Source organism: Portibacter lacus (assembly GCF_021533215.1).
Lineage (GTDB): Bacteria > Bacteroidota > Bacteroidia > Chitinophagales > Saprospiraceae > Portibacter > Portibacter lacus.
In genome coordinates, this window is sequence record NZ_JAJNKA010000003.1 from 288,358 (window position 1) to 346,028 (window position 57,671).

A 57,671-nucleotide genomic window follows, 5' to 3' on the forward strand; every position below is an offset into this window, starting at 1 on the left:
AGCTTACTTATACAAGAGATGCAACAAAGGATTACTTACCAGGGAATCTAGGAATCGGTGCCGCGTGGAAAATTGATTTCGATGAATACAATTCATTTACCATTGCTGCAGATATCAACAAGTTATTAGTGCCAACACCTGTACCATTTCAGGATACTGAAAATTATGACAAGGATGAAAATGGAACCCCAGATTATAAAGAATTGTCCTTTTTTAATGCAGCAGTGGGTTCATTTGCGGATGCTTCAGGTGGATTTAGCGAAGAATTTAGTGAAATATATTACTCTTTAGGAGTTGAATACTGGTATGATAATCAATTCGCAGTTAGAGCTGGATACTACTATGAGAGCCCATTAAAAGGTGATCGCCAATTCTTAACTGTTGGATTAGGAATAAAATATAATGTTTTCGGAATGAACTTGTCGTACCTCGTACCTACGAGTAGCCGAAAAGGACCGCTAGATAATACCTTAAGATTCGGTCTGATCTATGATTTCGGATCAGCTGGAATCGAATAAAATAACTCTAGTTTCAAACTAAAAAAGGAGCATTCAAATGATTTGAATGCTCCTTTTTTAATAAATACATAATAGTAAGCCGGATTCTGTTCACATTTCTGTGTTCTATCATTTATCTGGTCACGCCAAAGACGTGATCTAAGCTGCCTACCCCTTTTAGATTCTTTCGATATGCAACGAGTCATTACATCATCCTATGGATGTCTAAAATGTACATGGCATTTCAACTTGCGAGGTTTGTCTACATCCTTTATTACTAAAGAAGTCGTGAGCTCTTACCTCACGTTTTCACCCTTATCACACCAAGGCATGACGGTATATTTTCTGCGACACTTTCTGTTAGTCAGTCTTTTCTGACTGACCACCCTATTATTAATAGGCGCAATGCTCTACGTTGTCCGGACTTTCCTCCATATTATAAAATACAGCGATAGAATATTATGCCCCACAAAGATATGACAATAAAACTATTAATAATTGAAATCCAATTAAATAGAAATCATACAATTCATATTAAATTATATTATAATATATATTATTCTTATTTTTACTTTGTTAAATAGCTTAAATGACGAAGTCCATACTTACCAAGACTCCTTTCAAAGACAACAAAATTGCTATTGCGGTTATATGTTATCTACTCATCGTACTATCTATCATTGGATTTTCAGCCATTGCTAAATGGACAATCATCAATTCTGGCTTAAGCTACGACTTTGAAAACCTCTTAAAACTTGACTTCAAAAGTTATTTCAGTTTATTGGGGATTGTCTTCCTAATTTTACTTCAATTTTATGCTACATATCGACTAAGTATAAAAATAAAGTCACTCGAATTAAATAACTGGAGTCGTTTTTCTTGTTTGATCAGTTCCGTTTTACTAAGTATTCCTATTTATTATCTTTTCAATTTCCAAATGGGTTACTTCCCATTTTATCTTTCTATTACTAGTTTTCTCTTCTTAGCAGATCTCTTTATAGATCGAAGGGACACCAGCATCATATGGATCATATTCTGGATGATCACCCTATGTAGCTTGTCTGCCGTTTTATTATTTAACTACTATCTCAAGTTTGACCTGAATACGAAAGTAGATTTCGCGAAGTCTTTGGTCAATGAAAAAGATGATACATTCATTTCAGAACTCCGAGCTTTCGATCAAAAAATAGATGATATCAACTTATTATCATTTCTAGACTCCATTCCAAATCCGCTAAAAATCCATAAAGTAGAATTCAATCAGGTACTTTCAGATTTCGTCAATGATTATGAGACGATCGATGCTAAGAGCAAGGCTATATTCAATGCTTTTGACAAATTCGAAAATTCCATGGTTTATGATCAATTTACGACCATGGCATTCTACAAGGACTTTATAAAAAACAGTATCGCCATAGATACCAATATCTACTTTGAACCAGTAAGTAATACTTATGTTCTTCGAAAAAACCAAGATATCCGATTACATCCTGGTGGTCCATTTACCGTATACTTTGAATTTCTACCACTAGACAAGTTTAATACCCCTGCTAAACTACTTTCACACACCTTCCAGAAATACCATGAAGAGCCAGATTATGGAGTCTATATAAATGGTGTATTGAAAAACACGAATGGGTATCACTTTAATAAGCTTAGCAACAAGGCTAAAGAACTCAAGGTTGGAAAATACATCAGCTACAATGAAAAGAATATTTCAAATTTAATCTACAAAGTTGATGATCGGACAGCGGTTCATGTTCAGAGCAAGTTTGCAAGAATCATTAAACCTATCTCCCTATTTTCTTTCTTGTTTATTCTAATGGGAATAACACTGAGTATTATAGCGCTTTTTAACACGAAGTACAAATTTCTACCGCCTCAGTTATTATTGAAACTGAATAATATATCATCTCTAAGACGGCGAATCCAACTTTCCGTAATTACATTGAGTATCTTCTCATTCGTAGCGATCGGAGTGGTAACCATAATCTATTTCCGATACTTATCTAATGAATACGATATGGATCTTATAGAGGAGAAAAACATTGCGATCACAGCTGATGTATCTGCACGACTTCAAAACATTGACAATTCAAGAAATGCGCTTAGGGTATTAGAAACAAATATTCATGCTATTTCTGAAACTCATCAAGTAGATATACACCTTTATGATGATAATGGAAAGCTCATAAATTCATCAGCTCCGAAATTATTTGAATTAGGATTTTCACCTAATCTAATCAATACCGCATTGCTTAACTTGCTAAAATCAAATAATGGCGTCTATTCGAGTCCAGAACTGAGTAAGGTCGGAGACTTAAGCTTTAGGAATATCTTCATTCCAGTGAAATACGATGATATCAATGAAAATTTAGCATATCTGCAGCTTCTTCACGCTCCGCAAATTAAGACACAGAACAATGTAACCGATTTCGTCGGAACACTTCTTAATGTGTATGTATTCTTATTCCTATTGGCAGGTGCGATAGCCTTGGCTGTGGCTAATTCAATTACAAGACCGATAACAGTTCTAGGTGACCAGATCAAAAATTTCAAGCTCGGAAGAAAAAATAAAAAATTAGAATGGGATAGTGAAGATGAGTTAGGAGAACTCATTTCTAACTATAACAATATGGCTGAACAGTTAGACGAATCAGCGATGATGATTGCGAAAACAGAGCGGGAAGGAGCATGGCGTGAAATGGCTAAGCAAGTGGCTCATGAAATCAAGAACCCATTAACGCCAATGAAGCTAAGCATTCAGTATATGCAACGTGCGATTGGCTCTAGTGAAGATCCTAAGGAACTTGTGAATAATGTTTCTAATACGATTATAGAGCAAATCGACAATTTATCACAAATCGCTTCCGAGTTTTCAAATTTTGGAACAATGCCGCAGGGAAATAATGAGAAAATTGTATTGAACGAAATCGTCGAAACCATTCACGATCTATTTAGAAAGAGAGATGACATGGATATATTCATGACAGAGCCACTAGATGAAATATATGTATTTGCAGATCGGAATCATCTCATAAGAGTGCTTAATAATATTCTCAAAAATGCTATCCAAGCCATTCCTACAGAGCGGAGAGGAAGAATAGATCTAAAGCTATATAAAAAGACAGGTCTTGCTGTGGTTGAGATTAAGGATAATGGAATTGGTATTCCAGACCATATGAAAAATAAAGTTTTCACACCTAATTTCACTACGAAAAGCAGTGGTACAGGACTTGGTCTAGCTATTGCTGTAAATATGATGGAGTCCTTTAATGGTCATATTAGATTCACAACGGTTCCTGATAAAGGCACTACCTTCTATATTGAAATTCCATTAATGCATGTGAAAGATAATTTCGAAGATGTGGAGCGAATATCATTAGAACTAAATTAGCAAAACATTTTTTTTCATATCTTGTTATTCATATAAAAGCAGATAAAATGACTTGGTTACTGTATGTTGGATGTGTTATAGGGGCGTATATAGGAATGGAATTCATGGCTTGGTTTACTCATAAGTATCTGATGCATGGTCTATTATGGTCATGGCATGAAGATCATCACAAACCGCATGAAAATGACGGATTTTTCGAAAAGAATGACCGTTTCTTTTTAGTATTTGCAATTCCGAGTGCTGCCTGTTATATGCTGGGAGCATACTATCCTGACTTAAGATACTTGCTATATATTGGTATAGGAATTAGTCTCTATGGACTAACCTACTTCCTTATCCATGATGTATATATTCATCAGAGATTCAAATGGTTTCGACAATTAGAAAGTCCATATTCGAAAGCTATCCTTAGAGCGCATGGAGCACATCATGCAATACAAACAAAGGAAGATTGTGAATCATTTGGCTTGCTAATCGTTGCAAGAAAATATTTTAAACGCCGATCTGAAAGAAAGCGCGCAGCAGCATCTTCCTAATTTTGAAAAAGTTAACCCCACCATTTTTAACCACATGGACTATGTGTCTAGTCCTTATTTGCTGTCTTGCTAGCTGTAGAGAGCAAGAGAAGACTATTATATACTCTGAGCCTGCCATTATAGATACTTTTGATCAAGAGCTAGTTGTCATTGAAAACATAGATCTTGCCCTTAAAGTAGATTCCTTGTTTAATGAGGCCTTGAAGGAATTACAGATTTCAGGAGCTGCTGTTTCAATCCTAGATGGTAATACTGCTGTTTTACAAAAAACATATGGTTATAGTGATGCTCGATCTAAGGTACCACTTACAACTAAAAGTGTATTTCGAATAGGATCAGTTTCTAAATCCATAACAGGCGTACTTTCTGGGATATTATTTCAGCAAGGCAAAATCAACTTTGACGAACAGGTCTCCCAAGTAGATCCTGATTTCTCATTCTATAATTCAAATTATACCAAAGATGTAAAATTATCTCATCTACTTTCACACACTTCTGGCCTCCCCTATCACAGTTATACTAACCTCGTAGAATATGGACTTCCTCTTCATAAAATAGTATGCAGATTTAGTGAAATTATGAACTTAGAATCACCAGGAAATGTGTACAGTTATCAGAATGCAGCTTTTGCAGAAAGTGGCGCTGTATTATCTCAAAAATTACATATGCCTATACAAAATATCTATAAGACTTTTCTTTTCGGTCCATTAGGTATGAAATCAGCATCTACTTCTTATGCTGACCTGAAAGATTCTGATAATTTTGCTAAGCCGCATAAAAAAATAGCTGGTATATGGATACCCCAGTCCGTAAATAAAAAATACTATAATGCCATTCCTGCTGGAGGTGTGAACGCAAGTATAGAAGATATGAGTAAAATAATGAGATTGCTCTTAGGGAATTTCCCAACAATGCTAGCTGATTCAACCATCAGCATTCTTACTACCCCTACAATAGATACAAAAGTTAGATACCGTTATTATAAGAAATGGGAAAATTTCGATAAATCCTACTATGGCTATGGTTGGCGAATTCATACCTTCAAAGATCCAACAACAGGTGTTTCAGATACTTTAATCCATCATGGTGGGCAGGTTAATAATTACCGAAGTGAAATTGCAATTGACCGAAAGAATGGGATTGCGATATGTGTTTTATTCAATAGCTATACACCATTAGCGAATACGGTTATTCCAAAATTACTAGAAATAGTTAAAGCCATTCATAAATAGGGTCTCTAATTCGTTTTGTAACTTGTTTCCCGTATTGCTTACTTAACAGCTTGCAATATCATTCGAAATTTTCTACTACGAATGAATCAATATTTTTGCTAAGCCGCATAAAAAAATAGGAGGTAAATGGATACCCCAGTCCGTAAATAAAAAATACTATAATGCCATTCCTGCTGGAGGTGTGAACGCAAGTATAGAAGATATGAGTAAAGTAATGAGATTGCTCTTAGGGAATTTCCCATCTACGCTAGCTGATTCAACCATCAGCATTCTTACTACCCCTATAATTGATACAAAAGTTAAATACCGTTATTATAAGAAATGGGAAAATTTCGATAAATCCTATTATGGCTATGGTTGGCGAATTCATACCTTCAAAGATCCAACAACAGGTGTTTCAGATACTTTAATCCATCATGGTGGGCAGGTTAATAATTACCGAAGTGAAATTGCAATTGACCGAAAGAATGGGATTGCGATATGTGTTTTATTCAATAGCTATACACCATTAGCGAATACGGTTATTCCAAAATTACTAGAAATAGTTAAAGCCATTCATAAATAGGGTCTCTAATTTGTTGTATTCATTGACTACTGTATTGCATTCTTAGTAGCTTGCAATATCATTCGAAATTTTCTACTACGGATGAATCAATATTTCTGATAAAAAAAAGAGGCTGCACTAAAAGTACAACCTCGATTATCTTGAGTAATATTTGAAAGTAATTAATTACCCTTCTATTACTTTTTTCATTGTAATTCCTATTTCAGCTGGCGAGTGAACAACATGAATTCCACATTCTGCCATAATTTTCATTTTAGCTTCAGCAGTATCATCTTTTCCGCCTACTATAGCACCAGCGTGGCCCATAGTTCTTCCTGCAGGCGCTGTCTGACCAGCTATAAAACCAACAACTGGTTTCTTATTTCCTGTTTCTTTGATATACTGAGCTGCAAGCGCTTCGTAATTCCCACCTATTTCACCGATCATTACAATCCCTACTGTTTCAGGATCGTTCATAAATAATTCGATTGCCTCTTTAGTAGGTGTTCCCACGATAGGGTCACCACCAATACCGATAGCAGTAGAAATACCAAGACCAGCTTTTACAATCTGATCAGCCGCTTCATAAGTTAGCGTACCTGACTTAGATACAACTCCTATATTTCCTTTTTTAAAGACAAAACCAGGCATGATACCCACCTTAGCTTCTCCCGGCGTAATCACACCAGGACAGTTAGGTCCAATTAAAGTACAATCTCTATCTTGGATATAAGATCTTACTTTAACCATGTCTTGAACAGGAATTCCTTCCGTAATACAAATGATAACTTTAATACCAGCTTCAGCAGCTTCCATAATAGCATCTCCAGCGAAAGCAGGAGGAACGAATATTATAGTTGTATCTGCACCAAGATCTTTAACTGCATCAGCTACTGTATTTTTCACTGGTTTGCCTAAGTGTTCTTGACCTCCTTTACCCGGAGTAACACCACCAACAATGTTGGTTCCATATTCTATCATTTGCTCTGCGTGAAAAGAACCTTCTTTTCCAGTAAAGCCTTGTACTATTATTTTTGAATCCTTATTGACTAATACACTCATTAATTTTGTCTTTTTTCTATGATAAAAACATCTTCGTCGTCTTTATGTAAATAGTATTTTTCTCTTCCATACTTCTCTTGATTCATTTCTAAATCTTTCTTCTCGATCTTTGCGTTTTTGACATCTTCTAAAATATTAGCATATTCTTGCTCTAGCTTTTGTGTGGAGTTTTTCAACTTCACTTGTGCAAAGAAATTATACTTATCAAAAAACAATAACCAGCCTAGAAAAATAAATATCGTAATAACATACTTATTAAACCATCTTTTTCTAAACTTAAGAAAATTAGAAGTATCAGTCTTCTTTTTCATAATGAACCATTTACATATAAAGATAATTGATTATTCGTTAATAATCTATTTTGAATCGCTATATTATTGTAATAGGCTCTTTCCTGGGTAGATTGCAGATTCTCCTAACTCTTCTTCTATTCTTAAAAGTTGATTATATTTTGCAATTCTATCTGATCTAGATGCAGATCCAGTTTTAATCTGACCTGTATTTAATGCAACTGCTAAGTCAGCAATCGTTGTATCTTCAGTTTCTCCAGAACGGTGACTCATCACACTTGTGAAAGAATTTCTTGTAGCCATATTAACCGCATCGATCGTTTCTGTTAATGAACCAATTTGGTTAACTTTTATTAAAATTGAGTTAGCAGCCTCAAGTTCTATTCCTTTGCTTAATCTTTCTGTATTGGTTACAAATAAATCATCACCAACCAATTGAACTCGGTCACCTAACTTCTTATTCATATTCACCCAACCATCCCAGTCATCTTCATCTAAACCATCTTCGATAGAGAAAATAGGATAATTGTCTACCCAACCTTTCCAGTAATCTACCATTTCACCAGTAGTTAACTTATCTCCAGTTGATTTATGAAAATGATATACTTTTTCTTCTGGTAAGTAAAATTCAGATGCCGCTGCATCCATACAAATCATAATATCTTCACCTGGCTTAAATCCAGCTACTTCGATCGACTTTAGTACGATTTCAATTGCTTCTTTGTTAGATCTAATATTCGGTGCAAATCCACCTTCATCTCCAACATTCGTAGAGTATCCACCTTTCTTCAAAACAGCTTTTAAATGGTGAAAAACTTCTACACCCATTCTTAGTCCTTCAGAAAAATGTTCCGCTCCTACAGGCATAATCATAAACTCTTGAAAGTCTATACTATTATCTGCATGAGATCCACCGTTCAAGATATTCATCATAGGAACTGGTAATACATGTGCATTTACACCTCCGATATACCTATAAAGTGATTGACCACAAACCTGAGCAGCAGCTTTAGCCGCAGCTAAAGAAACTCCTAAAATTGCATTCGCTCCTAATTTAGCTTTATTAGGTGTACCATCTAACTCTATCATCAACTCATCGATATAGATCTGATCTGTTACATCTACACCAACAAGAGCATCTAAAATTTGGCTATCAATATTATTACAAGCTTTCAAAACTCCTTTGCCCAAGAATCTACTTTTATCCTCATCACGTAACTCTACAGCTTCGTACTTTCCAGTAGATGCTCCTGAAGGAACCGCAGCTCTTCCAATTCTACCACATTCGGTTAAAACTTCTACCTCTACTGTTGGGTTTCCCCTTGAATCAAGAATTTCTCTCGACCTAATGTCGATAATGTTGCTCATAATTAGTTATTTATTTTATAATAAAGATACAAATTCATCAAACAGATACCTAGAATCATGTGGTCCAGGTGCTGCTTCAGGGTGATATTGGACAGAAAACGCTTTCTTCCCTTTAATCTTCATCCCTTCTATGGTATTATCATTAAGATTCTTATGTGTAATTAAAATGTCGTCACTTCTTTTCTCCAACTCTTCCGCATTTACTCCAAAACCATGATTCTGACTTGTAATTTCACCTTTAGTTGAAATCAAGTTTAATACTGGATGGTTAATACCTCTGTGTCCGTGATGCATTTTATACGTTGGGATATCCATAGCTAAAGCTAATATCTGATGTCCTAAACATATGCCAAATACAGGCTTGTCTTTTTCTAATATTTTCTTAACTGTTTCTATAGCGTAATCCATTGCAGCTGGATCACCAGGACCGTTAGATAAAAAGTAACCATCAGGATTCCACTTTTCTAATTCTTCGAAAGGTGTTATAGCGTTAAATACTTTCAGATAGCAACCTCGCTCTGTAAAACAGTCAAGAATTTTAACTTTTGTACCATAATCAAGTACCGCGATTCTCTTTTCATCATCAGGTGTTCCTACGAAGTAAGGTTCTTTCGTACTTACAACTGAAGCAAGTTCAAGACCGTCCATACTTGGAACTTTCTTAAGTTCCTTCATTAGTTCGTCCTTATCAAGTACTACTGAAGAAATAATCGCATTCATTGCTCCTTTATCTCTGATATATCTAACAATAGATCTAGTATCTACATCAGAAATCCCTACGACGCCTTCATCTTCAAAGTATTGTTGTAAATCGAGATCTGCTGCTTGTCTACTATAATCATTTGTGAAATTCTTACATACTAGACCGGCAATTTGTACACGATTAGATTCGATGTCTTTGGTAGAAGTTCCATAATTACCAATGTGTGCATTAGTAGCTACTAGAACCTGACCATAATAAGATGGATCCGTAAAAATTTCTTGGTATCCAGTCATTCCTGTATTAAAACAGATTTCTCCAGATGTTGTTCCTTTCTTACCACAGGCTTTGCCTTCATAGAAGGTTCCGTCTTCTAATAATAAGATTGCTTTTTCGTATGTTGGATTTACCATTGAAACTAATTCTTGTTAAGAGAGTTGCAAATATAAAAAAAGGTGGTAATGAGCTACATTTACCACCTTTATATTTTTTATAAATTTTTCCAAACTTATATTTTATTCTTCTTCATTTTTAGCAGCAACAGCAGGTTTACTACTTCCCTTACCTTTCTTTCTTCTTCTTCTTCCTGTACTTGCTTTCTGCGTTTCATTAGAATATACATCGTTATAATCGACGAATTCTATCATTGCCGTTTCTGCTGCATCACCTTTTCTGAAACCAGTTTTGATGATTCTTAGATAACCTCCTGGTCTATTAGCAATTTTTTCAGCGATAGGGCCGAATAATTCTTCAATAGATTCTTTACTCTGAAGGTGAGAGAATACTGTTCTTCTAGAATGTGTAGTATTCGTTTTAGCTTTAGTTAAAAGCGGTTCTAAGTAAATTCTTAGTGCTTTTGCTTTAGCTAAAGTCGTATTAATTCTTTTGTGCTCTACAAGAGAATTAGACATATTCTTTAAAAGTGCAGCTCTGTGCCCTTTCTTTCTTCCTAAGTGGTTAAATTTCTTACCGTGTCTCATTAGAATTTAATCTTCGTATCACTAATCGAATTCCTTATATTGGCCTAGGAATATTATCGATCGGTTAATACAGTTTTTAATTAAGCTTGCTTGCCAATAACAATTAAATGCTAGTCTTCGTCTAGCTTATATTTAGATAAATCCATCCCAAAAGTTAAACCTTTGTTCTGAAGTAATTCTTCTATCTCTACTAATGATTTCTTACCAAAGTTTCTAAACTTTAATAACTCATGAGTATCGTATCTTACTAATTCACCTAAAGAATTGATCTTAGCTGCTTTCAAGCAATTATATGCTCTTACAGATAAATCAAGATCTTCTAATGAAGTTTTAAGTAATTTTCTCATGTGAAGGATGTGCTCATCTACGATATCATCTTCTCTATTAGAAGCGTCATCGAATGTGATGTTCTCATCCGTAATAAGCATTAAATGCTGTATTAATATTCTAGAAGCTTCTTTAATAGCATCTTCAGGGTGAATCGTTCCATCCGTCTGAACATCTAAAGTTAAAAGCTCATAATCCGTTCTTTGCCCTACCCTTGTATTAGAAACTTTATAAGCCACCTTTTTGATAGGCGTATAAATCGCATCGATAGGAATAACTCCTATTGGTGCATCTTTAGGTAAATTCTCTTCAGCAGGTACATAACCTCTTCCTTTAGTAATCGTCAACTCTATTTCTAGGTTCACAAATGGCTCCATATGGCAAATCACCAAATCAGGATTCATTACTTTGAAAACATTAGTTTGCTCTTCAATGTCACCAGCTAGAAACTGTTCTTTACCACTTACTGTAAGGTAAATCTTCTCTTCTTTCAAGTTCTCATCTTCAACAGACTGTTTGATTCTAACCTGCTTAAGATTCAAAATTATATTTACTACATCTTCCACAACACCTTTAATCGTAGAAAATTCATGATCAACTCCCGCAATTCTAATAGCAGAAATTGAAAAACCTTCTAACGAAGACAGTAATACTCTTCTAAGTGAGTTTCCTATGGTTTGACCAAAACCTGGTTCTAATGGTCTGAATTCAAATGTACCTTGAAAATCATCTGCTTTTTGAAGAACGATTTTATCAGGTTTCTGAAAGTTCAAGATGCTCATGCGACCAAATTATTTTTAAATAAATAAATGATAAATAGCAATGCCGGATCATAATGATCCGGCTTGTATTTTCTATTTTGAATACAATTCGACAATTAACTGTTCGTTAATTCTCTCAGGTATTTGTTCTCTTACTGGATTTTCGATATATCGACCTTCAGCTCTTTCAGGATTCCACTCTAACCAAGGAAAGTTTCTAACCTCCGCTTTTCTAGCAGTAGATTCTTGAATAACGAGAAGATTTTTAGATTTTCCTCTAACGCTTACAATATCTCCTTCTCTTAAGTGAGTAGAAGGAATATTATTTAATACGCCGTTTACTAAAATATGCTTGTGAGACACTAATTGTCTTGCACCATTTCTAGTAGGAGATAATCCTAATCTATAAACAACATTATCTAATCTAGCTTCAAGTAACTGAAGTAAAACTTCACCAGTTACCCCACCTTTACTAACAGCTGTTTCGAAAAGATTTCTAAATTGCTTTTCTAAAACGCCATAAGTATATTTCGCCTTTTGTTTTTCCATTAACTGTAAAGCGTAATCAGACTTCTGTCTTCTTCTTTTAGAGTTTCCATGCATTCCTGGTCCGTACTTCTTCTTATCGAAAGAACGATCTGGTCCGTAGATTGCTTCTCCAAAAGCTCTCGCTTTTTTGGTAGTTGGTCCTGTATATCTAGCCATTGATTATTATTGTGTAATGTTATACTCTTCTTTTCTTAGGAGGTCTACAACCGTTATGAGGAATTGGAGTGATATCTTTTATCTTAGTCACTTTGATTCCTGCACCATCGATTGCTCTGATAGCAGATTCTCTACCTGCACCTGGTCCTTTTACAAATACTTCTGCAGATCTCATGCCTGCGTCGTTAGCAACTTGCGCTGCGTCAGCTGCAGCTATCTGAGCTGCATAAGGTGTGTTTTTCTTAGAACCTCTAAAACCAGCTTTACCGGCAGATGCCCAAGAAATAACTTGACCTTGATTATTACAGATAGAAATGATAATGTTGTTGAAACTCGCTTGGATGTATACCAACCCTGCTGAGTCAACCCTTACATTTCTTTTCTTAGCTTTTTTAGTCTTTGCCATAATATTCCTAATCGAAGATTAATTATTTAGTTGCTTTTTTCTTGTTAGCAACAGTCTTTCTTTTTCCTTTACGTGTTCTGGCATTAGTCTGAGTTCTTTGTCCTCTTAATGGAAGACCTTTTCTGTGTCTCAAACCTCTATAGCAACCAATATCCATTAATCGCTTAATGTTTGTTTGCACTTCTGATCTTAACTCCCCTTCTACAGTAAAGCTATCTTGAATTAAAGTCGTTATAGACTTAATGTCATCATCAGTCCAGTCCTGAACTTTTGTATTATGATCTACTCCTACAGTATCCAAAATTTCTTCAGCTCTTGTCGGGCCAATTCCGTAGATATAAGTTAAACTTATAATCCCTCTCTTGTTTTTAGGAAGATCTACTCCTGATATTCTTGCCATAGTATTAAATTATTACCCTTGTCTTTGTTTGAACTTTGGGTTCTTCTTGTTAATTACGTAAAGTTTACCTTTTCTTCTGACGATTTTACAATCTACAGATCTTTTCTTAATGGAAGCTCTTACTTTCATTTCTTGTTTTTTTAATCCTTATTTATATCTGTATGTAATTCTACCTCTTGATAAATCATAAGGAGACATTTCAACTGCTACTTTATCTCCAGGAAGAATTCTAATATAGTGCATACGCATCTTTCCACTAATGGTAGCGACAATAAGGTGATCATTTTCCAATCTCACTCTGAACATCGCATTAGACAACGCTTCTTCTATAATTCCATCCTGTTTTATAAGATCTTGCTTAGCCATAATATTTTTTCGGAGTGCAAATATCTAATTTTTTATCGAAATATCATTAATATTTGCATTATTTTTTATAGCATCTGCAATAAATGTATGATTTGACAGTATATCTGGCCCATTTTTGGTGATTGCTATCGTATGTTCATAGTGTGCAGATGGCTTTCCATCCTTAGAAATTATCGTCCAACCATCATTAGATTGCATGATTTCTTTACTTCCTAAGTTTATCATCGGTTCAATTGCTATCACTAAACCTTCTTTAAGCATTTGTCCTCTGCCTCTGACACCATAATTAGGTACATCTGGCTTCTCATGCAAATTACGGCCTATACCATGCCCAATTAACTCTCTAACAACTCCATATCCATGCTCTTTCTCAGCGTAAGACTGTATAGCATACCCTATATCACCTAATCTATTCCCCTTCTTTGCTACTTCTATTGCTTTGTAAAGACTTGTATTCGTAACTTCTAATAGTTGAAGGGTTTCTTCAGGAACTTCTCCTATAGCGAAAGTAAACGCACTATCACCATAATAATCATTCAATAATGAACCACAATCAACGGATATTATATCCCCGTCTACAAATTCCTTATCAACTGGAATCCCATGAACAACTCCTTCATTAGGAGAAATACATAATGTAGCGGGAAAATCTCTATAACCTTTAAATCCTGGAACTGCTTTATGATCTCTGATAAACTCTTCTGCTTTCTTGTCAATTTCTATTCCTGTCATGCCCGGTTTTAAAATACTACCGACCAAGGCAAGGGTTTTACTAACAATCAAACAACTTTCCCGAATTAACTCGATTTCTTCTTTAGTTTTGTAATGAATCATGTAATCTCAAATTACATGTTCGTGCCGATCGGCTGCATTCCGCTTCTACCTTTAAGTCGACCAGATTTAACAAGACCATCATATTTTCTCATTAATAGATGACTTTCCACTTGCTGAAGGGTATCTAAAACAACACCTACCATAATCAGCAATGAAGTACCACCAAAGAAAATTGCAAAAGCATCATTCACACCAAATCCACCAACTAATGCTGGGAAAATTGATATTAGACCTAAGAAAATTGAACCAGGAAGTGTCACCCTCGTCGTTAAATTATCAATAAAGTCTTGTGTACTCTTACCTGGCTTAATACCTGGAATAAAGGCATTCTGTCTTTTTAAATATTCAGCGTACTGTTGTGGATTAACCAATAATGCAGTATACACGTAAGTGAATATGACTACTAAAAAGAAGAATATAATATTATATGGAAGTGATTTCCAATTTTGTAATTGTAATAACAATCCTGTATTAGCTGCCTCTTCAGAAAAGAATCCTGCTATAGATCCAGGAAGAAACATAATCGCCTGTGCAAAGATTATCGGCATTACACCTGCAGCATTTACTTTCAATGGAATGTAATCTCTAGCTCCAGAAACTGGAATATTACCAGAACTCCTACCGACCATTCGCTTTGCGAATTGAATAGGAATCTTACGTACGCCTTGAACAATAAGTACTGAGGCAAGCACAACAATGAATAAAACCACTAATTCAAGTATAAATACGATAATACTGGTTTGATTCAACTGAGTTTGTAACTCTGCAAAAAATGCTCTAGGTAAAGTAGCGATGATACCGGCCATAATTAATAGCGAAATACCATTTCCTATTCCTCTATCCGTAATTTTTTCACCTAGCCACATTGCGAAAACGGTACCAGTAGATAAAATTATTAAGTTAGAGAACCAAAATATAGAAGGATTCAACGTTGCATCAACAGCTCCTGGTGTACTTTTTATCATTAATAGATAACCTCCACCTTGAACTAGAGTAATTAAAACCGTTAAGAACCTTGTAATTTGATTTATTTTCTTTCTTCCTGATTCTCCTTCTTTCTGTTGAAGCCTCTGGAAGTATGGAACTGCGAAACCTAAAAGTTGAATAATGATCGAAGCTGTAATATATGGCATAATACCAAGTGCAAAAACAGCTGCGTTATTAAAAGCACCTCCAGTAAAAGCATTAATCAATCCTAGGATATCATTAGCTCCTCTTTGAGAAGCAGCTGCTGCCAATGCTTCAGGATTAACACCTGGAAGAACAACAAAAGAACCGAATCTGAATACTGCTAAAATAAATACTGTAAATAAGATTCTATTTCTTAACTCTGTTATGCTCCAGATATTCTTTAAGGTCTCTATAAACTTCTTCATTTGTTATATTTTGCCGATCACATAAATGGATCTTCATGCAATTTAGCAACTTTTTAGATATTGCTAATAAATATTATATGATAGTAACTGAACCACCACCTGCTTCCACTGCTTTGATCGCAGTTTCAGAAGCTGCATTCGCAGATATTTTAAGAGAATTTTTCAATTCACCTCTACCTAATACTTTTATTAAATCACTTGATTTAATAATTCCCATTTTCTTTAACACTTCAGGAGAAACTTCCTTCAAATCAAATTTATCAGATAATTCTTGAAGGTAATCAAGATTTACAGCGATATATTCAGTTCTATTAGGATTCTTAAAACCTCTTTTAGGTAATCTCTGCTGTATTGGCATTTGACCACCTTCAAAACCTCTCTTTCTTTTATATCCAGATCGGGACTTAGCACCTTTATGACCTCTGGTTGCTGTTCCACCTTTTCCAGATCCTTGACCTCTTGCTATCCTAATTCTTTTCTTAACTGAACCTTCTGCAGGTTTTAATGTACTTAAATCCATTTTGGATATATTTTAAATTTCTTCTACTGTTATTAAATGACTTACTTTATTAATCATTCCTTGAACCTGAGGACTCACCTCTTTCTCAACAGATTGATTCATTTTTTTAAGACCAAGAGCAAACATAGTGTCTTTTTGCTTTTTAGGTCTATCGATAACACTTTTTACTTGTGTTAATTTTACAATTGCCATTTTATTTAGTTTTAATAGGATATAATCTATCCGTTGTATAACTTCTCCATAGAAATGCCTCTTTCTTTAGCAATATCATATGGATTTCTCAATTTCTTTAATGCGTCAATAGTAGCTTTAACCACGTTATGTGGATTAGAAGAACCTTGAGATTTAGCAAGTACATTGTGAACACCTGCACTTTCTAAAACAGCTCTCATTGCTCCACCGGCAATTACACCTGTACCATCAGATGCTGGCTTAATAAGTACTTTTCCAGCACCATACTTACCTTTCTGCTCATGTGGTATTGTTCCTTTAAGAATTGGAACTTTAACTAAGTTTTTCTTAGCATCATCTACTGCTTTGGAAATAGACTCAGATACATCTCTTGCCTTCCCTAATCCATGCCCTACTGTACCATTACCATCACCAACAACAACAATTGCAGAAAAACTAAATGTTCGACCACCTTTAGTAACTTTAGCAACACGGTTAAGCGTAACTAACTTTTCTTTAAGTTCAGTTTCTGCAGGTTTTACTCTATTTGATTTATTACTCATGTTCTTTATTAAAATTTAAGGCCACCTTCTCTAGCGCCCTCTGCTAATGACTTAATCCTTCCATGATAAAGATATCCACCTCTGTCAAAGACTACGTCAGATATATTTAATCCTTTAGCTTTGTTAGCGATTAATTCACCAACTTTCTTAGCTTGGATGGTTCTATTACCATCTTTAGAAATACCATTTTCAACTGATGAAGCAGCAGCTACAGTATGACCCGCTCTATCATCAATCAATTGACAGTAGATTTGACTATTACTTCTAAATACACACAATCTTGGCTTATCAGCTGTACCAGAAACACTTTTTCTGATTCTACTATGTATTCTCTGTCTACTTTGTTTTTTACTTAACTTCATTGCGATAATGATTTCGATTTAACGCATTATTTTATTATTTAGCAGCTGTCTTACCTGCTTTAGTTCTGATTTGCTCTCCTTTGAACCTAATACCTTTTCCTTTATAAGGTTCTGGTTTTCTAAAGGCTCTAATTTTAGCTGCAATCTGACCAATTAATTGTTTGTCAGTACTATCGATTTTCACGATAGGATTCTTACCTTTTTCAGTTATAGTTTCAACTTTAACTTCATCAGGTAATAAGAAGTAAATAGGGTGAGAATAACCTAATGTCAATTCTAACAATTGACCAGAGTTACTTGCTCTATAACCTACACCTACTAACTCAAGTTCTTTAACATACCCATCAGTTACACCGATAACCATATTATTAAGTAACGATCTGTATAAACCGTGAACAGATCTGTGTCTTTTTTGATCAGTAGGTCTTGTTACCTGAATATTACCTTCATTGATTTCCAAACCTAAGTCTGGATCTATTTGTTGCTTTAACTCACCTTTAGGCCCTTTTACAGTAACCACATTAGACTTGTTAATATCTATAGAAACTCCTTTTGGTAATTCAATTATTGCGCTCCCTATCCGTGACATAATAATTCTTTTTTATCTTAATATAAATTAATAAACATAACAAACAAGTTCTCCTCCGATGTGCTCTTGAGCAGCTTGCTTATTTGTCATTAATCCTTTAGAAGTAGAAACGATACCGATTCCATATCCATTAATAATTCTAGGTAAATCTTCTGCACCAGAATATTTTCTTAAACCTGGTCTAGAAATTCTTCCTAATTTTTTGATAACTGGATCTTTAGTACCAGGCTTATATTTAAGCGCTATTTTGATAGTACCTTGAATTCCTTCGTCATCCGCAAATTTATATTTAAGAATATAACCTTGGTCATAAAGAATTTCAGTAATACCTCTTTTCATCTTAGATGAAGGTATTTCTACAATTCTATGCCCAGCTTGCTGTGCATTTCTTATTCTCGTTAAATAATCTGCTATTGGATCAGTATTTGCCATTTTCTACAGCGTTAATTTTTGTTATTTGATAATTACCAGCTGGCTTTTGTAACTCCAGGGATTAATCCTTCATTAGCCATTTTTCTAAAAGTTACCCTGTTGATTTTGAATTTTCTCATATAACCTTTAGGTCTTCCAGTAAGCTGACATCTATTGTGCAATCTTACAGCACTAGAATTCTTAGGAAGCTTATCTAACTCGTCCCATCTTCCTTCTTCCTTCAACTGCTTTCTAAGTTTAGCGTACTTATCAACTAACTTCTGTCTTTTAACTTCTCTGGCGATTAATGATTTCCTAGCCATGCTTTATTAATTATTTTGATTTTTGAAAGGTAGTCCCATGTGTTTCAGTAATGCTAAAGCTTCAGCATCTGTTTCAGCAGTTGTCACAAAAGTGATGTCCATACCGGTAATGTTATTAACCTTATCAATATTTATTTCTGGAAAAATTATTTGTTCAGTAATACCCATTGAGTAATTTCCTCTTCCGTCGAAACTCTTATCAGAAATTCCTCGAAAATCTCTTACTCGTGGTAAAGCAACTGTTACAAATCTCTCAAGAAACTCATACATTCTTTCCTTTCTTAATGTAACTTTAGCACCGATCACCATTTCTTCTCTCAACTTAAAGTTAGAGACAGATTTTTTAGCTTTCACAGGGACAGCTTTTTGACCAGTAATATTTGTCATTTCTTCTAATGCATTCTCTGCTAGTTTTTTATCCTGTGTAGCACCACCGACACCTTGATTCAAGGCAATTTTAGTGATTTTAGGAACTTGCATAATGCTTTTATAACCAAATTCTTCCATTAATTTAGGAACAACTTCTTCGTTATAGTATTTTTTTAATCTAGGTACGTAACTCATTATTTAATAATTTCACCTGATTTTTTCGAATATCTTACCAATTTACCATCTACTTCTTTTCTTCCAATTCTTGTAGCTTTTCCAGATTTAGGATCTACTAATGCAAGGTTAGAAATATGTAAAGGAGCAGGAATTTCATTAATTCCCCCAGGATTATCCTGAGAAGGCTTAGTATGTTTTTTTACAATGTTAACTCCGTCAACAACAGCTCTGTAATCAGAAGGAAATACTTCTAGTACACTACCTGTTTTTCCTTTAGAAGCACCAGAAAGAACAATAACTTTGTCACCTTTCTTTATGTGGATCTTAGGAGTAAACCTATTTGATTTTGAATTTGCCATAATACTTATTTATATAACTTCAGGAGCTAATGAAACAATTCTCATATAGTCGCTATCTCTTAATTCTCTTGCAACAGGCCCGAAGATCCTAGTTCCTCTTGGTTCATCATTTGGTGTTAAAAGAACAACTGCATTATCATCGAAACGAATGTATGAACCATCCTTTCTTCTAATTTCTTTTTTTGTTCTTACAACAACTGCAGTAGAAACTGTACCTTTTTTAACTCCACTTGGAGAAGCTTCTTTCACGGTAACAACTATTTTGTCACCTATTGAAGCGTATCTTCTTTTAGAACCACCTAAAACTTTGATACATAGTACTTCTTTTGCTCCACTATTATCTGCGACTTTTAGTCTACTTTCCTGTTGAATCATTGCTGACTATTTATAACGCTCTTTAAATAATTTATTTAGCTCTATCTAGAATTTCAATTAACCTCCATCTTTTGCTTTTACTAAGCGGTCGAGTTTCAGTAATTTTTACTAGATCACCAATATTACATTCATTCTTCTCATCATGAGCCATGAACTTCTTGGATTTTTTTACAAATTTCCCATAAATTGGGTGCTGTAATTTTCTTTCTACAGAGACAGTAATGGATTTATCCATTTTATTGCTGGTTACAACTCCAACTCTCTGTTTCCTGATTTTTCTTTCTTCAGTCATTTTATAAATATTCTAACAGCTTATATTATTTTCTTCTAGCAACGATTTTAGATCTTTTCGCCTTCTGATCATCTGACAAGTTAGCCAATTCTCTTCTTCTCGATTCTGTTTTAAGTCTAGATATATCCTTTCTTATTTCTTTAAGAACCATAGGATTATCCAATCCTTTTATTGCATGATCGAATTTCAGGTTCTTATACTGTCCTTCAGTAGTGGTAATTTCATTTGCTAAATCAGCATCTGATAATTCCTGTAATTCTAAATATTTCTTAGTTGCCATTGAAAAATCTGTTTAAATTTTACTCTTGATAATCTCTTCTAACAATAGTTTTTGTCTTCACTGGTAATTTCTGAGCTGCAAGACGTAAAGCCTCTGTTGCTACTTTCAATGGAATACCATCCATTTCAAATAAAATTCTACCAGGTTTAACTACTGCAACATAGTGATCTAATGCACCCTTACCTTTACCCATCCTTACCTCTTGAGGCTTAGCAGTTATCGGTTTATCCGGAAAGATTCTAATCCACACTGTTCCCTCTCTCTTCATATACCTTGTCATCGCAATACGAGCAGCTTCTATCTGTCTGTTTGTAATGAACGCAGGTTCTAATGTTTTAAGCGCAAAACTTCCGAAGTCAATTGTACTTCCTTTATAAGCAAGTCCTCTATTCCTTCCCTTTTGCTGCTTTCTGTATTTCGTTCTTTTCGGTTGTAACATTTCAATTTATGTTTGAACGTATATTAATTTTATATCACTAAATGTACTTTTCTCCAAAAGCGGTGCAAAAGTACAACTTTAATTTTAATTACCTGTTATTTCTACCTCTTCTTTTTCCTCCTGATTTCTTCTTGTCAACTCCCACATTAGGCGAAAGATCTCTTTTTCCAAGAACCTCTCCTTTACAAATCCACACTTTGATACCAATTTTCCCGTATACTGTAAGTGCTTCATTCAGTGAGTAGTCGATATCAGCTCTAAAAGTATGCAATGGAGTTCTTCCATCTTTATACTCTTCAGATCTTGCCATCTCAGCTCCGTTCAATCTACCAGAAATCCTAACTTTGATTCCTTCTGCTCCAGCTCTCATAGTAGATTGAATAGCCATTTTAATAGCTCTTCTGTAATTAATTCTACCTTGAATTTGCTTAGCAATAGACTCAGCAACAATTGTTGCATCTAATTCAGGTTTTCTGATCTCGATAATATTGATCTGAACATCCTTACTTGTAAGATTCTTTAGCTCCTCTTTGATTCTATCAACTTCCGAACCACCTTTACCAATGATAATTCCTGGTCTAGAAGTGTGAATAGTAACCGTAATTCTCTTTAATGTTCTCTCGATAATAATTCTTGCAATTCCTCCTTTGTGAATTCTTGCATTCAAGTAAGTTCTAATTTTAAAATCTGAAATTAGATTATCTCCAAATGAATGTCCTCCATACCAATTAGAATCCCATCCTCTGATGATCCCTAATCTGTTGCCTATTGGATTTGTCTTTTGACCCATTTATTGCTTGATTTATTATTATTCTTGAGTTATTTCTGCAGCATCTAACGCTTCGATTGCAATTCTATTTTGCACTACTAACGTTACATGATTAGTTCTTTTTCTGATTCTATGAGCTCTTCCATGAGGAGCAGGTCTAAACCTTTTCAACATTGTTCCTTCATCTGAAAAGATAGTCTTCACGTACAGATCATATTCGTCCGCACTGTAAGTCATATCATTTTTATTCTCCCAGTTAGATATAGCTGATAACAATAGTTTCTCAACCCAAACTGCTGCTTCCTTTTTTGTATACTTCAGGATATTAAGGGCATCATCAACTGATTTGCCACGAATAAGATCTACAACCAATCTCATTTTTCGAGCTGACATCGGACAATTCCTCAATTTTGCAACTGCTTCCATTTTATCTTTATTTAAACTCTTAATCAATTATTATTTTCTATTTCCAGAATGTCCTCTAAAACTTCTGGTTGGAGAAAATTCACCTAGTTTATGACCTACCATATTTTCTGTAACGAAAACAGGAATAAAGGTTTTCCCATTATGAACTGCAATCGTTTCACCTACCATGTCAGGAATAATCATTGATGATCTTGACCAGGTTTTAATTACTGTTTTTTTACTTGATTCCTTTGCTTTGGTTAATTTATCCAAAAGCTTGTGAAAAACGTATGGACCTTTTTTTAATGAACGAGCCATGCTAGATTAATTTTTTTTCTTTCTTTTTGTAATAATAAGCTTAGATGAAGCTTTTTTAGGATTTCTAGTTTTCTGACCTTTAGCCATAATACCAGTTCTAGAACGTGGGTGACCTCCAGAAGATTTACCTTCTCCACCTCCCATAGGGTGATCCACTGGATTCATCGCTACACCTCTAACTCTAGGTCTTCTACCTAACCATCTCTTTCTACCAGCTTTTCCTAATACCTGTAAACTATGATCAGGATTCGAAGTTGTTCCGATAGTTGCTTTACATGTAATTAGAATTCTTCTAACTTCACCAGAAGGTAACTTCACAGAAGCATATTTTCCTTCTCTCCCCATCAACACACCGTAAGTCCCAGCAGATCTTGCTAAAGCAGCACCTCTACCTGGAGTTAATTCGATTGCATGAATGGTAGAACCTAAAGGAATTTTATCTAAGTACATAGAATTTCCAACATCAGGAGTTGCATCTACACCAGACATAATCTTATCACCAACTTCTAATTTGTTAGGCGCTACGATATATCTTTTTTCACCATCAGCATAAACAATAAGTGCTATAAATGCAGTTCTATTCGGATCATACTCTATAGATTTAACTTTACCAGGAATTCCTTCCTTGTCTCTTTTAAAATCTATAATTCTATATTTTCTCTTGTGTCCTCCACCCATCTGTCTCATTGTCATCTTACCATCGTGGTTTCTACCACCTGATTTCGACAATTTAGCAGTCAAGCTCTTTTCAGGATTATTCTCAGATACTCCGCTATAATCTAAACCGACTCTGAATCTTGTTCCTGGTGTTACTGGACTATACTTCTTTACTGGCATTGTTAAATAATTTTATTCTAATGCTTAATTAAATATCACCGTAAAAATCAATTTCTTCACCTTCAGCAAGCGTTACGATCGCTTTTTTGTAAGAAGAAACTCTACCTTTAATCAAACCGCTCCTCGTATTTCTATTCTTAGCTTTTGCAGGCATAACCATCGTATTTACAGAAGCTACATTTACACTATAAAGCTCCTCGATCGCTTTCCGAACTTCAATTTTATTAGCTTTTTGATTAACAATAAAACTATATTGATTCGAAACATCCGAAAGCATTTCTGCTTTTTCCGAGATGATTGGTTTTATTAAAATATTCTTTGACATTTTACTCTTTTTAAACTATTAAGCAAATGATGCTTGCATTTTTTCAATTGCACTTTCAGATAAAATGATTGATTGCGCATTCAAAATCTGAAAAGTATTTAAATCTTTTGCATTTACAACAGAAGCTTTCTTTATGTTTCTGCTAGATAAAAGCAAATTGTTATCATAATCATTTAGGATCAAAAGTGACTTCTTATCAGCTGAACTTAACTTATTAAGAACACCTACGTAGTTACTTGTCTTTGGATTATCAAAAGTAAAATCCTCAACTACTATGATACTACCTGCACTTGCTTTAGTAGATAAAGCTGAAGCTTTCGCTAATTGCTTTACTTTCTTATTAAGTTTCAGGTTATAATTTCTATCAGCTCTAGGACCAAACATTCTCCCTCCTCCTCTGAAAAGACCACTTTTTATTGAACCTGCTCTTGCAGTACCTGTTCCCTTCTGTCTTTTAATCTTTCTTGTAGATCCAGTGATTTCACCTTTCTCTTTTGCTTTGTGCGTTCCTTGTCTTTGAGCTGCATGATAAGCTTTAACTGCAAGATAAACGGCATGATTATTCGGTTCAATTCCGAAAATTTCATCTGGAAGATCTACAGATCTCCCTGTAGCTTTACCTTCTATATTAAGAACATCAATCTTCATTGCAATTATTTTTCTATAACAAGGTATGCTCCTTTATGACCAGGAACTGCACCTTTAATAACTAATAAATTCTGCTCAGGAAATAACTTAACTACTTCCAAATTCGCAATTTTAATTCTTTTACCACCCATTCTACCGGCCATTTTCATTCCTTTGAAAACTTTAGCAGGATAAGAAGCTGCTCCAATCGATCCTGGTGCTCTAAGTCTGTTGTGCTGACCGTGAGTTTTATCACCTACACCTCGGAAGTTGTGTCTTTTAACAACACCTTGAAAACCCTTACCCTTAGTAATACCAACAGCGCTAACTTTGTCTCCTACAGCGAAAACCTCATCAATACTAATAGTATCACCCAAAGCCTTATCAAATGTAGCGTCTCTTAACTCAACCACCTTCCTCTTAGGAGTAGTGTTTGCTTTTGAGAAATGCCCAATCAATTGATTTGAGGTATTCTTTTCTTTAGCTTCACCCGCTCCTATTTGAAGAGCGTTATATCCATCTGTATCTTCAGATTTAACCTGAGTTACAACATTAGGTGTTACTTCTATAACCGTACAAGCAACATTTTTCCCTTCTGCAGAGAAGATGCTGGTCATACCGACCTTTTTACCTATGATACCGTCCACGATATACTATTTTATTATGACCAAAAAGCATACAAAGTCTATCACTAAACTTTGAACATATTTTTGAAAATTATTTGAAAATTATGTCAACTTAACCTGAATATCTACTCCGGATGGAAGCTCTAACTTTGATAGAGCATCTACGGTTTTCTGCGTCGGAGTATAAATCTCGATTAATCTTTTGTGGGTACGCAATTGGAACTGCTCACGAGATTTCTTATTGACATGCGGGGAACGCAATACCGTAAATATTTCTTTCTCTGTTGGCAGCGGAATCGGACCCGTAATGACAGCACCACTATTTCGGACTGTCTTCACGATTTTCTCCGTTGATTTATCAACCAAGTTATGGTCATACGAACGAAGTTTAATCCTGATTTTTTGATTCATTACCTAGTAATTATATTATTATTTTAAAAAGTGGCACAAAGATAGTAATTTATCTGAATGCCACAATATTTTCTTAAACTTTTACTTCACCTTTTGATTCAGCGATCACAACTTCTGCAACACTCTTCGGTGCAGCAGCATAATGTGAGAATTCCATCGAGCTACTTGCTCTTCCTGATGTTATCGTTCTCAGCTGAGTTACATATCCAAACATTTCAGATAAAGGCACGTCTGCAGACACTTGTACTGCTCCTCCAGACTTTTGTTCTTGTCCTTTAGGTAATCCTCTTCTTCTGTTAAGGTCACCAATTACAGACCCTGTATACTCTTCTGGAGTAGTGATCTCTAATTTCATGATTGGCTCAAGAAGAACCGGCTTAGTTTTAGCAGCAGCTGCTCTAAAACCTTCCTTAGCACAAAGTTCAAATGCAATAGGCTTACTATCCACTGCGTGAGTAGAACCATCATACACAGTAACTTTCATACTATCAATACCATATCCTGCTACAATTCCATTATCCATCATGGCTGTAAAACCTTTAACGATAGATGGGAAGAATTCTTTCGGAATCTTACCTCCTACTATCTTATTGATAAATTGTAACTTCTCTTTTCCGCTCTTGAAATCATCAGACTCTAAAAACTCTTCATCTGCTGGTCCTAATTCAAATTGCATATCTGCAAATAAACCTGATCCACCTGATTGTTTCTTAAGACGTTCTCTGTGATCTACAGTAATAGTTAACGCCTCTTTGTAGTTAACTTGAGGAGCACCTTGGTTACATTCTACACCAAACTCTCTTCTCAACCTATCAACAATAATCTCAAGGTGTAACTCTCCCATACCGCTAATCACTGTTTGATTAGTATCAGGATCAAATCGAACTTTGAATGTTGGATCCTCTTCAGCAAGTTTTGCTAAAGCCATTCCCAATTTATCCATGTCTTTCTGACTCTTCGGTTCTACTGCTACTCCGATTACTGGATCTGGAAACTTCATACTTTCTAGTACAATAGGACTTCCTTCAGCACACAAAGTATCACCAGTTCTAAGATCTTTAAATCCTACACCTGCTGCAATATCTCCCGCTTCTACCCTATCAATAGGATTTTGCTTATTAGAGTGCATTTGATATAATCTAGAAATTCTTTCTTTCTTTCCAGATCTTGAATTATATATATATGACCCAGCATCTAATGCGCCAGAATATACTCTAAAGAATGCAAGACGACCAACAAAAGGGTCAGTTGCAATTTTAAATGCTAAAGCTGTAAATGGCTCATCAACAGAAGGTCTTCTTACGATAGGCTCTTCAGTATCTGGGTGCATTCCTGTTACTGCATCTACATCTAAAGGAGAAGGTAAGAATGCACAAACTGCATCTAGAACCGCTTGAACTCCTTTATTTTTGAATGCAGAACCACACATCATTGGAACAAACTTGTTATCCAATACTGCACCACGAACGGCATTAATCATTTCTTGCTCAGTAATCGAATCCTGATCTTCAAAGAACTTTTCCATAAGTCCTTCATCATATTCAGCAACTGCTTCTAATAATTTCTCTCTCCACTCTAATACGGTATCTTTAAGATCTTCCGGAATAGGAATTTCTTCATAAGTCATACCCATGTCACTATCATTCCAAACAATTGCTTTGTTTGTAATCAAGTCAACAACTCCTTTAAACGTTTCTTCAGCTCCTATTGGAACTTGTAAAGGAATAGCTTCTGATCCTAATTTCTCTTTAACGTCGTTTACAACAGAAAAGAAATTTGCTCCAGAACGGTCCATTTTATTTACGAATCCAATTCTAGGAACTTTATAATTATCAGCTAATCTCCAGTTTGTCTCAGATTGAGGCTCAACACCAGAAACTGCGCAGAATAAAAACACAAGTCCATCTAAAACTCTTAAAGATCTATTTACTTCAACAGTGAAATCTACGTGACCCGGAGTATCAATGATATTCATCGGATAGTCCTGGCCTTTCCAGTTCCAATTCGTTTTAGTTGCAGCAGAAGTAATTGTAATACCTCTTTCTTGCTCTTGTTCCATCCAATCCATAGTTGCGGCACCATCATGCACCTCACCTATCTTGTGGCTCATTCCTGTATAATATAGAACTCTCTCAGTAGTAGTGGTTTTTCCTGCATCAATGTGTGCAGCGATACCAATATTTCTAGTGAATTTTAGATCCTTTGACATTTTATTTTTTTTATTATACTCTAAAGTGTGCGAACGCCCTGTTTGACTCGGCCATTCTATGTGTATCTTCTTTTCTCTTCACAGCAGCGCCCTCGCCTTTACTTGCAGCCATTAATTCATTAGCTAGCTTGTCAGCAATTCCTTTACCGTTTCTTTCTCTTGAAAATCTAATCAACCATTTCATTCCAATCGAAGTTTTTCTCTTAGCAGGAATTTCCGTAGGAATCTGGAAAGTCGCCCCTCCTATTCTTCTACTTCTTACTTCTACTTGAGGAGTAGCATTTACTAATGCTTTCGCCCAAACTTCATGTGGATCTTCACCTGTTTTTTCAGCAATTAAGTCCATTGCTTCATAAAAAACACCTATTGCAACATTCTTTTTACCGGACAACATCAAGTTATTAATAAACTTAGTCACCTCCTGATCTCCAAATCGTGGATCTGGAGCTATTACCCTTAGTTTCGGTCTTCTTTTTCTCATGAAAGATTATTTTTTAGGTCTTTTTGTTCCGTATTTACTTCTACTTTGAAGCCTTCCATTTACACCTGCTGTATCTAATGCTCCACGCACAATTCTATATCGAACCCCTGGGAGATCTTTTACCCTTCCACCTTGTATCAAAACAATACTGTGCTCTTGCAAATTGTGGCCCTCTCCTGGTATGTAAGAAATCACCTCAATTCCGTTAGTTAATCTAACCTTAGCAACTTTTCTTAGTGCAGAGTTAGGTTTCTTAGGCGTAGTTGTATAAACTCTAGTACACACTCCTCTTTTCTGAGGGCATCTATCCAAAGCTCTTGATTTACTTTTCGTAACAACCTTTTTTCTACCCTTTCTTACCAGTTGATTAATAGTAGGCATATATTTAAAACATTTTATTTATGTTAAATCTTTGTAAAACCCTTTGAAAATAAGGTCTTTCGACCCAACTTGAGACACCTATCCTCAAAAGCGAATGCAAATGTACGACTTATTTTCTGTTAAACCAAAAAGGTTTTTCACATTTTCATCAAATCCGTCCAGCAAATTCACACAAAACACCTCTGTGCTTACAATTAAGGACATTAAAATGCCTAATTTTAATATTTATGGGAAGTAATAATGTATTATGCGGAATTTAATTTTGAAAATAAAAATCTATGAAGCCAATCATTCCTACTAAAAAATGCAAAATTACTCTAAATAAAAACTTCAATTATCCGCAACACGGTTTAAATACAAATACATTAGACATTGAAAATTTATCTATATCAAAAAAATCTATATATCTACAATCGGATATAATCCATTCCTAAGACCCAGTAAATTTTGAAGAAAAGATTAGTTCGTATTATATACTATATGAAAAACCAAATCAGGATAACAATACCATTAAATATCATTTCGAAAGAAGATCTAATTTGCTCATTGTGCTCATGGCTTTTTCGCAACTTCTGCGTAGCTCTATAAATCAGATTCCGCACAACCTGCCTATTCATTCCTAGTATCTTCGCAATCTCTACCGATTTCATCCCTTTATAATACTTCAGATAAATTAACTCCCTCTCTTTCGGTCCTAACTCTGAAAGCATTGAATTACAAAACTGAACCAAAGACTTTTTTTCTCCAGCTGCCTGGATCTTATAATAATTGTTTTCAACAATCTGATCCAATTCAACTTTTACATCTTTTGCGGATTCTTTTTCCTGCTCTTTAAAGATGAAATTCCTGAAGCACTTTAATATATAAGCAAGTGTATGATCTTTATTAAGGAAAGGTTCTGGAGAGGAATAAACATTTAATAAAAAACTTTGGATATAATCTTCTAAGTTATGCTCTGGACTTTCGAAATGTGCTCCATATACACGCAGCTCATTGAACATAATTTTGTAAAATTGTTCAAATGCAGCAGCCTGCCCTTTGCTGTGATCTAGCAAAAGTTTCCCTAAAGATGATATTTCTAATTTATTGTCCAACGCCCAATTATATTCGTGTTCAACGTCAAATTATACATCTAATCCTGAGAGAAATACTCAAGACTTGCTATTTAACTTGGGATAAAAGTAACAAATTGATTTTAAGTTTCAAGAAAGTATTCCCGATCATTTAAATAAAATTTAGAATGGTTTTAAAAGAAATTGAAAAAAAATAAAATTCTTAGGTTACAGTTTCACATACATTATACTGTAGAACTTGAAACCAGCAAAAGTAAATAGTTTAACACCACCTAAACACATCATTATTATACAACTAACAAACTAAACAAATTGAAAAACCTAGCAATTCACAATTTTAAACTAAAGGATTTTCTGAGCAATTCTGATTTCAAAGATTTTGTTCTAACTAATAAAAATCCTCAGTTCTGGGAGAATTACATCTCATCGAATCCAGAAAATCTTGACGTTCTCTATAATGCCCGAGAAATCATCGCTGAAATGAATTCTATATATGGTGACTTAGAAAAATCTGATCAAGAGGTAGATCAAAACTGGGATGAATTTAAATTAAAGACTAAAGCTACTCCCATAAAACAACTGCATCGACCTACGAAGAGGTTTCGATTATATAATATCGCTAAAGTCAGTGCTTGCGTTATTATCCTTGCAGCATTTATTACGATTTCTTACCAATTATACACCAATGTAGAGCAAGAAGAAATATCTAATTCCGTAGAATACTATACCGCTTCTGCTGAAATAAAGAATATCACCTTACCTGATTCCACATTGGTCGTACTGAACGGGAATTCTAAATTATTAGTTCATGCAGGGTTTTCTGCAACTCAACAAAGAATTGTAGAGTTAGAAGGTCAAGGCTACTTCGAAGTAACGAAAGCAATAAATACTGATAATCAATTTATTATCAAAACAAATAATTCTAAGGTCACCGTACTTGGAACTAAGTTCGATCTTATTAATACTGCTTCTGGCCTAGAACTATCGCTAGATGAAGGCCATGTAAATCTTGAATATGGCCAAGAAGGTCTAGATAGTAAAAATGTCAACATCCTTCCTGGAGAAGCTGTAAAAATTGATCCTTCTGGTAATATGACACATCAAACAATGAAAAATACTCGGATTAATTCAAGCTGGAAAACTGGATTTTTCGAATACGAATCTCAGCCTTTAAGTAAAATATTCTCTGATGTAGAGCGTCAGTTTAATATAAATTTTGAAAATAAATCGCAGGCTTTACTAGACAAGAAAATAAATGGAGTTATCCCAACATCAAATCTTGAAGAAGCCTTAATCGTACTTGAAATACTAATAGATAAAAAACTTAAATATAAAAATGAATCAACAATCACTATCCAATAAACTCAATATGAAAAATTATTTATTATGATAAAACTTCACATTAAAAGTCGAAGGCTATTATGTCTTTCGCTCAGTTTTTTACTGACTTTTTCGCTCTTAACAGCAAATTCGTCTCTAGACGCTAAGCAAACGCAAGAGACTCAAGTAATTTTGGTTAAAGGACAACCCATGAATAAAGTTGTTAAGCAACTTGAAAATGAGTTTAATATCAGGTTTACTTATGAATCAGCTTTACTTAAGGGAAGGAACCTTAAGAAAGAAATGACAGTAACTGATGCAAATCTAGATATCGCCATTAATGAGATATTCGTAGATAAAAACACATCACTTCGAAAAGTAAGTCAGAAGTTATATGTGATCTCGAAAAATCATTCTGTAGAGAAAATGTCCGAAGTAATTACTGAAGAAAAAACAGTAATCGCGGCTGTCAAACTTGACATAACTGGTAAGGTTTATGACGAAGAAAACATTCCTTTAATTGGTGTAAATGTCTATGAAAAGGGTGTTCCATCGAATGGTGTTACCACAGATCTTGATGGCACTTACGCTATATCTGTAGAAAACGAGGCTGCTATCTTAGTCTTCTCTTACTTGGGTTACCAAACAAAGGAGATGTCTGTAGGAACTCAGAGTATCCTGGACATACAAATGGAAACAAGTTCTTCTGTATTACAAGAAGTAGTTGTAACTGCCATGGGTATAGAAAAGGATGAAAAATTACTTACATCTAATGTTCAGGCGATCCAAGCACAAGATATTGTAAGAGGTGGTCGTGAAGATATTATTGGTGCTTTAGAAGGTAAAGTTTCTGGAGTTCAGATTTCATCTACTTCAGGTGCACCAGGTGCGTCTACTGAAATTATATTAAGAGGTGCAACATCTGTAGATGGAAATAATCAACCTTTATTTGTAGTAGATGGAATTGCGATATCTAATGCGAGTGCTTCTGGAACAATGAACAGAGCATCTGATATTAATCCGAATGATGTGGAATCTATTTCCGTACTGAAAGGTGCTTCTGCAGCTGCTCTTTACGGGATCGATGCTGCCAATGGTGCCATTATAATCACAACAAAAAGTGGTTCTAAAGGTAAAGTTAAGGTAGGATTTAATAGTTACTACGGTTTATCTGAAGTTACAAATCTTCATGAACAACAGAATCACTTTACAACAGGTTATAGTGGAACATTTAATGAAGCAACATTTTCTCACTGGGGACCTCAGTACAGAAAAAGTGATGAAATTTATAATAACGTAGAAGACTTTTTCCAAACAGGAAGTACTTTTAAAGCTGACTTAAACTTAAGTGGTGGAACAGACGCTTTAACATACTATATGTCTGGATCTAATTTGACAGATATAGGTATCGTGCCTAATACAGATTACACGAAAAGATCTGTTCTTATCAAATTAGGTTCTGAGTTATCGGATAAATTTAAAATTGAAACAACTATTAATAGCATCTACACGAATAACAACTACGGTATAGTAGGTGCTTCTGGTGGTTGGTTATCTACAGTGTACGGCTGGCCAAGATGGGACAATATGTCAGAATATCTTAATCCAGATGGTTCTGAAAGAAATCTATATACACCGATTTCAGGTGACCTATCTACTGTTCCAGATAATCCTTGGTGGACAGCATACAATAAGGTAAGGAATGATGAAATGAACAGAGTTCTAGGAAATATTCATTTAACTTATGATGTAACAAACTGGTTCAAGTTAGATTATAGAGTGGGTAGAGATTTCTACAACCAACACTATAAATCAGTTAGTCAGTGGGGTTCATCAGGATCTGCGTATGAAGGTGCAATTACAGAATTCGACAGAAATAGTGTAAAATGGACATCTACCTTATTAGGGATCATGGATTATTCATTTTATGACAACTTCAACTTAAACCTTGTCCTTGGTAATAATATACAATCTGACTTTGCAGAACAAACAATCGTAAGTGGTACGCAATTCAGAAACCCTGATTTACATAGTATCAACAATTTAAAAGATATTCAGAATAGTCAGTATACAGGACGAAGAAGAGTAATAGGTGCTTTCGCAGATGTGAAACTTGACTATATGAGAACGTTAATTCTTGGATTAACCATTAGAAATGACTGGTCTTCTACATTACCGGAGGCGAACAGATCTTTCTTCTATCCATCATATAGTGCTGGATTCATCTTCTCTGAATTACTACCTACTACTGCTCAGAAATACTTATCTTTTGGTAAACTAAGAGCTTCTTACTCTGAAGTTGGTAAAGATGCACCTCCACACAAACTAACACAGGTATTAGAACAATACCTAGGTCCAGATGGTGGATGGAAAAATGGAGCATTTGCTGGAAACCCAGCGCTTAGACCAGAGATAACTAAAGAGTTAGAAGTTGGAGTAGACTTAAGATTCTTCCAGGGACGAATCGGGTTAGATGCAACTTACTACAGTAGAGAAAGTAATGATCAGATCATTACGCCTAGAGTAACTCCAGTTACAGGAGCAATACTACAAACGGTAAATAGTGGTTCTGTAGAAAATAAGGGAATGGAATTTTCATTAAATCTTATTCCGATTGAAAAAGAAGCATTCTCATGGAAAATCTCGATGAACGCATTTGGAAACAGATCTAAGCTTACTAAGTTGTTTGGTGATTTAGTTGAATTTCCAGTAACATATGGTCAAGTTTCTTCTATTGCAATTGCTAGTTCTAGATTAGGTGAGCCTTTATTTAGTATCATCGGAACAGACTACATGAGAACAGACGATGGGCAAGTTATCATAGATGATGAAGGTTACCCTATCGTAGATTCAGAGAAAAAATACATTGGTAACAGAGAACCTAATGTATGGTACGGCTTAGTGAATACATTTACTATCGGACGTGATTTCGAATTCTCTTTCCAATTAGATGGTGCTTTAGGAGCAGATATCCTAAATGCAACAGGTGCTGGTTTAGTACAAAGAGGACTACATACCATGACGGAAGATTACAGAAGAAGTGAATTCATTTTTGATGGTGTAGTAGAAGGAGAAAATGGTGCTTATACACAAAATACAACTCCAGTTCTTCTAGATAGAAACTTCTTTACAGGTACATATGGTGTTGTTGGAAGTAATTTCGTAGAAACTGTAGACTGGTTAAGACTTCGAAATGTAGAGTTATCATACTACCTACCTACTGAATTGTTACAAAAAGTAAACATTAGTGAATTAGCTTTCAATCTTAATTTGTCTAATCTAGCTCTATTTTCTAATTATTCTGGTGGAGATCCTCAAGTTAACAATGCTGGACCTAACGGTGGTGGAGCAAGTGGTGCTGGTACAATGGGAGTAGATTACTACCAAGTACCTGCAAGAAGAGGAGTTTCATTAGGTGTAAATATTAAATTTTAAAACATGAAAAAATTAAATTTATTAGCGATCCTATTCGCAATGATATCAATAATATCATGTGATAATTTCTTAGATATCAATGAATCAGTTGATACTCCAGAAACAACGTCCCCAAATTATCTGCTACCTGCAATTCAGGGAAACATGGCAGCAACACACTATGAACAAGGAGAGACGATATCGTACTTTACACAATATGTAACTACGATTTCTGGAGGATCTACTCAGAAAGATAGATGGGATTATCGTAATACACTTCGAGTTGGTCTTTGGAGAAAGAACTATTTTGATGTTGCAGGAAATGCAGATAAAATGGTTCAAATAGCTGAAGAAGAGGAGTCGAACAATTATGCTGGAGTAGGATTAACCATGAAAGCATTTTCATTTTTGACTACTACAGACATTTTCGGAGATATGCCAGTAGATGATGCATTTTCTGGAATTTACAATCCTTCCTATGATCCACAAGAAATGGTCTATTCAGAGATAGGAAAGTGGTTAGATCAGGCGTTAGTTCATCTTGAAAAGTCAGACGAGACAGATAGAATATTGAATGCTTCTAGTGACCGAATTTATCAAGGAGATTTAAACGCTTGGGTAAGTTTTATTCATGGCATAAAAGCTAGAATGACCTTACATACTGCTAATTTCCAAAATTCATATGATGTCGTATTATCAGAAATAGACCTTGCTTATGAGAACTGGGAAGATCCTACTTATTTATATCCAGAAGATCCTGTTAATGATTGGGAGAGAAATATGTGGGGACCTGCTAAAGCTAGACCACAGTGGGATTTTGTAACGAACTCTTTAAGTTCAAGTGTTTCAACTGATCTTTTCATGAATGCTATGAAATTAGGAGGAGATCTTGATCCAAGATTGACAAAATTAACATCACCCGGAACAAATGGTGAGTACTTCTCTATTCCAGCAAGCAGCGGGCTTAGCGGTTTATCACAGAATGATTTCGCTAACCTGTATGATGGCTATTGGACTAGAGATGATTCACCTATCATCTGGATGACTCAAGAAGAGCTAAACTTTATCGAAGCTGAAGCAGCATTTTACACAAACGATAAAGACAGAGCTTATAATGCATATATAGAAGGTATCAAAAACAACTTTTATAGACTAGAAGTTACTTTAGATACAATAGATCTATATCTGAATTCTGACGCAGTTGCTAAATCTGCAGATGACCTTACCATTTCAGACATTATGATGCAGAAGTTTATTGCCTTGTACTTACAACCTGAAACATGGGTAGATATGAGAAGGTATAAGTACAATCCTGATGTATATGAATCATTATCATATCCTGAAAATGCCTTAGAAATATACAATGGCGAATACATTCAGCGATTACCATATGATCCACAGACAGAATACATTTATAATCCGAACGAGATCGAACGTCTAAATGCAAAAGACCCAATGTGGCTTGTAAATAAAGTTTGGTGGGCTGCAAATTCAACCTTGTAAAAAATAAAAAAAATGAAAAAATTTATAATACTTAGCATTCTTGGAATTATGGCGATGAGCTGTGAAAAGACAGATGTCTTAGGAGAACAAGGAGAGCTAACCGGAAATGATTATCCTTTTTTAACATTATCAAGTATTCCAGATAGTAGACCAGCTGATACCGTAACGATATCTTCTATTTTCTGGGCTGTCAATGATGACATTTCGAAATTATCAGTTACACAATCAGGTTTCAAAGCAACGACCTTTGATCTAGATTGGTCTCTTGATTATAAAATTGATACGTTAGACAAAACCGCAACATTTTCTTACGGAGAAGTACTTGATACCTTATTCTATCCTGATATGGAGTTACTACTTGTAGAGAATAATGGCATTACGCTGGACACTTTTTATAGAACTGAAGAAAATGCATACGTAGTTAGAAAGCCATACATTATTTCTGATGAATATACAGTAAGAGATCTGGAAGATGGTGAAGCAATCGATGGACTATCGGACGATATGATCAGTAGAGCTGTAGCAGACTTAAAGGCTTCTATAGATGCTTATCAATTTATCGCATTAAATCCAACTATAGATAGTGCTTATTTTGAAAAAGATGGAGATGGCAAATTAACTGGTGCGATAAACTCTGACGGTCAGAGTGCACTAGAAGCATTTTTAACGATAGATGTTTTAAAATCATTTTTATCGAAAGCTGAATTAATAGATGAATCAACCCTAACAATAAAATCTGTTGTAACGAATCAAGATGGAATTGAAGTGGAAGATGAATCAACTTTTGACATTTTAAACTAATCAAAATGAAGTACACTAAAAATAATATATTCAATCTTTTTGCTTTGGTTATCCTGATGACGGTTGTCATTATTAGCTGTAGCAAAGAAGAAAATGACTTAACATTCGGTTCGCCTACTACATTTTTCAAGATCGGAAATGAAGATACACTTACAGCTCCGTCTGTAGTTTACTTTAATAATGCATCTAAAAATGTAGATTCATACCAGTGGTCATTTCCTAACGGAAAACTAATCGAAAATAACCAAGTTACAGATCAAGAAGAGTTCATAGGAATAGAGCCAGATGGTGTTTACTATGGTGAACCGGGATCTTATTCTGCTACATTAACTACATCTGCTGATGGAACTGAAAATTCTCAGACCATTAATTTTACTGTTCTTAAGCCGCAGCCGAACATTACTTTCAATGTTCCAGCAATTAAATTTCAAGAGCCTGTAACTTTCTCTACTACGGTATATGCATACCCTGGAAAAGAGAATGATATTACGTACAACTGGGATTTTGGTGACGGGCAGACTTCTACACAGAAAGAGCCAACAGTAACCTTCGAAAAGCCAGGTGTATTTACAGTAACCTTGGTAGTAAATGATACTCAGGAAGAGTTAACAGTGACAAGAGAAATAGAGGTGAAAGGTGAGCTTGCGCCAACTTTATATTTTACGGATGCAGCAACAGACAAGTTGTGGACTAAGAAATTATTCGTAGTGGCGAACTCAGAACCAGAAGTTACTGATTTATCATTAGGCTTCCACCCACTTGGAGTTGCAATTCATGAGAATACAGTTGTAGTGACTGAAGCAGGAGCGAATCTGCAATATGCTGCTTGGGGAACACCTTCAGACGGAAGAATCATTAAGTCTAATTTGCAAGGACAGAACATGAAGGTCATTACGACTACTGATGAAGGTGGTAATGCATATGTAAGAGATCCTTTCTCTTGTGACGTTGATGAAGAAGGAAACCTTTACTGGTTGAATAGATTCGAAGGCATTAGAACATTACCTATTGTTTCTGAAAATGCAGAATATCCTGCTGTATCCATTGCACTTTTAGCTGCCGATATAGGAGAATCATCTACTTATGGATGGACAGATGGTGATGTGAAAATTATAGACGGCGACATCTGGTATAGCAAGCACGGGTCTGGAAAAGGGTTATACGTATATAACAAAGACGGATCTTATAAAACTAAGATAGATGGACTAGCAAGTATTAAAATCAGATCTTTCGATGTTGACCTTGAAAATCTTAAAATTTACTTCGCATTAAATATCGAAAGTGGTGGTTTTACTCCTGGATTATATGTTTCTGACATGAATGGAGAAAATATCACTTTAATAGATGAGTTATCTAACTTCTCCACTGAAGGTGGAGCTGCAGAAAGAACATATATCACCGACATGGTTATGGATACGCAGAATGGATACATCTACTACCCATTCAGAGATGCATCAGATATAGATGATAGCGGTTCTGTAATAGGAGATGGAAGCAGTTCAGGAATCAAGAGATATAAGTTAGATCAAAGCGAAGCACCAGAATTTTATATTCAAGGGTTTATTCCTTACGGAGTTGCTATAGATAAAGAAAACAGATAAAATAATTTAAGTTTTGAAGATAGTATTCATATTCTTTTTTGTGTCAATAATTAATGTGGTAAGCCATGCTCAAATTCCTGGAGAGGAATTTAGAGCATCGTGGCTTACTACAGTTTACAATATTGACTGGCCTTCTACTAAAAATGATGTAGAAGCTCAAAAGCAAGAATTTCAAGCGGTTGTAGAAAGAGCAGTTTCAACGAAGATGAATGCTATCTTACTTCAGATCAGACCGAATGCTGATGCATTATACCAGTCAGCATACGAGCCTTGGTCTGAATGGTTAACAGGTACAAGAGGAAAAGATCCTGGATATGATCCTTTAGCATATGCTATTTCAGAGGCTCATAAACACGGAATCGAATTGCATGCATGGTTAAATCCTTATCGATTCGAAATATCTGCCGGAGATTATGCTGGTCTCCCTGGAGATTATGCTAGCTCTAATCCAGAGTGGATCTTAGATGTAGGAGGAAAAACCTATTTCAATCCTGGATTGCCAGAGGTAACTGATTATATCAAGCATATCGTCGGGGATATCGTTGGCAAGTATGATTTAGATGGCATTTGCTTCGATGATTATTTCTATCCATCGGATATTATTCTTGAAGACCAAGAAGCTTTCACAACTCATGGAAATGGTTTATCCATTCGTGATTTCAGAAGAGCATCTGTAAATCAGATGATTGCTTCTGTTCATGATACGATCAAAACGATTAAACCATATTTAAGATTTGGAGTAAGCCCAGCAGGGATTTATTCTACAGATCCTTCAGCAGCTGCAGCACATAACACGACGTTGCCTGCTGGAATATCAGGTAGAGACAACTACAATGCTATTTACTGTGATCCACTTGCATGGATGGAAAGTGGAAGTGTCGATTATTTATCGCCTCAATTATATTGGCAGATAGGTGGTGGTCAAGACTTCCATACCCTGAATGATTGGTGGGAAGCAGAATGTAACAAGTATGATGTACAATTCTTCCCTTCGCTTGCAACATATCGATTAAGCAATTCGCAGCCACCTTCTAGTAGTGCTGATGGCTGGGAATTAAATGAGATTATAAATCAAATTCAATATCTACGTGCAAACACAAAAGATAATGGAATGATTTTCTTTTCAAATTCAAATTTAGAGGAAGTAGAGATGCTTGCAGAACTACTTTCCATACAAGTATTTAATAACTTATCTATCTGGCCGGAATTTGGTAATTCGCCTTCACCATCGAAACCAAGTGGTCTCAAATTAGATAGATTCGAATTAGATGCGACATCAAGTGTTTTCTGGACATCGGAGAAAGAGGACCGATATCTAATAGAAGGACTTGATGCTAATAATGAAACTACCATTAAGCGTGTTTCATATAGTCAAAATGTCAAACTACCATTTGATACAATAACTGAGCAATTCAAAATCAGCTCAATTAATCAATATGGCAAAATAAATGGAGAATTCAGCCCATTGACAATACCAACAGTTGAAAAACCTGAAATTGTTTCATTTGAGGGAGATGAAGTTTCCAGCTACCAAAAATTAACTTGGAAGTATGCTAAGAATTCATCAGGATATATCGTATCCATTTCTGAAGATGAGACTTTTTCTACAGATTTGTTTAATTCAGGATTAATTCAGGATACCTTTATTATAGTTGAGGATATAATGTTAGAAGGTAACCAAACTTATTTCTGGAGAGTTTTAGCATGTAATGGAAAAGGCTGTGAACCAAGTCAAATAGATGACTTTTTCACAGGCTTTCCTATTGCATCTAGAATTACCTCACCTATAGATGGAGAAATTCACGTTCCACTTCTTGCCGAAATACAGTGGGAAATGCTAGATGAAGCAACATCGTATGATGTCCAGATAGCTACAGATTCTATGTTTAATGCTATTTCACAAGAAGGAAGCATAAATGCTGCTGAACTACCATATGTATCGGATCAACTCAATAAATGGACGGATTACTATGTCAGAGTTCGTGGACTTAATGAGGCTGGGAAAGGTCAATGGTCAGACGGCTCAGGCTTTAAAACCACTACGGACATTCCTGATGCTCCTATGTTTGTTACACCGCAAGACATGGCAGAGTTTGGAGAAGATGAAGTTGAAATATCATGGACCAAATCTGATTTGGCTTCAGGATATAAGTTAAACATCGCAATGGACGAAGCATTTGAGCAAGTTGTGCTCGATTCTGCTTTTTCTCAGTACAAAAGAAATTACACATTTGATTTCCCTGATAAGGGAGCCTATTATGTAAGAGTATGTTCTGAATACGTGGGTGGATGTGGCGACTGGAGCAATACACTGCAGTTTTCTAGTATCACATCTTCTGTATTCAATTCATCATTTCCAGATTTGAAAATCTATCCAAATCCAGTTGACGACCATATTTTCATAAAGAACTTAATTGGTCACGTTGAAAATAGCGGATACTCGATTGCTATCATGAATACCATAGGCCAGAAGGTGATGGAAAAATCTATATCATCTGCACAAGACACGTTATTTATCAATGTGCATCATTTGAATAACGGAATTTATTTCCTTAGGTTAGTGGATCAGAATGGAAATATCAAAGCAATAGGTAAGTTTTCTAAGCTTTGATAAAACACTAATCAACTCATATTTGATAAATGTCAGAGATTATATACAGAAGTGCTCAAAGTGGAGATATAGAAGGAATTCACAATTTGGTTTTAGAGTTAGCTATTTTCGAAAAGGAGCCTGACGCTGTAACCGTCGATGTTGCATACTATAAAAAATGCTTTGAAGAAGGCACATTCCAGGCCATCGTTGCAGATAAAGACGGCAGTATTGTAGGGATGACATTATTCTACATGAGCTTTTCTACATGGAAAGGTAAAATGATGTATCTAGAAGACTTTGTAGTCCATCCAGATTATAGAAACATGGGTATCGGAAAAAAGTTATGGGATGCATGGATTCAAGAATCCAAAAATCAAGGCGCTAAAATGGTAAAATGGCAAGTACTGGACTGGAATACTAATGCAACTAGATTCTACGAAAGAGAAGGTGCAACCATCGAAAAACAATGGTGGAATGGCAAAATAATCTTCTAAGCCAGCTCCTTATAATTGTAATTGTACAACTTAAAAATAATTCCATCTTGCTTTGCTGTACACCATAAGGCATTACAATCATGTATTAATTCAAATGGCTTTTCAATATCGAAGTGCTCGCTTTCTGAGTAAAACTCTTCTTCGAATATTTTGCGACCATCTGGAAATCTTCTTTCGAATATGTATTTTCCATTTGGCTTAGATAGCTTGAACCAGCCACTCGCCCCTACTCCATCTAGCCAGTGATGGCTATCATCAAGATCCACTTTCTTAAATGTGGTAATATCATTTGGATCAGGTTTCAAAAACAAATGCTTGATAACAGACGTGAATTTAGAGCCCTCGTAATGTTCTAAATTTCCATCTAATACACTATATACCCTCTTTTGGTCTGTGCCATTAAATACGATCCCTAAAGGAGATGGTGTCACTTGGTTCCACAATTTCAATTTCGCTCTTCTTCTTTTAGAGCGAATTCCAGCCTTAAAGGTATCATAAACGAACCGTGCACAATTAGATGCATCTTTCTTAAATGGATCGTAAATAACTGATCCTTTTAAATTTATATCCTTAATAAAAGATTTCGCTTTATTATAATCGATATTATAACAGAATGAAGCATACATCTTACCTGCTCCGTGCGTTTTTTCTGGATGAGCTTCTAGATAGAGTAGAATTTCTTCCTCATTCTTTATCTTTCCATCAGCAGTAAATTCTGCTTTGATGTCAATTTTACATTCAGGATCTGTTAAAACTGTTCTCGTTCTTCCTTTACCAAATGGTGTGATATACCTTCCGAAATCCGCATATTCTATCTCTCCTGAATCTCCATGAACAATGGCTAATGCAGCATGTCCAGCGCAAACCATATCATTATTAATCATTCCTATCCATTCCAATGGTTTTTTATACCATGCAGGAATCATAGATACAAATTCCTCCGGAAATGCTAAGGCTATAAGTGCATCAGGCTTATTCATCTAATAGTCTCTATTTACTAATTGCTGTCCTAAATTTCTCAATTCTACCTTCCTTTCATCAGGAATAGATATAGAATCTAAATGGGCATATGACAAATCCAGGTAAGCGTCTCTTAACTGTCTCGCATACTCTTCGACAACTAAACTCTTAAAAAGTTTAATCACCTTATTAATTTTTTCGTTTTCGGTTAATGAAGTTTTATTAGAATAGATCTTTTTTATTTCCTCTTGCCCTTTTGAGTCAGAAAGTTCTATTGCTTTGAGGTAAAGATAAGTTTTTTTATTTTGAACGATATCACCACCTATCTTTTTTCCTACTTTTTCAAACGTTCCAAAGGTATCTAAGAGGTCATCCTGCAATTGAAACGCTATTCCAATATTCTTCCCAAAATTATAAATTTTTTGGCTTTCCTCAGCATTTGCTCCTCCGATTAATGCACCCATCTTTAACGCACCGGCTATTAAAACCCCAGTTTTCAGTACGATCATATTCAAATACTCATCTATCGTAACATCATCAGTCGTCTCAAAGTTCATATCCATTTGCTGACCTTCACACAATTGCGTAGCCAACTCACTAAATATTTTAAAAAGAGCAACTTGCAATTCAGGATCATCGTAATTTCCCAGTAATTTGTATGCCTGAATCAACATCGTGTCTCCAGCTAAAATCGCGATGTTCTGATTATATTTCTTATGAATCGTCATCTCGCCTCTACGCGTTTCTGCCTCATCCATTATATCATCATGAACCAATGTGAAATTATGGAATATTTCTAATGATAATGCCGCATCTAAAGCTTTCTCCGGTGATTCCCCATACATCTCACAAGCCATCATAACCAGAATCGGTCTAATTCTTTTCCCACCTAAATTCATGATATAATTCACTGGCTCATATAAATTCTCAGGTTTTCCAGTGAATGAATTCTGAAGTAAGTATTGGTTAAATTTTTCCTTTAGTTGTTCTGTTGTATGCATATATTCATTTATAATTCCAAAGATAGAAATACAATTCATTTGCAATTGTTCTCAGAAAAATCATTTATATTTCTAAAATGAAAAAATTAACGCTATTTATCCTGCTTATTCTGGCCAATTCATGTGCTGAATCTGAAAAAAAGACGAACTCAAATCCCGATCTGATTATTACAAATGCTAAAATCTGGACGGTAGACAAATCAAACCCTGAATCAGAAGCAATTGCAGTAAAGGACGGTCGAATTGTTGCGCTCGCTTCTACTATCGAAATATTAAAATTAAAAGGACCAGAAACCGATGAAATTGATGCAAAAGGTAATTTTCTAATGCCTGGCTTCATCGAAGGTCATGGTCATTTCTCAGGCTTGGGAAGTAGTTTGCAAAATTTAAACTTTCTGAAGTCGACTTCTTGGGATGAAATTGTGCAAATGGTAGGTGAAAAAGCTAAAACATTAGAAAAGGGAGAATGGGTAGAAGGACGTGGATGGCATCAAGAAAAATGGACAACTAAAGAAGATAATCTTGTGGATGGATACCCAAATCATCAAAAATTAAGTGAAGTCTCTCCTGATAATCCTGTGGTGCTTGTTCACGCAAGTGGACATGGACTATTTGCGAATAAAAAGGCCATGGAAATGGCAGGTATATCTAAAGAAACGACGGACCCTTCGGGTGGCAGAATCGTAAGAGATAAAGAAGGGAATGCAATAGGGATGTTTGAAGAAAGAGCGGCTGGAGCTATAGGTAAAATCTATAGAGAATATTTAGCCACTTTAGATAAAGATAAGCAAATACAGAAATGGCGCGAAGGAATTGAATTAGCAGAAGAAGAATGTTTAAGAAATGGAATTACATCATTCCAAGATGCCGGTTCGAGTTTTGAAGAAATTGCAGCATATACTAAAATGGCAGAAACCGGAGAGCTTGATATCAGATTATGGGCAATGCTACGCCATTCTTCAGAAGAAATGAAAGGGAAAGCTCAGAAAGCAAGAGTGATTAATGCAGGTAATAATTTCTTTACCTGCAGAGCAATAAAGACAGAAGTAGATGGCGCTTTAGGTTCCTACGGAGCCTGGCTTATAGATCCTTATCATGACAAACCTGACTTTCATGGGCAAAATACAACTGAAATCAGTGAAGTGCAAAATATTGCGGACATTGCAGTTGAAAGTAATATGCAACTATGTGTACATGCGATCGGAGATAGAGCTAATAAAGTGGTACTCGATATTATAGAAGCAGAAGAGAAGGAAAAGCCTGAATTAAAAGATGCTCGATGGAGAATTGAACATGCACAACATGTAGATCCTGCAGATATTCCAAGATTCAAAGAACTAGGAGTCATCGCAGCGATGCAAGGAATTCACTGTACTTCTGATGCACTTTTTGCAGAAAATAGACTCGGGGAAAAAAGAGCGCGAGAAGGGGCCTACGCATGGCGTTCATTTCTAGATGCTGGTGTCGTCATTGCTAATGGAACAGATGCCCCCGTAGAAGATGTGAATCCTTTAGAATCTTTCTATGCCTCTGTAACCAGAAAAAGAATTGACAACGGATTTGAGTTTTTCGTAGAACAAGCTATGACTCGTGAAGAAGCTGTTTATTCTTATACTTTAGGAAATGCATATGCGGGATCCGAAGAAGATTTTAAAGGTTCTTTAGAAATCGGCAAGGTTGCTGATATCGTTATCCTTTCAGAAGATCTAATTAATTGTTCCGATGATGCAATTCTAGATACAGAAGTACTTTGGACCATTGTCAATGGTAAAGTCAAATTCAACAAAAGTTAATTCAGCTATAAGTGCTATGGATTTACAAGTTTTTGCCTAAAAATGATCTCGCCATTTTCATTTTCTAATAAAAGTATGTAAAGTCCTGTCGTTAGATTAGTAAGGTTCAGATCTAAATAATGAGTAAAGAAGTCTAACTCTTTACTGAGTACTAACTTACCACTAATATCAAGAACTTTCATGTTTGCTTTGATGTCATCTGGATAGTGGATTACAAAATTAGACGTTCCTAAGTCACTTAGTACAAATGCAAATGCTGATGCATCTCGACCAGAGCAATCTTCATCTATATCATTATCAGGAAAATCTAAAGCATCTGGGTATATAGATCCATCCGCATCATTGCAATCATCACTATTATTCACATAATTACTTGGTGCAGATGCAAGACAAGTATCCAATGGATGAGCAGCATTACCGAATCCATCTTGATCACTGTCTAAATAATACGTATAGATCGTTAGCCCCTCATCTATTTCGCCATTACAATTATTATCTATTCCATCGCAGATTTCTACGCCTTCTGGATTCGTAGCAAAAACTGTATCATCACAATCATCTGCATTTTCAACAAATCCAGGTGGTGGAAGCAATGCGCAAGTATCCATTGTAACATTCATATTTCCATATCCATCTTCGTCTAGATCTTCGTAATAGGTATAAATTTCAAGATCTTCATCTATCTGACCATCACAATTATTATCTATTCCATCACATATTTCTACAGCACCTGGAAAAACACTTCTATCATTATCGTCGCAATCTTCATAATTATAAAAACCATCTTGATCTTCATCGCTATAAAAATAATCCTTAACGAATTCGAAGCTCTCCGTAGCAATCTTCATCCCAATTTTTCTTCCTGGAATATCATCTATTGGTGGGTGAATACCTCCCCATATTCTGGAAAGACTGCACTGATCCGAAGCATCTTGATAAGTCGCCCATTGCAAAACGATTTCGTCAGCAGGGCCATCTTCAAAGACCAAAAATTCATTTCTAGGTGCTACAAATTCTCCTATTCCACCTGGGAAAAAAGCGCTGCCTGTAAATTTTGTAAGCAAATCAGCTGCTGCCCTCGAATAAGTCGAATGACCTGAAACATATCCTGCAAAAGGAGGTGTTACAAATGATGGTCGCTGATATGGCCACCAATCTTTAGCTAATATCCAACCCACATCTGCAAAAGTTGTTTCTGGGTCTGCTATATAATTAGGTCCCTTCCAGGCAAATATTTTTACTTGATTCACATTTTGACTCTGAGATCCAGCTAAAGGATCGCCTTCTTTCACCAACTCAAAGAAACCTTCCTTCAGTGGAAAACCATGAGGATGATAATTAGGAAGATCCATAGAACTAGACTGCCCCTTTTCTGCCATATAACGAATTGCCGAAACTGGACGAATGTAGTCGTAGTAACCTTTTATCCCCCATGCAGAAACAGCACAATCATGCATTGTACCTCCCAGAGCTAAGTAAGATTTAACATCCCATTCTAAATCAGACAACACCTCCCCTTTCCCTTCGAATTTCTTAACGAGTAGTGGGTTATCATTTATAAAATTCAATAACGTAAACCAATGACCTGGCGGAGTTTCAGAATCGGGCCCATCTGCCCAAAATTCTGCTAAGACTCTCGTATAATCAGCCCTACTTACTATATTAGGCTCGTAAGGTAAACCAGTAGTAGGATTTAATGGGTGACCAGTACTTGCATCACCACCTTTATCATAATCATAAAATTGTTTGTATTCATCAAAAGAAGAAGGCAGCTCATCTAGGTTCCCATAACTAGCAGGAGAGATATCGATTAATGTATCATTAGAATGACCTAAGTGTGATGACCAAGCCGCAACTAAAGCAAATCCCCATTTATAAGGATCATTTAACCCTAATCCATCTTGTATAAATGAAGGAGCCGTAGGATCATGATAAACCTTATATTGACCATTATTTCCATCATAAGTGGTTAAAACTTCCTCTTTCATTGCAAAAGGCACCACATTTCCCCATTCTGGACTTAAGAACTCAGGCGTATTTAATGGAATTACATTGCCACTTTGATCTATAAAAACATCTAGCGTTAAGGGTTGCCATTTATTAGGATCACTGATTCCTGAATTTCCTGATAAATCCATAACAAGCGGATCATTTACGGCCTCATAATAATTATTTTCATACTGAAGTGCTTCGTTCGACCCATCTTGTAAACCAAATTTAATGATTTCCGAAGCTATATAATTTCCGAGTGCAGCAGGATTACCACTTTCATAATCTAGTGATGTGTAATTCTTATTGTATCCTAGCAGATTCATGAGCGAATCCGTCTGTGTATAAACTTTCCATGCACCTGGCGAAGTAAGAAATCGATGTCTTAAGATACGATACATCGCAAAACTAATGGCTTCCTTTCTTGCTTCAGTAATATCTTCAGGGATAGGTATACCAGAAAATTTGAACTCGTACTCTCCGACGGTATCACCTAAAAAGTAAGGTTCAGCTATGGAATCATACACTGCCCATGCATCGTACATTGCTCCTGAAGTGTGAAATAAATTCCTTGCATGAACGGTAGGTCTGGCGAAATCTCCTCTAATTCCTTCTAACAATAGCTCATTCCACTCTCGAGCAATTGAATGCTGAGCGTTTCCAGAGGACGTTATTGTCATTAAAAAAAATATGGTTAAAATAAAGTATCTCATGGAAATCAAAGATACTAGAATTATCTCTTTTTAGGAATGATTTCTACGAATTCTATGCAATCGGGACAACCCTTATCTAGATAGACAACTATTGCTTTCTCTTGCATTAACCGAATAATCTGTCGAACTGTTTTACCTTCATAGTCTATATCTAGTTCACTTAGAATATTCTCATTAATTCCTGATCCGAATTTAACACGTCCATTAGAGCTAGTTCGCATATAATCCAAGATCTCTTTCACTAATGGAATTGGTTCTGGTTCAGGTATAGGCTCTGGTTCAGGTTCATTAAGATCAATGAAACCACTACCATCATATTTTATACGATCTCCTTCTTTAAGATTAACAAACTGGCTAGCATCTTCTATAACGAAAAACTTAACTAAGCCTTCTTCGTTCGCCACTTCTGCCTCTACACCTTCACTCTTAATACTAAATATAGTTCCTAAAACCTCGACAGCAGTTTCTTCTGTTTTAACAAAGAACTTCCTATCTGGGTCTTTAGCCACATCAAAGACAACTTCACCAGCTATCTCTGCATTTCTCTCTTTTGCATATTTAAATGACCTAAGTGCTTTAAAGGAAGCTCCTTCTTTTATGCTAACTTTAGAACCATCCTCTAATCTAATCTCCATATCTGAAGGAGCATCCACAATTTCTATATATTCAGATTGCGGCCATAAAAACCAAGTTGCTGCAATTAATACTGCTATAGAGGCCGCTACTGAAAGTCCAGACCTCCATGAATGTCTATTTTCTAAAGTTATAACTTTAGTTTCTTCCTTTTTACTTGTTACTACTTTTAAAGGTGCTGGCGCAACCATTTTCTCAAAAGCAGCCCACTCATCATCAACATCGAAACGGACATAGTCGTTACAGGCGGTAGATTCCTCCCACATTATTTTGGTAAACTCGAATTCTTCCTTGTTCATTGGACTTTCGTCAATCCAAGAATCAATTTTGTTTCGAAGTTCAGGCGATGCATTACCATCTAAATAACTTAATATGTCTTTTTCTTCTATCATTTATTACTTACTATCCTTAAGACGGAGGATTTTCCCTATATCACAATTCTAAAATGTTAAATAATTCGCTTTCCCTTAATTTATCTCTTAATATGGCGAAAGCCTTGGCCATATTGCTTTCTACAGTCCGTTTCGAAATCTCCATATCGTTAGCAATTTCCTCATAGGAGAATCCACGGAATTTATTCAGTTCGAAAATTTGCTTCATTTTCGGCTTCATTCCATCTAATGCTAACACAATCTGTTCTCTGATTACATAAGAGTTCATATCTCTATTTTCAACCTCATCTTCTAAATCATAATCTCTGAAATCATCTTGGAGCTCAAGAGATTTATTAGAATTGGCTCGAATATAGTCTAACGACTTATTCTTAGCGGATTGAAAAAGGTAACTCTTAACTGATGTGGAAATTTCTATAGTATCTTTCTTTTCCCAAATTTTTGCAAATGTAGATTGGACAATATCCTTTGCAATCTCGTAATCCTTCACAAAGCGACTGTATATGAAGTTTACAAGTGGATTAAAGTATTGTTGAAACAATGCTTTGAACGCGTTACTATCTTTGAAAGGCGTTTCCAAATAATTTCTATTGGGTTTTGAATTCCCTTCAAAACTAACTAAAGTAGTTAGCAAAAAGAAATTACTTTGATTTTTATTACATTACTTTGTCATTTATTATATAATTTACTGGTATGAGAAAGTGCCTAGCTTGCGGAGAACAAATCAAAGGAAGGTCTGACAAAAAGTTCTGTGGTGATTACTGCAGGAACGCATTTAACAATCAATTAAATAGAGACCCAAACAACTTTGCTCGTCGAATAAATCATATTCTACGAAAAAACCGCAGAATTCTCGCCTCACTTAATCCACATGGGAAAGCTAAAGTCCACCGCGACAAGTTATTCGAAAATGGTTTTAACTTTACCTACTTCACGAATCAATACATAACGAAGTCTGGAAACAGATACCACTTTGTATATGATTATGGTTACTTAGAACTGGAAAATGATATGTTCGCACTCGTTTTCAAGAGCGAATATGTAAAGTGATCCCGTCCGAAAATACGCTGCCTGTTCAGAGCAAATCAGATGAATTAATGTATGTTTTGTACTTTTCATTAAGCAAATTTTTAAACTCCGATCTGCTCAAATTATTAGATAAAAAAAGGTTATTTGACTCTATTTGCCAAATAACCTTGTTCCGTTCTCATTAAATTCCTAAAAAATCTTAATTATACTTTTTAACCAACCTTAAATTAAACAACCTATTATTTAACCCTTTACATATAATTAAAATTAAATATAAGTTATTTTTATAATATGTTGTATTTATTTTATTAAAAATATTTGTGCTTAATTTGAAAAAGCTCATATATTTGCAATCGATGAAAAGAAATAATTTAAATAATACAAATTGGTGGTGGCACTTCAAGATACTTGATGTGGCCTAACCTATTTTATTATTTTATAAAAATATTAAAGTGACTTGCCACATGGTAAGTCACTTTTTTTTTAAGCAAAATTGAAAAATGAAGCAATTAAAAATAAATGCTATAACTAAGAAACTCTTCGCAGACCTCACCACTCCGGTTCAGATGTTAATGAACTTGAGACGGAAGTATCATAAGGTTTTCTTACTAGAAAGTTCAGAATATAATAAGAAAGAAAATAGCAGATCTTTCTTGTGTTTTGATAGTTTGCTTTCTTTTTCTTGCACTGGGAATGATGTGAAAATTAAGGATTATAGAGGAACATCAGAAAACCTAACCCTTCCCAATGATGAAGTTCTTGATAAACTAAAATCATGTTTTGATATCATCGATTTCAAAGGAGAAAAAGAAGCTGAAGACTATAATGGCTTCTTCGGATATTCTAGTTTTGATGCGGTACAGTATTTTGAGCAAATCACATTTGATGAATCGAAAGATGAAAAATTGATTCCTGCTTTAGCTTACGAATATTTTAGATTCGTTGTGGTTATTAATCACTTTAATGATAGCATGACTATTATAGAGAATGTGCCAGATGGCGAACCTTCTAGAATGCATAAAATTACCGCACTTATTCAGAATAGACAGGCAGGTAGTGGGAACTTCAAGATGGACGGAGATGAATATTGTCCTATTCCACCCGAGGAATTCAAGAAAATGGTGACTCAAGGTAAATATCATTGCCAACGTGGAGATGTCTTCCAAGTCGTCTTTGCGCGAAGATATTATCAGAAATTTAAAGGGGATGACTTAAATGTATATCGCGCATTAAGGTCTATCAATCCATCACCATATTTGTTTTACTTTGATTTCGGTTCTTATCGGATATTTGGTTCTTCACCTGAAACGCACATTACAATTCAGAAAGGAGTTGCTGAAATCCATCCCATTGCTGGAACGTTTAGAAGAACTGGTGACGATGTTAAAGATGCAGCATTAGCAGAAGAACTTTTAAAAGATGAAAAGGAAAATGCAGAACACGTCATGCTTGTGGACCTTGCGCGAAATGACTTGAACAGAAAAGCAGAGAATGTTCATGTCGAAAAATATAAAAACACACAATTCTTTAGTCACGTGATTCATTTAACTTCCATTGTGAAAGGAAATGTTACGGATAAATCTCATCCACTTAATATATATGCTGATAGTTTTCCAGCAGGAACCTTAAGTGGAGCTCCGAAATACAGAGCCTTACAATTAATCAATCAGAATGAGCCACACTCTAGAAGTTTCTATGGTGGAGCGATTGGTTTTCTTGGCCTAAATGGAGATATCAATACAGCCATCATGATTCGTTCATTTCTGAGTAAAGACAATCAACTCATCTTCCAAGCAGGTTGCGGAATAGTTATTGATTCTAATGAAGAAAAAGAACTTCAAGAAGTAGAGAATAAATTAGCCGCTTTAAAAAGTGCATTAACGATTGCAGAAACGATTTAAACTATGGAAAAGATATTAATCATTGACAATTATGACTCTTTCACTTTTAATCTTTACCAACTAGTAAAGCAGGTTTCAGATGCAACGGTGGAAGTTTTCAGAAATGATAAGATAAGTGTGGAAGAATGTGATGCTTACGATAGAATTATCCTATCACCAGGCCCAGGATTACCTGAAGAAGCAGGAAACTTGAAAGCAATCATAAAAGAATACGCAGATAAGAAACCTATTTTCGGAGTTTGTCTAGGACAACAAGCCATCGGAGAAGTATTTGGCGCAAGCCTGAAAAATCTAGATCGGGTTTATCATGGGATTAGAACAGAATTTAAGGTAACTGAACCTGTAAGTGATATGTTTCAAGAAATGCCAGCAACCTTCTTTGCTGGAAGATATCATTCATGGGTCATTGATAAAACTACTTTACCAGATGATCTAGTCATCACTTGTACAGATGATGATGGAGAAATTATGGGAATTGCTCATAAAAACCATAAAATTAGAGCTGTTCAGTTTCATCCCGAATCTATTATGACAGAATATGGAAAGGAGATGATGACCAATTTCTTAAAACTATAGCAAAGATTGGTTGTCTTAATCAAAACAAGAAAGACAATCATTCATTAAAAATGCAATAAGCAAGGTAAAATGAAAAAAGTATTAGAAAGATTATATCATCATGAGGAACTTGATCGTCAAGAATCAAGAAACTTAATGCTAGAAATAGCCGAAGAAAAATATAATGAGCTGCAGCTTGCATCGCTACTTACTGTCTTTAGAATGAGACCGATCAGCTTCGAAGAGTTTTCGGGTTTCAGGGATGCCATCTTAGAGCGCATGATTGCTGTAGACTATGATCGTAGTCAGTTAATAGACATGTGCGGAACTGGAGGTGATGGAAAAGACACCTTTAATATATCGACGCTAGCCTCTGTCATTGTAGCTGGTGCTGGATATAAAGTAGCGAAGCATGGGAATGGAGCGATTTCCTCGGTATGTGGTTCATCTAATGTCATCCAAGGAATCGGTTACAAATTCACGAATGATGCAGATATCATTAAGAATCAACTGGATAATTTCAACATCACCTTCATGCATGCGCCTTTATTTCATGCTGCACTGAAACCACTGGGACCGGTTCGAAGAGGAATCGGGGTGAAAACTTTTTTCAATATGATGGGACCACTTGTGAATCCAACAAAACCTAAGCAACAAGTCGCAGGTGTCTATTCCTTAGAAATTATGCCTTTCTATAAATATATTATGGAGGAAGAAGGTATGAATTTCACAATCATTCATGGCTTAGATGGTTACGATGAAGTGTCTCTGACCGATACGACTAAGATCATCACCGAAAATGGCGAAAGCATATTAGAACCAGAAGATTTTAATAAATCTAAGCTAAAACAGTCCGATATTTATGGCGCAGAAACTATAGATGATACCATTAAAATATTTGAACGCATTCTTAAGAATGAAGGCACATCAGAACAAAACGATGTTGTCCTGACGAACGCAGCAATAGGAATTCAGGCTTTTGACAGAAGTAAATCTTATGCTACGTGTTATGCGGAGGCAGAAGAATCCCTCCAAAGCGGGAAAGCAAGGAAAAATTTGCAAAATTTAATCGACTCTATTAAATACTAAAATGAGCATACTTAAAGAAATAGTAGAACATAAAAAGAAAGAAGTAGCTAAAGATAAATCACTTTATCCCATAACACTTCTAGAACAGAGTATCCATTTTGATGCACCTTGTGTTTCATTAAGTGAATACATCTTGAGACCAGACAAAGTGGGAATCATCGCAGAATTTAAAAGAAAATCACCTTCTAAGGGCGCGATTAATCTGTACGCTTCTCCAGAGGAAGTAAGTATCGGCTATATGCAAGCAGGTGCTTCAGCTATATCTGTCCTAACAGACAAAAACTACTTTGGAGGTTCTAAAGAGGATTTAAAAACTGTTCGGAAATATAACTTCTGTCCAATTCTAAGAAAGGAATTTATCATTGATGAATATCAAATATTAGAGGCTAAGTCTATCGGAGCAGATGCCATTTTACTGATTGCGAGCATCCTTACCGATGATGAAATCAAGAAATTTACTTCTTTGGCAAAGTCACTAGGATTGGAAATTCTTTTCGAAGTTCATGATGAAGAAGAAATCGGAAAATTCATTCCAGAAATTGACCTAATCGGCGTTAACAATAGAAACCTGAAAACTTTCAAAACAGACTTTAATTATTCGTTAGACATTTTTAATAAGCTACCTACTGATGCAGTCAAAATAAGTGAAAGTGGAATCAATGATCCAAAAGTTGTAAGCCAATTAAAGACCGCAGGATACGATGGATTTCTAATCGGAGAATACTTTATGGCAGGAGGACACCCAGAAGAAAAATGTAAGCAGTTCATTGACGCAATAAAGAACAATTAAGTGAATAGTTCGGATCAAAATATCATACTTAAGGTTTGCGGCATGCGGGATATTGAAAATATTCAGGCAGCCTCTGACGCTGGTGTGAGCTTGATGGGATTTATCTTTTACGAAAAATCGAAGAGATTTATCCAGCCAGAATTAAGAGCTGAAATATTTAGCTCGATTCCAGATAATATTAAGAAGGTAGGTGTTTTTGTCAATGAAAGCATCGACTTCGTAAAGAAGATAGTACATGAATACAACTTAGATTTTGTACAGTTACACGGAGAAGAGGATCCATCTTATTGTGAAGCAATAAAAACATTGACCAAAGTCATCAAGGCATTCAGTGTAGATGAATCTTTTGATTTTAGCATAACAGCAGACTATCAGAGTTGTGATTATTTACTATTTGATGCTAAGGGAAAAGAACGAGGTGGAAATGGAATTCAATACAACTGGGATATATTGCAGCAATATACTCTAGATACACCTTTCCTTCTAAGTGGAGGACTAGGACCAGAAGATGCTGGTAAAATCAACAGTTTCAAACATAAAAAATTAGCAGGAATAGATGTTAATAGCGGATTCGAATCTGCACCTGCAATGAAGAATATAGAAAACATTAAATCATTTATAAGCAAGCTAACATGCAATACGCAGTAGACGAAAAAGGATTTTATGGCGAATTTGGAGGCGCATTCATACCAGAAATGCTCTACCCAAATGTCGAAGAACTAAGAAAAAGTTACTTGGAAATTTCAGCGACCCCATCTTTTAAAAAGGAGTTCGATGATTTGCTAAAGCATTATGTAGGAAGACCTACACCACTATACTTCGCGAAGAAATTGTCTGAAAAATATGGAACGCAAGTATACTTAAAGCGTGAAGACCTCAATCATACAGGAGCTCACAAGGTCAATAATACTATCGGCCAGATTTTAATGGCTGAGCGCATGGGAAAAAAGCGAATCATTGCTGAAACTGGTGCTGGCCAGCATGGCGTAGCCACTGCTACGGTATGTGCGCTGAAAGGATTGGAATGCATCGTTTATATGGGAGCTGTAGACATCGAACGTCAGGCGCCGAATGTTGCTAGAATGAAAATGCTAGGTGCTGAAGTTAGACCTGCACTTTCAGGAAGTAAAACATTAAAAGATGCCACGAATGAAGCCATTCGTGATTGGATCAGCAATCCAGAAGACACCTTTTATATCATCGGCTCTGTGGTAGGACCACACCCCTACCCTGACATGGTTGCCAGATTTCAGTCTGTTATTTCTGAAGAAATTAAAAAGCAATTGCAAGAGCAAATCGGGCGAGACTATCCAGATTACATCTTAGCATGTGTCGGTGGAGGAAGTAATGCAGCCGGTGCTTTCTACCATTACTTAGACGATACGAGAGTCCAACTTTTCATGGCTGAAGCAGCAGGACATGGAATCGATACTAATATGTCAGCGGCTACTTCCGTCTTAGGTACAGAAGGAATTATCCACGGCAGTCGGACTTTATTAATGCAAACGAAAGACGGTCAGATCATCGAACCACATAGTATTTCAGCCGGATTAGACTATCCTGGAATTGGACCACTTCATGCACACTTAATAAAAAGTGGTAGAGCTCGTTCGTTTCCGATTACGGATAAAGAATCAGTGGATGCATCCTTTATGCTTTCTAGATTAGAAGGAATTATTCCAGCGTTAGAATCGGCTCATGCATTGACCATCCTAGAAAAATATGATTTCAAGGCAGACGATATTGTGGTATTAAATTTATCCGGGAGAGGTGATAAAGATTTGGGAACATTCATGAAATATATGGACGAATATGAATAAGAAATTTGAAAATTTATTTGAAGACGGTAAGAAATTACTAAGTATATATATTACAGCAGGCTATCCGTCACTGAACGACACGGTTCCTACCTTGATTGCTCTTGAGAAAAATGGCGTAGATTTCGTGGAGATTGGAATGCCTTACTCAGATCCGATGGCAGATGGAACAACTATCCAACAGAGCAGTGAAAAAGCGATAAAAAACGGAATGCACTTGGATCTACTTTTCAGCCAGATTAAAGAAGCCAGGAAATCTGTTTCCATTCCATTCGTGTACATGGGCTACTTGAACCAGCTGATGCAATACGGATTAGATAAATTCTGCCAAGCTTGCGTAGATTCTGGAATAGATTCCTTAATCATTCCAGACTTACCGATGGAAGTTTATGCCGAAGAGCACAAAGCCATATTCGAAAAGTACAATCTTGGATTGAGTTTCTTGATCAGCCCCCAGAGTGGCGAAAAGCGTATCAAACAAGCTGATGACCTTAGTTATCCTTTTTTATACCAAGTTTCGAGCAATGCCATAACAGGTGCATCTTCTAAAATAAGTGATGTCCAACTAGACTATTTTAAGCGAATAGAAGAAATGAAATTAAAGTCACCTAAGATGATCGGATTCGGTATCTCTAATAAAGAGACTTTCGATCAAGCTTGCGAAAGAGCCAGTGGTGCCATCATCGGTAGTGCTTTCATCAAAGCAGTTTCTCAAGAAGGTGATTTAGAAAATAATATAGGTCAATTTATTAAAAGCATACGAGAATGATTATTCAACTGGATCAACAGTGCAACGCGTCGCAATTATCAGACATTAATACCCAATTATCAACCATTGGATATCAAGGTTCGGAGATAGAAACGCAGTTTGGGAAATACATTATTGCAATCGGTAAAAAGGAATTCGATATCAGAAAAATTGGTTCCATGGCTGGGATCAAAGATATCCATAGAGTTTCTGATGCTTATAAATTGGTCTCTTCTAAGTGGAAAGTAGGAAAAACGGCTGTCAAAATAGGCGATGACTTGTTAATCGGAAATGGAAATTTCCAAGTAATGGCAGGTCCATGCTCTATTGAATCTGAAGAACAGATAGAATCTACAGTTGCTCACTTAGTTAGGAACGGAGTAAAAATCATGAGAGGTGGCGTTTATAAACCGAGAAGTTCACCCTACAGTTTCAGAGGACTTGGACAAGATGGTCTAAAGCTATTTTACAAGACTTGCCAAGAAAATAACATCAAGATTGTAACAGAAGTCATGCAAGTTTCTCAGATAGAACCGATGCATGATTACATTGATATCTTTCAAGTAGGCGCTAGAAATTCGCAGAACTTTAATTTGCTAGATGAATTAGGAAAAGTCGATAAACCGATATTGCTTAAGAGAGCGATCAGTGGAACGATTGATGAATTATTACAAGCTGCAGAATACATCTTTTCTAATGGTAATGAGCGTATCATGTTGTGTGAAAGAGGAATCAGAACCTATGAAGGTGCCTACAGAAACACCATGGACCTGAATGCAATCGCGATACTAAAAGAAAAATCTCACCTTCCTGTAGTAGCGGATCCATCTCATGGAATCGGCGTTAGGAAGTTTGTTCCTCAGATTGCATTAGCATCTATTTTAGCTGGAGCAGATGGTGTAATCGTGGAAGTTCATGAAAATCCGGAGAAAGCATTTTCAGATGGTCAACAGACCTTGAGTTATCAAGAAGCGGAAGCGCTATATGAAAATATAAAAAGTACATTAGCTTTACGCAAGAATTTAGTTTGATCAAGGAGCGAGCGATCAAACAATAAACTTT

Annotated in this window: 65 protein-coding genes and 1 other RNA gene (1 of these 66 running past the window's edge); 22 read left to right on the forward strand and 44 right to left on the reverse strand. The window is 35.6% G+C overall.

Annotated features, from left to right (window positions below; translation table 11 throughout):
- On the forward strand, positions 1-518 hold the 3' end of the coding sequence (porV, locus tag L2586_RS06270) for a type IX secretion system outer membrane channel protein PorV (protein WP_235291944.1). 700 nt of this gene lie to the left of the window's left edge; 518 of the gene's 1,218 nt are visible here — the last part of the coding sequence; the start codon falls outside the window, past its left edge; it ends in the stop codon at positions 516-518.
- A 59-nt stretch (positions 519-577) separates the two neighbouring features.
- Here the strand turns inward: porV and rnpB are convergent.
- Positions 578-965, reverse strand: an RNA gene (rnpB, locus tag L2586_RS06275) — RNase P RNA component class A.
- Between the two features lie 121 nt (positions 966-1,086).
- Here rnpB and L2586_RS06280 point away from each other — a divergent pair.
- The 4 genes from L2586_RS06280 to L2586_RS06295 all read left to right on the forward strand — a co-directional run bounded on the left by L2586_RS06280 (position 1,087) and on the right by L2586_RS06295 (position 6,227).
- Positions 1,087-3,894: a sensor histidine kinase gene (locus L2586_RS06280; RefSeq protein WP_235291945.1), complete on the forward strand. Its 2,808-nt coding sequence runs from the start codon at positions 1,087-1,089 to the stop codon at positions 3,892-3,894.
- A gap of 47 nt (positions 3,895-3,941) precedes the next feature.
- Positions 3,942-4,430: a sterol desaturase family protein gene (locus L2586_RS06285; protein WP_235291946.1), complete on the forward strand. Its 489-nt coding sequence runs from the start codon at positions 3,942-3,944 to the stop codon at positions 4,428-4,430.
- Positions 4,431-4,471: 41 nt separating this feature from the next.
- Complete coding sequence (locus L2586_RS06290) at positions 4,472-5,662, forward strand: serine hydrolase domain-containing protein (protein ID WP_235291947.1); 1,191 nt, start codon at positions 4,472-4,474, stop codon at positions 5,660-5,662.
- Between the two features lie 130 nt (positions 5,663-5,792).
- On the forward strand, positions 5,793-6,227 hold the full coding sequence (locus L2586_RS06295) for a serine hydrolase (RefSeq protein WP_284284689.1): 435 nt from the start codon (positions 5,793-5,795) through the stop codon (positions 6,225-6,227).
- 165 nt (positions 6,228-6,392) lie between these two features.
- Here L2586_RS06295 and sucD read toward each other — a convergent pair whose 3' ends face one another.
- From sucD to L2586_RS06485, 38 genes are all read right to left on the reverse strand, one after another.
- The gene (gene sucD, locus L2586_RS06300) at positions 6,393-7,268 is read right to left on the reverse strand and encodes a succinate--CoA ligase subunit alpha (RefSeq protein WP_235291949.1); all 876 of its coding nucleotides are present in this window, start codon (positions 7,266-7,268) and stop codon (positions 6,393-6,395) included.
- Positions 7,268-7,579 carry an FtsB family cell division protein gene (locus L2586_RS06305; protein WP_235291950.1) on the reverse strand — a complete coding sequence of 104 codons (312 nt, stop codon included), beginning with the start codon at positions 7,577-7,579 and terminating at the stop codon, positions 7,268-7,270. Before L2586_RS06305 ends, sucD begins: the two co-directional genes overlap by 1 nt.
- A 63-nt stretch (positions 7,580-7,642) precedes the next feature.
- Positions 7,643-8,926, reverse strand: coding sequence for a phosphopyruvate hydratase (gene eno / locus L2586_RS06310; RefSeq protein ID WP_235291951.1), 1,284 nt, complete (start codon positions 8,924-8,926; stop codon positions 7,643-7,645).
- 15 nt (positions 8,927-8,941) lie between these two features.
- On the reverse strand, positions 8,942-10,039 hold the full coding sequence (carA, locus tag L2586_RS06315) for a glutamine-hydrolyzing carbamoyl-phosphate synthase small subunit (RefSeq protein ID WP_235291952.1): 1,098 nt from the start codon (positions 10,037-10,039) through the stop codon (positions 8,942-8,944).
- A gap of 102 nt (positions 10,040-10,141) precedes the next feature.
- Complete coding sequence (rplQ, locus tag L2586_RS06320; RefSeq protein ID WP_235291953.1) at positions 10,142-10,606, reverse strand: 50S ribosomal protein L17; 465 nt, start codon at positions 10,604-10,606, stop codon at positions 10,142-10,144.
- Between the two features lie 110 nt (positions 10,607-10,716).
- Positions 10,717-11,715, reverse strand: a complete 999-nt coding sequence (locus tag L2586_RS06325) for a DNA-directed RNA polymerase subunit alpha (protein WP_235291954.1) — start codon at positions 11,713-11,715, stop codon at positions 10,717-10,719.
- 72 nt (positions 11,716-11,787) lie between these two features.
- Entirely contained in the window at positions 11,788-12,399 is a 612-nt protein-coding gene (gene rpsD / locus L2586_RS06330; protein ID WP_235291955.1) for a 30S ribosomal protein S4, read from the reverse strand.
- Positions 12,400-12,418: 19 nt separating this feature from the next.
- Entirely contained in the window at positions 12,419-12,805 is a 387-nt protein-coding gene (rpsK, locus tag L2586_RS06335) for a 30S ribosomal protein S11 (RefSeq protein ID WP_235291956.1), read from the reverse strand.
- A 22-nt stretch (positions 12,806-12,827) separates the two neighbouring features.
- Positions 12,828-13,205: a 30S ribosomal protein S13 gene (rpsM, locus tag L2586_RS06340; protein ID WP_235291957.1), complete on the reverse strand. Its 378-nt coding sequence runs from the start codon at positions 13,203-13,205 to the stop codon at positions 12,828-12,830.
- A 12-nt stretch (positions 13,206-13,217) separates the two neighbouring features.
- The gene (gene ykgO, locus L2586_RS06345) at positions 13,218-13,334 is read right to left on the reverse strand and encodes a type B 50S ribosomal protein L36 (RefSeq protein ID WP_235291958.1); all 117 of its coding nucleotides are present in this window, start codon (positions 13,332-13,334) and stop codon (positions 13,218-13,220) included.
- 18 nt (positions 13,335-13,352) lie between these two features.
- Positions 13,353-13,571, reverse strand: coding sequence for a translation initiation factor IF-1 (infA, locus tag L2586_RS06350; protein WP_235291959.1), 219 nt, complete (start codon positions 13,569-13,571; stop codon positions 13,353-13,355).
- A 24-nt stretch (positions 13,572-13,595) separates the two neighbouring features.
- On the reverse strand, positions 13,596-14,405 hold the full coding sequence (map, locus tag L2586_RS06355; RefSeq protein WP_235291960.1) for a type I methionyl aminopeptidase: 810 nt from the start codon (positions 14,403-14,405) through the stop codon (positions 13,596-13,598).
- Between the two features lie 11 nt (positions 14,406-14,416).
- Positions 14,417-15,781: a preprotein translocase subunit SecY gene (gene secY, locus L2586_RS06360; protein ID WP_235291961.1), complete on the reverse strand. Its 1,365-nt coding sequence runs from the start codon at positions 15,779-15,781 to the stop codon at positions 14,417-14,419.
- 73 nt (positions 15,782-15,854) lie between these two features.
- Positions 15,855-16,301: a 50S ribosomal protein L15 gene (gene rplO, locus L2586_RS06365; RefSeq protein ID WP_235291962.1), complete on the reverse strand. Its 447-nt coding sequence runs from the start codon at positions 16,299-16,301 to the stop codon at positions 15,855-15,857.
- 12 nt (positions 16,302-16,313) lie between these two features.
- Positions 16,314-16,493, reverse strand: coding sequence for a 50S ribosomal protein L30 (rpmD, locus tag L2586_RS06370; protein WP_235291963.1), 180 nt, complete (start codon positions 16,491-16,493; stop codon positions 16,314-16,316).
- A gap of 26 nt (positions 16,494-16,519) precedes the next feature.
- Positions 16,520-17,035, reverse strand: a complete 516-nt coding sequence (gene rpsE, locus L2586_RS06375; RefSeq protein WP_235291964.1) for a 30S ribosomal protein S5 — start codon at positions 17,033-17,035, stop codon at positions 16,520-16,522.
- Between the two features lie 8 nt (positions 17,036-17,043).
- Positions 17,044-17,397, reverse strand: coding sequence for a 50S ribosomal protein L18 (gene rplR, locus L2586_RS06380; RefSeq protein WP_235291965.1), 354 nt, complete (start codon positions 17,395-17,397; stop codon positions 17,044-17,046).
- A gap of 34 nt (positions 17,398-17,431) precedes the next feature.
- On the reverse strand, positions 17,432-17,986 hold the full coding sequence (rplF, locus tag L2586_RS06385; RefSeq protein ID WP_235291966.1) for a 50S ribosomal protein L6: 555 nt from the start codon (positions 17,984-17,986) through the stop codon (positions 17,432-17,434).
- 27 nt (positions 17,987-18,013) lie between these two features.
- Positions 18,014-18,418, reverse strand: coding sequence for a 30S ribosomal protein S8 (gene rpsH / locus L2586_RS06390; RefSeq protein ID WP_235291967.1), 405 nt, complete (start codon positions 18,416-18,418; stop codon positions 18,014-18,016).
- Positions 18,419-18,450: 32 nt separating this feature from the next.
- Positions 18,451-18,720: a 30S ribosomal protein S14 gene (gene rpsN / locus L2586_RS06395; RefSeq protein ID WP_235291968.1), complete on the reverse strand. Its 270-nt coding sequence runs from the start codon at positions 18,718-18,720 to the stop codon at positions 18,451-18,453.
- Between the two features lie 6 nt (positions 18,721-18,726).
- Positions 18,727-19,284, reverse strand: coding sequence for a 50S ribosomal protein L5 (gene rplE / locus L2586_RS06400; RefSeq protein WP_235291969.1), 558 nt, complete (start codon positions 19,282-19,284; stop codon positions 18,727-18,729).
- The gene (gene rplX / locus L2586_RS06405; protein WP_262914113.1) at positions 19,284-19,625 is read right to left on the reverse strand and encodes a 50S ribosomal protein L24; all 342 of its coding nucleotides are present in this window, start codon (positions 19,623-19,625) and stop codon (positions 19,284-19,286) included. The genes rplE and rplX overlap by 1 nt, the downstream gene beginning before the upstream one ends.
- 9 nt (positions 19,626-19,634) lie before the next feature.
- A complete protein-coding gene (gene rplN, locus L2586_RS06410) occupies positions 19,635-20,000 on the reverse strand; it encodes a 50S ribosomal protein L14 (protein WP_235291970.1) in 366 nt (121 codons plus the stop codon).
- 31 nt (positions 20,001-20,031) lie between these two features.
- The gene (gene rpsQ, locus L2586_RS06415; RefSeq protein ID WP_235291971.1) at positions 20,032-20,292 is read right to left on the reverse strand and encodes a 30S ribosomal protein S17; all 261 of its coding nucleotides are present in this window, start codon (positions 20,290-20,292) and stop codon (positions 20,032-20,034) included.
- A gap of 25 nt (positions 20,293-20,317) precedes the next feature.
- On the reverse strand, positions 20,318-20,572 hold the full coding sequence (gene rpmC, locus L2586_RS06420; protein ID WP_235291972.1) for a 50S ribosomal protein L29: 255 nt from the start codon (positions 20,570-20,572) through the stop codon (positions 20,318-20,320).
- Between the two features lie 19 nt (positions 20,573-20,591).
- Positions 20,592-21,011: a 50S ribosomal protein L16 gene (gene rplP / locus L2586_RS06425; protein ID WP_235291973.1), complete on the reverse strand. Its 420-nt coding sequence runs from the start codon at positions 21,009-21,011 to the stop codon at positions 20,592-20,594.
- Between the two features lie 88 nt (positions 21,012-21,099).
- The gene (rpsC, locus tag L2586_RS06430; protein WP_235291974.1) at positions 21,100-21,801 is read right to left on the reverse strand and encodes a 30S ribosomal protein S3; all 702 of its coding nucleotides are present in this window, start codon (positions 21,799-21,801) and stop codon (positions 21,100-21,102) included.
- Between the two features lie 18 nt (positions 21,802-21,819).
- A complete protein-coding gene (gene rplV / locus L2586_RS06435; protein WP_235291975.1) occupies positions 21,820-22,206 on the reverse strand; it encodes a 50S ribosomal protein L22 in 387 nt (128 codons plus the stop codon).
- Positions 22,207-22,236: 30 nt separating this feature from the next.
- On the reverse strand, positions 22,237-22,503 hold the full coding sequence (gene rpsS / locus L2586_RS06440; protein WP_235291976.1) for a 30S ribosomal protein S19: 267 nt from the start codon (positions 22,501-22,503) through the stop codon (positions 22,237-22,239).
- 6 nt (positions 22,504-22,509) lie between these two features.
- Positions 22,510-23,340 (reverse strand): 50S ribosomal protein L2, encoded by an 831-nt coding sequence (gene rplB / locus L2586_RS06445; protein WP_235291977.1) that lies wholly within the window; start codon positions 23,338-23,340, stop codon positions 22,510-22,512.
- 28 nt (positions 23,341-23,368) lie between these two features.
- Positions 23,369-23,665 carry a 50S ribosomal protein L23 gene (gene rplW / locus L2586_RS06450; RefSeq protein ID WP_235291978.1) on the reverse strand — a complete coding sequence of 99 codons (297 nt, stop codon included), beginning with the start codon at positions 23,663-23,665 and terminating at the stop codon, positions 23,369-23,371.
- An 18-nt stretch (positions 23,666-23,683) separates the two neighbouring features.
- Positions 23,684-24,313: a 50S ribosomal protein L4 gene (gene rplD, locus L2586_RS06455; protein ID WP_235291979.1), complete on the reverse strand. Its 630-nt coding sequence runs from the start codon at positions 24,311-24,313 to the stop codon at positions 23,684-23,686.
- Between the two features lie 5 nt (positions 24,314-24,318).
- Positions 24,319-24,939, reverse strand: coding sequence for a 50S ribosomal protein L3 (gene rplC, locus L2586_RS06460; protein ID WP_235291980.1), 621 nt, complete (start codon positions 24,937-24,939; stop codon positions 24,319-24,321).
- Between the two features lie 81 nt (positions 24,940-25,020).
- Positions 25,021-25,329, reverse strand: a complete 309-nt coding sequence (gene rpsJ / locus L2586_RS06465) for a 30S ribosomal protein S10 (protein WP_235291981.1) — start codon at positions 25,327-25,329, stop codon at positions 25,021-25,023.
- A 73-nt stretch (positions 25,330-25,402) separates the two neighbouring features.
- A complete protein-coding gene (gene fusA / locus L2586_RS06470) occupies positions 25,403-27,538 on the reverse strand; it encodes an elongation factor G (RefSeq protein WP_235291982.1) in 2,136 nt (711 codons plus the stop codon).
- A 13-nt stretch (positions 27,539-27,551) separates the two neighbouring features.
- Entirely contained in the window at positions 27,552-28,019 is a 468-nt protein-coding gene (gene rpsG / locus L2586_RS06475) for a 30S ribosomal protein S7 (protein ID WP_235291983.1), read from the reverse strand.
- 6 nt (positions 28,020-28,025) lie between these two features.
- Positions 28,026-28,400 carry a 30S ribosomal protein S12 gene (gene rpsL / locus L2586_RS06480; RefSeq protein ID WP_235291984.1) on the reverse strand — a complete coding sequence of 125 codons (375 nt, stop codon included), beginning with the start codon at positions 28,398-28,400 and terminating at the stop codon, positions 28,026-28,028.
- A gap of 476 nt (positions 28,401-28,876) precedes the next feature.
- On the reverse strand, positions 28,877-29,494 hold the full coding sequence (locus L2586_RS06485) for an RNA polymerase sigma factor (RefSeq protein WP_235291985.1): 618 nt from the start codon (positions 29,492-29,494) through the stop codon (positions 28,877-28,879).
- A 291-nt stretch (positions 29,495-29,785) separates the two neighbouring features.
- On the opposite strand from L2586_RS06485, the gene L2586_RS06490 reads away from it, so the two are divergent.
- The 7 genes from L2586_RS06490 to L2586_RS06520 are packed head-to-tail and all read left to right on the forward strand — an operon-like array spanning position 29,786 to position 41,199.
- Positions 29,786-30,835: a FecR family protein gene (locus tag L2586_RS06490; RefSeq protein ID WP_235291986.1), complete on the forward strand. Its 1,050-nt coding sequence runs from the start codon at positions 29,786-29,788 to the stop codon at positions 30,833-30,835.
- Positions 30,836-30,859: 24 nt separating this feature from the next.
- Positions 30,860-34,228 (forward strand): SusC/RagA family TonB-linked outer membrane protein, encoded by a 3,369-nt coding sequence (locus L2586_RS06495; RefSeq protein ID WP_235291987.1) that lies wholly within the window; start codon positions 30,860-30,862, stop codon positions 34,226-34,228.
- 3 nt (positions 34,229-34,231) lie between these two features.
- Positions 34,232-35,710: a SusD/RagB family nutrient-binding outer membrane lipoprotein gene (locus tag L2586_RS06500; protein ID WP_235291988.1), complete on the forward strand. Its 1,479-nt coding sequence runs from the start codon at positions 34,232-34,234 to the stop codon at positions 35,708-35,710.
- A gap of 12 nt (positions 35,711-35,722) precedes the next feature.
- Positions 35,723-36,511: a hypothetical protein gene (locus tag L2586_RS06505; protein WP_235291989.1), complete on the forward strand. Its 789-nt coding sequence runs from the start codon at positions 35,723-35,725 to the stop codon at positions 36,509-36,511.
- A gap of 5 nt (positions 36,512-36,516) precedes the next feature.
- Positions 36,517-38,112: a PKD domain-containing protein gene (locus L2586_RS06510; protein WP_235291990.1), complete on the forward strand. Its 1,596-nt coding sequence runs from the start codon at positions 36,517-36,519 to the stop codon at positions 38,110-38,112.
- A gap of 40 nt (positions 38,113-38,152) precedes the next feature.
- Positions 38,153-40,723 (forward strand): family 10 glycosylhydrolase, encoded by a 2,571-nt coding sequence (locus L2586_RS06515; protein ID WP_235291991.1) that lies wholly within the window; start codon positions 38,153-38,155, stop codon positions 40,721-40,723.
- Between the two features lie 29 nt (positions 40,724-40,752).
- Positions 40,753-41,199 carry a GNAT family N-acetyltransferase gene (locus L2586_RS06520; protein WP_235291992.1) on the forward strand — a complete coding sequence of 149 codons (447 nt, stop codon included), beginning with the start codon at positions 40,753-40,755 and terminating at the stop codon, positions 41,197-41,199.
- Here L2586_RS06520 and L2586_RS06525 read toward each other — a convergent pair.
- Together L2586_RS06525 and L2586_RS06530 are read right to left on the reverse strand one after the other, a co-directional pair.
- Complete coding sequence (locus L2586_RS06525) at positions 41,196-42,179, reverse strand: DUF6695 family protein (RefSeq protein ID WP_235291993.1); 984 nt, start codon at positions 42,177-42,179, stop codon at positions 41,196-41,198. The genes L2586_RS06520 and L2586_RS06525 overlap by 4 nt on opposite strands.
- Complete coding sequence (locus L2586_RS06530; RefSeq protein ID WP_235291994.1) at positions 42,180-43,160, reverse strand: polyprenyl synthetase family protein; 981 nt, start codon at positions 43,158-43,160, stop codon at positions 42,180-42,182. It abuts the gene before it with no gap.
- 77 nt (positions 43,161-43,237) lie between these two features.
- Between L2586_RS06530 and L2586_RS06535 the strand changes: the two genes are divergently transcribed.
- Complete coding sequence (locus L2586_RS06535; protein ID WP_235291995.1) at positions 43,238-44,953, forward strand: amidohydrolase; 1,716 nt, start codon at positions 43,238-43,240, stop codon at positions 44,951-44,953.
- 14 nt (positions 44,954-44,967) lie between these two features.
- On the opposite strand, the gene L2586_RS06540 is transcribed toward L2586_RS06535, so the two are convergent.
- Genes L2586_RS06540 through L2586_RS06550 form a run of 3 tightly spaced genes read right to left on the reverse strand, consistent with a single transcriptional unit; the run spans position 44,968 to position 49,314 of the window.
- Positions 44,968-47,622, reverse strand: coding sequence for a MopE-related protein (locus tag L2586_RS06540; protein WP_235291996.1), 2,655 nt, complete (start codon positions 47,620-47,622; stop codon positions 44,968-44,970).
- A 53-nt stretch (positions 47,623-47,675) separates the two neighbouring features.
- Entirely contained in the window at positions 47,676-48,680 is a 1,005-nt protein-coding gene (locus tag L2586_RS06545) for a FecR family protein (protein ID WP_235291997.1), read from the reverse strand.
- A 40-nt stretch (positions 48,681-48,720) separates the two neighbouring features.
- Complete coding sequence (locus L2586_RS06550; protein ID WP_235291998.1) at positions 48,721-49,314, reverse strand: RNA polymerase sigma-70 factor; 594 nt, start codon at positions 49,312-49,314, stop codon at positions 48,721-48,723.
- Positions 49,315-49,373: 59 nt separating this feature from the next.
- Between L2586_RS06550 and L2586_RS06555 the strand changes: the two genes are divergently transcribed.
- The 9 genes from L2586_RS06555 to aroF all read left to right on the forward strand — a co-directional run bounded on the left by L2586_RS06555 (position 49,374) and on the right by aroF (position 57,640).
- Positions 49,374-49,730: a hypothetical protein gene (locus L2586_RS06555; RefSeq protein ID WP_235291999.1), complete on the forward strand. Its 357-nt coding sequence runs from the start codon at positions 49,374-49,376 to the stop codon at positions 49,728-49,730.
- A 479-nt stretch (positions 49,731-50,209) separates the two neighbouring features.
- Positions 50,210-51,610, forward strand: coding sequence for an anthranilate synthase component I family protein (locus L2586_RS06560; protein ID WP_235292000.1), 1,401 nt, complete (start codon positions 50,210-50,212; stop codon positions 51,608-51,610).
- Between the two features lie 3 nt (positions 51,611-51,613).
- Positions 51,614-52,186: an anthranilate synthase component II gene (locus L2586_RS06565; RefSeq protein ID WP_235292001.1), complete on the forward strand. Its 573-nt coding sequence runs from the start codon at positions 51,614-51,616 to the stop codon at positions 52,184-52,186.
- Positions 52,187-52,255: 69 nt separating this feature from the next.
- Entirely contained in the window at positions 52,256-53,254 is a 999-nt protein-coding gene (gene trpD / locus L2586_RS06570) for an anthranilate phosphoribosyltransferase (RefSeq protein WP_235292002.1), read from the forward strand.
- 1 nt (position 53,255) lies between these two features.
- Positions 53,256-54,044 carry an indole-3-glycerol phosphate synthase TrpC gene (gene trpC / locus L2586_RS06575; RefSeq protein WP_235292003.1) on the forward strand — a complete coding sequence of 263 codons (789 nt, stop codon included), beginning with the start codon at positions 53,256-53,258 and terminating at the stop codon, positions 54,042-54,044.
- A complete protein-coding gene (locus L2586_RS06580) occupies positions 54,045-54,692 on the forward strand; it encodes a phosphoribosylanthranilate isomerase (RefSeq protein WP_235292004.1) in 648 nt (215 codons plus the stop codon).
- Entirely contained in the window at positions 54,677-55,864 is a 1,188-nt protein-coding gene (gene trpB, locus L2586_RS06585; protein WP_235292005.1) for a tryptophan synthase subunit beta, read from the forward strand. The genes L2586_RS06580 and trpB overlap by 16 nt, the downstream gene beginning before the upstream one ends.
- Complete coding sequence (gene trpA / locus L2586_RS06590; RefSeq protein WP_235292006.1) at positions 55,857-56,630, forward strand: tryptophan synthase subunit alpha; 774 nt, start codon at positions 55,857-55,859, stop codon at positions 56,628-56,630. The genes trpB and trpA overlap by 8 nt, the downstream gene beginning before the upstream one ends.
- Positions 56,627-57,640, forward strand: coding sequence for a 3-deoxy-7-phosphoheptulonate synthase (gene aroF, locus L2586_RS06595; protein WP_235292007.1), 1,014 nt, complete (start codon positions 56,627-56,629; stop codon positions 57,638-57,640). The genes trpA and aroF overlap by 4 nt, the downstream gene beginning before the upstream one ends.
- Positions 57,641-57,671: the final 31 nt, after the last annotated feature.

Coding starts and splice junctions, on each gene's coding strand:
- L2586_RS06280 (WP_235291945.1), top strand. CDS start 1,087: ATGACGAAGTCCATACTTACCAAGACTCCTTTCAAAGACAACAAAATT.
- L2586_RS06285 (WP_235291946.1), top strand. CDS start 3,942: ATGACTTGGTTACTGTATGTTGGATGTGTTATAGGGGCGTATATAGGA.
- L2586_RS06290 (WP_235291947.1), top strand. CDS start 4,472: ATGTGTCTAGTCCTTATTTGCTGTCTTGCTAGCTGTAGAGAGCAAGAG.
- sucD (WP_235291949.1), bottom strand. CDS start 7,268: ATGAGTGTATTAGTCAATAAGGATTCAAAAATAATAGTACAAGGCTTT.
- L2586_RS06305 (WP_235291950.1), bottom strand. CDS start 7,579: ATGAAAAAGAAGACTGATACTTCTAATTTTCTTAAGTTTAGAAAAAGA.
- eno (WP_235291951.1), bottom strand. CDS start 8,926: ATGAGCAACATTATCGACATTAGGTCGAGAGAAATTCTTGATTCAAGG.
- carA (WP_235291952.1), bottom strand. CDS start 10,039: ATGGTAAATCCAACATACGAAAAAGCAATCTTATTATTAGAAGACGGA.
- rplQ (WP_235291953.1), bottom strand. CDS start 10,606: ATGAGACACGGTAAGAAATTTAACCACTTAGGAAGAAAGAAAGGGCAC.
- L2586_RS06325 (WP_235291954.1), bottom strand. CDS start 11,715: ATGAGCATCTTGAACTTTCAGAAACCTGATAAAATCGTTCTTCAAAAA.
- rpsD (WP_235291955.1), bottom strand. CDS start 12,399: ATGGCTAGATATACAGGACCAACTACCAAAAAAGCGAGAGCTTTTGGA.
- rpsK (WP_235291956.1), bottom strand. CDS start 12,805: ATGGCAAAGACTAAAAAAGCTAAGAAAAGAAATGTAAGGGTTGACTCA.
- rpsM (WP_235291957.1), bottom strand. CDS start 13,205: ATGGCAAGAATATCAGGAGTAGATCTTCCTAAAAACAAGAGAGGGATT.
- ykgO (WP_235291958.1), bottom strand. CDS start 13,334: ATGAAAGTAAGAGCTTCCATTAAGAAAAGATCTGTAGATTGTAAAATC.
- infA (WP_235291959.1), bottom strand. CDS start 13,571: ATGGCTAAGCAAGATCTTATAAAACAGGATGGAATTATAGAAGAAGCG.
- map (WP_235291960.1), bottom strand. CDS start 14,405: ATGATTCATTACAAAACTAAAGAAGAAATCGAGTTAATTCGGGAAAGT.
- secY (WP_235291961.1), bottom strand. CDS start 15,781: ATGAAGAAGTTTATAGAGACCTTAAAGAATATCTGGAGCATAACAGAG.
- rplO (WP_235291962.1), bottom strand. CDS start 16,301: ATGGATTTAAGTACATTAAAACCTGCAGAAGGTTCAGTTAAGAAAAGA.
- rpmD (WP_235291963.1), bottom strand. CDS start 16,493: ATGGCAATTGTAAAATTAACACAAGTAAAAAGTGTTATCGATAGACCT.
- rpsE (WP_235291964.1), bottom strand. CDS start 17,035: ATGAGTAATAAATCAAATAGAGTAAAACCTGCAGAAACTGAACTTAAA.
- rplR (WP_235291965.1), bottom strand. CDS start 17,397: ATGAAGTTAAGTAAAAAACAAAGTAGACAGAGAATACATAGTAGAATC.
- rplF (WP_235291966.1), bottom strand. CDS start 17,986: ATGTCACGGATAGGGAGCGCAATAATTGAATTACCAAAAGGAGTTTCT.
- rpsH (WP_235291967.1), bottom strand. CDS start 18,418: ATGGCAAATACTGATCCAATAGCAGATTATTTAACGAGAATAAGAAAT.
- rpsN (WP_235291968.1), bottom strand. CDS start 18,720: ATGGCTAGGAAATCATTAATCGCCAGAGAAGTTAAAAGACAGAAGTTA.
- rplE (WP_235291969.1), bottom strand. CDS start 19,284: ATGAGTTACGTACCTAGATTAAAAAAATACTATAACGAAGAAGTTGTT.
- rplX (WP_262914113.1), bottom strand. CDS start 19,625: ATGGCAAATTCAAAATCAAATAGGTTTACTCCTAAGATCCACATAAAG.
- rplN (WP_235291970.1), bottom strand. CDS start 20,000: ATGATTCAACAGGAAAGTAGACTAAAAGTCGCAGATAATAGTGGAGCA.
- rpsQ (WP_235291971.1), bottom strand. CDS start 20,292: ATGACTGAAGAAAGAAAAATCAGGAAACAGAGAGTTGGAGTTGTAACC.
- rpmC (WP_235291972.1), bottom strand. CDS start 20,572: ATGGCAACTAAGAAATATTTAGAATTACAGGAATTATCAGATGCTGAT.
- rplP (WP_235291973.1), bottom strand. CDS start 21,011: ATGTTACAACCGAAAAGAACGAAATACAGAAAGCAGCAAAAGGGAAGG.
- rpsC (WP_235291974.1), bottom strand. CDS start 21,801: ATGGGTCAAAAGACAAATCCAATAGGCAACAGATTAGGGATCATCAGA.
- rplV (WP_235291975.1), bottom strand. CDS start 22,206: ATGGAAGCAGTTGCAAAATTGAGGAATTGTCCGATGTCAGCTCGAAAA.
- rpsS (WP_235291976.1), bottom strand. CDS start 22,503: ATGGCTCGTTCATTAAAAAAAGGTCCATACGTTTTTCACAAGCTTTTG.
- rplB (WP_235291977.1), bottom strand. CDS start 23,340: ATGCCAGTAAAGAAGTATAGTCCAGTAACACCAGGAACAAGATTCAGA.
- rplW (WP_235291978.1), bottom strand. CDS start 23,665: ATGTCAAAGAATATTTTAATAAAACCAATCATCTCGGAAAAAGCAGAA.
- rplD (WP_235291979.1), bottom strand. CDS start 24,313: ATGAAGATTGATGTTCTTAATATAGAAGGTAAAGCTACAGGGAGATCT.
- rpsJ (WP_235291981.1), bottom strand. CDS start 25,329: ATGAATCAAAAAATCAGGATTAAACTTCGTTCGTATGACCATAACTTG.
- fusA (WP_235291982.1), bottom strand. CDS start 27,538: ATGTCAAAGGATCTAAAATTCACTAGAAATATTGGTATCGCTGCACAC.
- rpsG (WP_235291983.1), bottom strand. CDS start 28,019: ATGAGAAAAAGAAGACCGAAACTAAGGGTAATAGCTCCAGATCCACGA.
- rpsL (WP_235291984.1), bottom strand. CDS start 28,400: ATGCCTACTATTAATCAACTGGTAAGAAAGGGTAGAAAAAAGGTTGTT.
- L2586_RS06495 (WP_235291987.1), top strand. CDS start 30,860: ATGATAAAACTTCACATTAAAAGTCGAAGGCTATTATGTCTTTCGCTC.
- L2586_RS06500 (WP_235291988.1), top strand. CDS start 34,232: ATGAAAAAATTAAATTTATTAGCGATCCTATTCGCAATGATATCAATA.
- L2586_RS06505 (WP_235291989.1), top strand. CDS start 35,723: ATGAAAAAATTTATAATACTTAGCATTCTTGGAATTATGGCGATGAGC.
- L2586_RS06510 (WP_235291990.1), top strand. CDS start 36,517: ATGAAGTACACTAAAAATAATATATTCAATCTTTTTGCTTTGGTTATC.
- L2586_RS06520 (WP_235291992.1), top strand. CDS start 40,753: ATGTCAGAGATTATATACAGAAGTGCTCAAAGTGGAGATATAGAAGGA.
- L2586_RS06525 (WP_235291993.1), bottom strand. CDS start 42,179: ATGAATAAGCCTGATGCACTTATAGCCTTAGCATTTCCGGAGGAATTT.
- L2586_RS06530 (WP_235291994.1), bottom strand. CDS start 43,160: ATGCATACAACAGAACAACTAAAGGAAAAATTTAACCAATACTTACTT.
- L2586_RS06535 (WP_235291995.1), top strand. CDS start 43,238: ATGAAAAAATTAACGCTATTTATCCTGCTTATTCTGGCCAATTCATGT.
- L2586_RS06540 (WP_235291996.1), bottom strand. CDS start 47,622: ATGACAATAACGTCCTCTGGAAACGCTCAGCATTCAATTGCTCGAGAG.
- L2586_RS06545 (WP_235291997.1), bottom strand. CDS start 48,680: ATGATAGAAGAAAAAGACATATTAAGTTATTTAGATGGTAATGCATCG.
- L2586_RS06555 (WP_235291999.1), top strand. CDS start 49,374: ATGAGAAAGTGCCTAGCTTGCGGAGAACAAATCAAAGGAAGGTCTGAC.
- L2586_RS06560 (WP_235292000.1), top strand. CDS start 50,210: ATGAAGCAATTAAAAATAAATGCTATAACTAAGAAACTCTTCGCAGAC.
- L2586_RS06565 (WP_235292001.1), top strand. CDS start 51,614: ATGGAAAAGATATTAATCATTGACAATTATGACTCTTTCACTTTTAAT.
- trpD (WP_235292002.1), top strand. CDS start 52,256: ATGAAAAAAGTATTAGAAAGATTATATCATCATGAGGAACTTGATCGT.
- trpC (WP_235292003.1), top strand. CDS start 53,256: ATGAGCATACTTAAAGAAATAGTAGAACATAAAAAGAAAGAAGTAGCT.
- trpB (WP_235292005.1), top strand. CDS start 54,677: ATGCAATACGCAGTAGACGAAAAAGGATTTTATGGCGAATTTGGAGGC.
- trpA (WP_235292006.1), top strand. CDS start 55,857: ATGAATAAGAAATTTGAAAATTTATTTGAAGACGGTAAGAAATTACTA.
- aroF (WP_235292007.1), top strand. CDS start 56,627: ATGATTATTCAACTGGATCAACAGTGCAACGCGTCGCAATTATCAGAC.